Genomic DNA, 57,671 nt, shown 5'->3' with positions numbered 1-57,671 from the left:
CAGTGCCGATGCATTCCGGACACTGATTCAGCAGATTGAGAAGGATCGTGGCGGCTGGAAACAGAAGGCGGAGAAGTGCCACACTTACGTGCAGGACAAGTACGACGAGAAAAAAATGCTGGATGCATATGAAGAATTATATCAAAACTTGTAAATAGGGTGCAAAAGTGATAAACTAATACAGAATATGGATAAATATGCGTAGGAGCACCTAATGTTTAAAAATAAAAGTAAAAAACTGATTTGCCGGATTCTGTTACTGATGCTGGTGGATGCCATCATCATTACCCTGTCTGGTCCCATTGCCATCTATGTGCGTTATAATTTGTTGTTTGCACCGAGGGCCATTGAATTTATTGAGAATATTTTCCGGTATCTGCCGCTGAACCTAGTCATTACCATTGCAGCCTTCGCGGGATGCCGTCTCTATCAGGGCATCTGGAAATATGCCAGTGCATCAGATCTGGTGAACATTCTGGCAGGATGCCTGATTTCAGCTGTGACCCAGACCATCGGCATGACGCTGCTGGGACTGGAGTTTCCGAGAAGTTATCCATTTATGTATTTTGTGGTACTGGCCATGGGAATCTCCGTATTCCGTTTTATGTACCGGATTCTGGGATATTTCCAGTCCCGGTATGTGGGCGGAGAGAAGAAGAACATGGAAAATACCATGATCGTGGGTGCCGGAGAAGCAGGCTACACCTTGTTAAAAGAGATTCAGAACAGTAAGTTTATCCGGCAGAATGTGTGCTGTCTGGTAGATGACGATCCGGGAAAACGGGGAAAATATCTTCGCGGTGTGCTGGTGGCAGGAAATCGGAATGATATCTGCAGACTGGCAGAAGAATATGATATTGACGAGATTATGATTGCCATTCCGTCAGCCACCCGCGGGACGGTGCAGGAGATTCTTGATATCTGCAGCCAGACCAGCTGCAAACTGAAGGTGCTTCCGGGTATCTATCAGCTGGTGAATGGAGAAGTCAGTGTCTCCAAGCTCCGCAATGTGGAGATTGAAGATTTGCTGGGACGTGAACCGGTGGATACTCAGGTGGAGAGTATCATGGGGTATGTGTCCGGCAAGGTGGTGCTGGTGACCGGTGGAGGCGGTTCCATTGGAAGTGAGCTTTGCCGCCAGATTGCACGGCACGAACCGAAGCAGCTGATTATCTTTGATATTTATGAAAATAATGCCTATGCCATTCAGCAGGAACTGAAGAGAAACTATCCGGAGCTGGATCTGGTAGTACTGATTGGTTCGGTGAGAAATACCCACCGAATTAACGGCGTGTTTGAACAGTACCGTCCGCAGATCGTGTATCATGCGGCAGCCCACAAGCATGTGCCACTTATGGAAGACAGTCCCAACGAAGCGATCAAGAACAATGTCATGGGTACCTGGAAGACCGCACAGGCAGCGGATAAGTACGGAGTATCACGTTTTGTACTGATTTCTACCGATAAGGCTGTGAACCCGACCAACATCATGGGTGCTTCCAAGCGTCTCTGCGAGATGGTGATTCAGATGATGAATGACCGGTCGAAGACGGAGTTTGTGGCAGTCCGGTTCGGTAATGTGCTGGGCAGCAACGGAAGCGTCATTCCACTTTTTAAGAAACAGATCGAAGAGGGCGGACCGGTAACAGTGACCCATCCTGACATTATCCGGTATTTTATGACGATACCGGAAGCAGTATCTCTGGTTCTGCAGGCAGGTGCCCAGGCAAAAGGTGGAGAAATTTTCGTCCTTGATATGGGAAAACCGGTGAAGATTCTGGATCTGGCACTGAATCTGATTCGTCTGTCAGGGTTGAAACCATATGAAGATATAGATATTCAGTTTACAGGACTCCGGCCGGGGGAAAAACTGTATGAAGAACTTCTTATGAGTGAAGAGGGTCTGCAGAGTACAGAAAATAAACTGATTCATATTGGAAAACCGATTGAATTTGATGAAGAGTTGTTTGTGCATCAGCTGGAAGAATTAAATGAGTTGTCGAAGATGGACAGCCCTGATATTAAGAAGCGGGTGGCAGAGATTGTTCCCACCTATCACATGGAAGAAAAGAGGTAGTAATTATGGCACATATTTATCTTGCGTCTCCGCATATGAGTGAGGAGGGTTACGAACAACAGTACGTGAAGGAAGCATTTGACACTAACTGGATTGCACCGCTGGGAAAAAATGTAAACGAATTCGAAAAAGAGTTTGCTTCTTACGTAGGAGCCAATGACGGCGCAGCCCTTTCAGCCGGCACTGCCGCTATTCATCTGGCACTGAAGGCAGCCGGCATCAAAAAGGGAGATATTGTCTTCTGTCAGGATCTGACCTTCTCTGCAACGGCCAATCCGATCATCTATGAGGATGCGGTGCCGGTCTTTATCGACAGTGATTATGAGACCTGGAACATGTCCCCGGATGCACTGGAGCGGGCGTTTGAAAAATATCCGGATGTAAAGGCAGTTATGCCGGTTCACCTCTATGGTCTTCCGGCAAACATGGACAGAATTATGGAGATCTGTAATGCACATCATGTTCCGGTGATCGAAGATGCTGCAGAGAGTCTGGGAACCATCTATCATGGACAGAAGACCGGTACTTTTGGTGATTACGGCTGCTTCTCCTTCAACGGAAATAAGATCATCACCACTTCCGGTGGCGGGATGCTGGTCTGCAATCTTCCGGAAGAACAGTCCAAAGAGCGCACGGCGAAGGTTCGTTTCTGGGCAACCCAGGCCAGAGAGCAGGCACGCCATTATGAGCATAAAGAAATTGGATATAATTATCGTATGAGTAATATCGTGGCAGGTATTGGCCGCGGACAGTTGAAGGTAATTGAGGAGCGGATCGCGCAGAAACGCCATATTTTTGCATATTATCAGGAGCATCTGGGAGACCTGGAAGGTATTTCCTTCATGCCCATGCATGAAAATGAGAGACCGAATTGCTGGTTAAGTGTCATTCAGATTGCAGATGAGTGTCCGGTAAAACCGCTGGATGTGATGGTGGCACTGGAAAAAGCAGACATTGAGAGCCGTCCGGTATGGAAACCGATGCATATGCAGCCGGTATTTGCGGGCTGTGATTATATTGATCATGGTAAAGTGGGAGAGACCTTATTCAGAAGAGGGGTCTGCCTGCCAAGTGACACGAAGATGACGGATGAAGATCTGGAGCGGATCTGTGGTGTGATCAGAGGATTGTGGAGATAACGGATGAAGAAAAGTCTGTATGCCAGATATGGAAAGAGGATGCTGGATTTTGCCATTTCCAGCTGTGCCTTGATTGTGGCAAGCCCGGTTATGCTGGGAACCTATATGCTGGTGAAGAAAAAGCTTGGAACTCCGGTCTTTTTCCGTCAGGAACGACCGGGACTTCATGGGAAAATTTTTAAAATGTACAAATTCCGCACGATGACAGATGCCAGGGATGCGGACGGCAATTTATTGCCGGATGCAGAGCGCAGAACCGAGTTCGGACAGATGTTGAGAAAGACAAGTCTTGACGAACTGCCGGAGCTGATCAATATCTGGAAAGGGGACATGAGCCTCATTGGTCCGCGTCCGCTTCTGGTAAAATATCTGCCCTATTACACGCCGGAAGAGAATATCCGGCATGAGGTACGCCCGGGTCTTACGGGACTGGCGCAGGTGCACGGCAGAAATACCTGTATCTGGGAAGATCGGTTCCGCTATGACAGAGAGTATGTGGAGCATCTGACCTTTGGTATGGACTGCAAGATCATCTGGCAGACCATAAAGACCGTGCTGAACGCTTCGGACATTGTAGCGCCCGGAGTGATGGAGGATTTTGATGATTACAGAAAAAAGCAGCGTGCCAACGCCGGTGTACAGGCTTCCGCTTCTGGAGACGGAAAATGAGCTGTATGTAAAGAGAGATGATCTCTATCCCCTGTCTTTTGGCGGTAATAAAGCCAGAAAGGCAGAACTGTTCTGGCAGGATCTGGAAGCAAAGAAAAGTGATCATGTGGTCACTTACGGAACCAGCAGTTCCAATCACTGCAGAGTCATTGCCAATCTGGCGGCCATGCATGAACTGCCCTGTACCATTATTTCTCCGGAACAGAAGAGCGAGGAGACCTTTAATTCGGATCTCATGAGACTGTTCGGAGCAAAGATTATAGTGACTCCGGTGGATCATGTGAAAGTGACCATCGACGAGACGATGGAAGCACTGCGGCAGCAGGGATACACACCTTATTTTATTATGGGCGGCGGTCATGGAAACATGGGAACCCAGGCTTATGTGAATACTTATGAGGAAATTCTGGCATTTGAAAAAGAGGCTGGGATCAAATTTGATTATATTTTCCATGCGTCCGGTACCGGAACCACCCAGGCGGGACTGGTGTGCGGACAGCTTCTTCATGGAGACCTGGAACGAAGAATTACCGGGATCAGTATTGCACGGAAGAAGCCTTATGGAAGAGATGTGGTTGTGCAGAGTGTGAAGGATTATCTGTTGGCGGCAGGAAAAGAAGAACTGTATCGGGATGATCTGGTAGAGTTTGTGGATGATTATACAGGAGCAGGATATGGCACGGACAACGATGCAGTGAGCCGCTGCATTCGGAAAGTGCTGGTGAAGGCTGGATTTTCCCTGGATCCTACGTATACAGGAAAGGCATTCTGGGGGATGCAGGAATATCTGAAGGCCCATGAAATCAGGCAGAAGAAGGTTCTGTTCATCCATACAGGCGGCGGACCGCTGTTTTTTGATTATCTGGAAAAGGAATATCGCGGGAAGGTGTAAAGTGCACATGGTAAATATTTTAGTTTTGAGCTGCGGCACAAGAAATAAAATCATTCAGTATACGAAAAAAGCACTGGAAGGAAAAGGACTGGTTATTGCCACGGATATGAGTCCTAACGCACCGGCGCTTTACGAGGCGGATAAGCACTATATTGTTCCGCGGATGACGGCCCCGGGATATCTTAATGTGATCTATGATATCTGCAGAAAAGAGCAGATTACCGGCATTTTTTCATTGATTGACCCGGAATTATCCTTGCTGGCAGAGCATGAGGAAGATTTCCGGAAGCTGGGAGTCACCATCATCGGTTCTTCTTATGAACTGTGTGAGCGAACCCTCGACAAGTGGCAGATGTATGAATGGCTGAAGGAGCACGGTTATGCCTGTGCCAGAAGCTATGTGGATAAGGAAGCGTTCTTTGAAGATGTGGAGAAAGGACGGATCAGCTACCCGGTCTTTGTAAAACCGGTACGTGGAAGTGCCAGTATCGCCATCTCCAAAGTATACGATAGAGAGACAGTAGAATTATTATTTGCCCATACGGAAGGCCTGATGATTCAGGAATTTCTGCAGGGACAGGAAATCGGAGCAGACTGCTATATTGACCTGGTAAGCGGGGAGCTGATCTCCGTCTTTACGAAGAAAAAACTGGTTATGCGGGCAGGAGAGACAGATAAGGGTGTCTCCTTCAAGGATGAGAAGCTGTTTGCCCTGATTGAAACATTTGTGAAGGAAAGCGGTTTCCGTGGGCAGATTGATATTGATATCTTTGACTGCGGCGGAGCTTACTATATATCGGAAGTGAATCCCAGATTCGGAGGAGGTTATCCCCATGCCTATGAGTGCGGCGTGAACCATCTCGACTATATTGTGAAGAATCTGGAAGGACAGGCCAACAGTCCGAAGATCGGTGCCTATGAAGAGGGGCTTGTCATGATGAAGTACAACGAGATTATGATACGCAGGGAGAATGAGAATCATCGTTTATGAAAAAGTTATGGATTTTAAATCACCATTCCGGATTGGAAGGTGACCGGCATTTTGAGCTGGCAAGAGAGTTTGTATCCCAGGGCGTGGAGGTCGTTGTATTCATGTCTTCCTACAGCCACAGGGGAGAGAGATATCTCTATGAGAAGGAAGCGGTAGTCAGGAAGATTCAGGATGGACTGACCTATGTATGGCTTCATACGGATCCGCCTTATCATGGAAATGGCGCAGCGCGGATTCTGAATATGATTTCTTACTGTCGACTCATGAAGAAGTATGAGAAGAAGTTTTATGAGCGGTTTGGAAGGCCGGATGCAGTGATTGGTTCTTCCGTACATCCCTTTGCGTGGGAGAGTTCCTGGCGCATTGCCAGACAGAATCATATTCCGTTTATCTGTGAGATACGGGATTTCTGGCCCCTTTCCTTTATCGAAATGTATGGCTGGTCCAAATTTCATCCTGTCTGTCTTCTGTTTTCCGCACTGGAGCGGAGAGCCTATCGGAGAGCAGATGCCATTGTGACCACCATGGAGTTTGGCTACAAATATCTGATGCAGTTTCCCTATGTGAAACGGAACCGGGTATTCTGGATTCCCAATGGATATCACACAGAGCAGATTGACGAAGTACTGGAAAAAGGAGAGGTAACCCTTCCGAAGGAACTGGATCAGTACCTGACGGAACACTGGTGCGCGGTCTACACAGGAAGCTTTGTGGATTCGGAATGTCTGCTGGATATGCTGGATACGGCAGCCTTTATGAAGCAGCAGGGGATGGATGAGATTCATTTTGCCCTCATTGGCGATGGCCATCTGAAAGCGCAGATGGAGGATCGGATTCAGAAGGAACAGTTGACCAATGTGAAGGTATTTTCCAGAATTGAGAAAAGTCAGGTGGCGGTGGCACTTTCCAAGGCAAAATGTTGTATCGCCGCTTTAAAGGACGATCGGGTATTGAACGACCTGGGATTGAGCCTGAATAAATTAAATGACTATCTGTATTCCGGTAATCCGACGGTCTTCGCCTGCAATTCACAGAATGTGGTGGCGGAATCCGGCGGCGGGTATGTGGTGCCCTGCAGCGATCCGAAGGCCTATGGGGAAGCACTTATGAAGGTTTATCATATGACCGATGAAGAGCGGACCGCTATGGGCGAACAGGGACGCAAGGAGATCCGGGAGCATTATAATTATGCCCTTCTGGCAAAAGACTATCTGAAGATACTGACAGACTGTGAGAAAAGCAAAGGAGAACGAAGATGAAACAGTTACTCTTAAATAAAATCGAAAACAGGGAGATCGTGGTAGGAGTCATCGGTCTCGGCTATGTAGGACTGCCCCTGGCAGTAGAAAAAGCTAAGGCAGGCTTTAAGACCATCGGATTTGATGAGCAGGAAGTAAAGGTAAAGATGGTCAATGAAGGCCATAACTACATCGGCGATGTAGTGGATAAGGATCTGAAGCGCCTGGTGGAGGAAGGAAGACTTTCTGCGACCTCTGATTTCAGCTTTATCAAGGATGTGGATTTCATCGCTATCTGCGTTCCGACCCCGCTGGACATTCATCAGGAGCCGGATCTTAGCTGCGTCAGAGAGTCTACCAAATCCATTTCCAAATATCTGACGAAGAATACCATGGTAGTTCTGGAGTCCACCACTTATCCGGGAACCACAGAGGAACTGGTAAAACCGATTCTGGAGGAAGGTTCCGGTCTGAAATGCGGAGTAGATTTCTATCTGGGATTCTCTCCGGAGCGTGTGGATCCGGGTAACCTGATCTATAAGACAAAAAATACCCCGAAGGTCATCGGCGGCGTGGGCAAGGATGCAACAGAAGTGATTGCAGCCATGTACCGGACGGTTCTGGAGGGTGATGTAAAAGAGGTTTCCTCTCCGGCTATTGCAGAGATGGAGAAGATTCTGGAGAATACCTACCGGAATATTAACATCGGTATGATCAACGAACTCGCCATGTTGTGTAACGAGATGGGGATCAGCATCTGGGAGGTCATTGAGGCAGCCAGCACGAAACCCTATGGTTTCCAGGCGTTTTATCCGGGCCCGGGTCTTGGAGGACACTGTATTCCGCTGGATCCCTACTATCTGTCCTGGAAGGCAAGAGAGTATGGTTTCCATACGTCCATGATCGAGAGCTCCATGATGATCAATGACAAGATGCCGGCTTACTGCGTAGAGCGTGCGGGAAAAGTACTGAATCGCTTTAAGAAAGCGTTGAACGGCTCCAAAGTGCTGGTGCTGGGCGTAGCCTATAAGCAGGATATTGACGATTACCGGGAGAGCCCGGCCCTGCGTGTGATTGAGGAACTGGAACACACGGGAGCAGAAGTGGTTTATTTTGATCCGTGGGTAAGACAGTATAAATTCAAAGGTCAGGTGCGTGACAGTGAGCCGGAACTGACAGAAGAACTGGTGGAGAGTGCAGATCTGGTCATGGTAACAGCAGCCCATACGAATGTGGATTATGAGTTCGTGCAGCAGCATGCCAAAGCCATTTTTGATACAAAGAATGTCATGAAGAACTTGAAGAACAGAGAGAATATCGAGGTATTATAGAAATGAAATATGCACTGATCGGATGCGGCCGTATTGCAACGAATCATGTGAAGGCGGTTGTGAACAACAAGCTGGAATTTGCAGCGGTATGCGATGTGGTTCCGGAGCAGATGGAAGCACTGCTGGCAAAACATGGACTGGAAAAAGACAGTTCCATTGCCAGATATACAGACTATAAAAAAATGATTGAGGAAGTAGAGCCGGAGCTGGTGGGGATTGCCACCGAGAGCGGCATCCACGCAGAGATTGCTCTGTACTGTATTGACCATGGTGTAAACTGCATCATTGAGAAACCCATTGCCATGAGCATGGAGGATGCGGATGAGATCGTCCGCCGTTCCGAAGAGAAACATGTGAAAGTGGCTGCCTGCCACCAGAACCGTTTCAATATTGCGGTGCAGGAAGCAAGAAAAGCCCTGGAAGCAGGACGTTTCGGAAAGCTTTCCCACGGTGCGATTCACGTGCGCTGGAACCGGAACCAGAATTACTATAATCAGGCTCCCTGGAGAGGTAAATGGGCTTCTGACGGCGGCGCCCTCATGAATCAGTGCATTCACGGGATTGATCTCCTGCGCTGGATGTTTGGCGATGAGGTGGAGGAAGTCTATGGTTCCACCAGACAGCAGTTCCATCATTATCTGGAAGCGGAGGATGTGGGAATGGCAGTAGTCAAATTCAAGAATGGTGCCATTGCTACCATCGAAGGAACCACCAATGTCTATCCCCAGAATCTGGAGGAGACATTATATATCTTTGGTGAGACCGGTACCGTGAAAATCGGCGGAAAGTCCACCAACAACATTGATGTGTGGGATTTTGCAGACGAGACAGAAATGGATAGTGCGAACAAGCATTTGGAGGAAGCCACCAGCAATGTGTACGGCAATGGACATACCAGCCTTTACGCAGATATGATTGATGCCATTCAGAAGGACAGAAAGCCTTATGTGGATGCAGTCGCAGGCAGAAATGCACTGGAGATGGTACTGGCTATCTATAAGAGCCAGAAAGACGGCATGCCGGTGAAGCTGCCGTTGAAGAATTTTAAGAGTACGGATATGACAGGGGAATTCTAATGCTGAAAGTATGTGAAATCAGTGCAAAAGCATTATTACAGGATCGGTTTCCGGCAGAGACGGCAGACTTTACCATCTGGGGTGTCTCAGATCCGGAAGCGCCGGAAGATCACAGCGTGATTTTTGTGAAGAACAGCATCTCGGAAACCTGCAGCGAGGTAAAAGGAAGCATCTTTATCACCAGGGAAGAGACAGCCCTTTCCCTGGATGCTTCTTCTGTGCAGTTAAAAAGCAGCATACCGAAAAATCTGTACGGTGAGCTGCTGCTCCGGATGGAGCGCATGATGCCGGGTGAAGATCTGTTTATGAAAAATGGAAGCTATGTCAGTGCAGATGCGAAGCTGGGAAAAAATGTGAGCATTGCTCCCTTTTGCGTCATCGGCAGGGATGTAGTCATTGGAGATAACTGCGAGATCGGTGCAGGAACGATCATTAAAGACCATGTGCGGATCGGAAATGACGTTCAGATTAAGGAACACTGTATGATCGGTGTGGAGGATGCAGATATTTACCGCCCGGAATCCGGTGCATGCCGGACTCTGCCCCATCTGGCAGGAACCATCATTGAGGATGGCTGCCTGTTGCTGGCAGGGGCTGTTCTGGCAGCTGGAGATACCAGACCGACCGTTCTTGGAAAAGGTTCCATGATCGGACTGGTAGGAGATGTGGGACATAACTGCCGGATCGGTGAGGAGACGCTGATCAGCGGAAAATCCAGTGTTTCCGGTCATTGTCAGGTAGGAAATCATACCTATGTGGCGCCCATGTCCGTGACTACCAACCGGATCAGTGTAGGCGACCATGCCTATCTGGGAATCGGTGCGGTGGCGATTAAGGATGTACCGGAAGGCGAGAAACAGTTTGGAAATCCGGCGCGGAAAGTACCGGAATTCAAGAAGAAATAGAGAGGTTCAATTCCATGCAGATTCAGAATATTTTGAATTATCTGGAAGCCAGTGCGGCTTCCTGCCCGGAGAAAGCGGCATTTGAAGATCTGGAGCACAGCTTTACCTTTGCACAGGTCCAGGAGAATGCCAGAAGGATGGGAAGTGCCCTGGCGGCGGAACTTTCCCCCAATGCACCAGTGCCGGTGTTTATGGAGAAGGAAGCGTGGACGTTGAATGTGTTTATGGGAGCAGTCTGTGCAGGCTGCTTTTATACGTTAGTGGAACCGGAGCTTCCGGTGGAGCGGGTACGGCTCATTCTGGAGACACTGGATGCGCAGGTGCTGGTGACCACGGAAAAATTAAAAGAAAAAGCAGAAGGACTGGGATTTCAGGGAAAGATCCTGCTGGCAGAAGATCTGGTACAGACGAAAGTGAACCAGTCACTTCTGGAAGCCCGCAGAAAAGGAGCCTGTGATACAGATCCTCTGTATGCCATGTTTACCTCCGGATCCACCGGAGTGCCCAAAGGCGTGGTGGTATCCCATCGCTCCGTCATTGATTTTACGGAACATTTTACAGAGATTTTCGGATTTACTTCCGAGGATGTCATTGCCAATCAGGCACCCTTTGACTTTGATGTGTCAGTGAAGGATCTTTACCCTACGCTCAAATGCGGTGCTACCATGGAAGTGATTCCAAAGAAATTTTTCTCGGTACCTAAGAAACTGATTGATTTCCTTGATGACCGAAAAGTGACGAGCCTTACCTGGGCAGTATCAGCTCTGTGTATCATTTCCATGTTAAAAGGATTTCGTTATAAGGTGCCGGGAAGCATTCGAAGAGTGATGTTCAGCGGCGAGGTGATGCCGGTGAAGCATCTGAATTACTGGAGAAGCTATCTGCCGGAGGCCCGGTATGTGAACCTCTATGGACCGACGGAGATTACCTGTAACTGTACTTATTATGAGATTAAAAAGGATTTTACGGAGGAAGAGCAGATTCCCATCGGAATTGCATTCCCGAATGAGCGGGTATTCCTGCTGGATGAGGAAGACCATCTGGTGACAGCAGAAAATCCGGGTGTGCTGGGAGAAATCTGTGTGACGGGTACGGCACTGGCCCTTGGCTATTATGCCAATCCGGAGAAGACGGCGGAGGTCTTTGTACAGAATCCGCTGAATCGCCGGTATCTGGAACCCATGTACCGGACCGGAGATCTGGGACGATATGGAGAAGACGGGGAACTCTATTATGCTACCCGGAAGGATTTCCAGATCAAACATATGGGACACCGGATTGAATTGGGAGAAGTGGAGGCAGCCTGCCAGGCGCTGGAGGGAATTTCCAGAGTCTGCTGCATTTATGATGAACCGAATACAAAAATCATTGCATTTTATGTGGGAGAGCTGGAATCCAAAGAGATTATACGGGGCATGGGAGAGAAGCTGCCCCGGTTTATGATCCCCAATGTATTTCAGAAGGTGGATGCCATGCCCCTGACCAAGAATGGAAAGATTGACCGGAAAGCATTGATGGCTTCTTATGAGGAAAGGAACTAATATGGACGAGAGACAACTGGAAAACTTAGCTGTGTCACTGAAGACACCGTCCTTTGTATTTGATACGGATATTTTGAAGGCGCGGGCAGCCCATGTGGCGGAGAAGGTAAAGCCGGCAAAGCTCTGTTTTGCCATTAAAGCAAATCCATTTCTTCTGCAGGCCATGGACGAGGAAGTGGAGCGTTATGAAGTGTGCTCTCCTGGAGAATTTCATATCTGCGTGAAAAGTGGCGTGAAAATGGAGAAAATCGTGCTCTCCGGAGTCAATAAAGAATATGAAGATGTCCGTTATGCGATGGAACAGGGAGTACAGCATTTTACAGCGGAGTCGCAGCGGCAGTTTTATCTGGTGAACCGCTGTGCAGAGGAACTGGACAAACAAGTCCAGATTCTCCTTCGGGTGACCAACGGTAATCAGTTTGGTATGAGCGAAGCGGATGTGACAGAGCTCATTCAGAAGAGAGATGAATATCCCCATCTGACCATCCGGGGACTTCAGTATTTTACCGGAACTCAGAAAAAGCAGATCAAAAAAATTGCCGGAGAAGTGGCATATATTGAGGACTTCATTCAGAAACTGGAAGAGAAAGAAGGCTTTGTAAGCCAGGAGTTGGAGTTCGGTCCGGGACTGGGGGTTCCGTATTTTACCAAAGACGACTTTGAGGAAGACGAAAAACTTCTGGATGCGTTTACGGAGATTTTTAAGGAAGAGCGCCCCTATGAAGTGATTTTCGAGATGGGCAGGTTCCTGACCGCCTCCTGCGGTTATTATCTGACGAAGATTATGGATCAGAAAATCAATGATGCGGTGAATGTGTGCATCGTGGACGGCGGTATCAACCATGTGAATTATTACGGACAGAATATGGCCATGAAGACACCGATCCTTTCTTATTTCCCGCAGCACGAGCTGGAGGAGAAGGAGACGGAGTGGACCGTCTATGGCTCTCTTTGTACCGTGTCAGATATTTTACTGAAAAAACTGGTGTTAAAGGATGCCAGAGTGGGAGACTATCTGGTGTTCCACAATATCGGAGCCTATTCTGTGACAGAAGGTATTTATCTGTTCTTAAGCAGAAAAATGCCGGCCATTTATTTATACAGCGAAGAGAAGGGGGCAGAGCTGGTACGCGACCAGCTGGAAACCTGGATTCTGAATATGGAAAGGTAAAGATTGCCATGTATCGGGGTTCGTGTTACAATAACTTGAATCTGGCGACAGAACTATTTTTTGGAGAGAAAAGCAATGGAAGAATTAATGGAGTTACTGGCTTCTTTAAAGCCGGAAATTGATTTTGAAACAGAAAAAGAGCTGATTGATGACGGTCTTCTGGAGTCCTTTGATGTGATCACCCTGATCGCAGAGTTGGAGGATCAGTTTGAGGTGGAGATCCCGGCAGAAGAAATTGTACCGGAGAATTTTAACTCAGCAGAGGGAATCTGGAATCTGCTGCAGCGGATCAAAGGAGAGGATTAACATGCAGTTTCGCGATCTGAAGAAACAGTATCAGGTATTGAAAAAGCCTATGGACGAGGCCATCAGCAAAGTGTTGGAGGCGTCAAATTATATCAGCGGCTCCCAGGTGGCAGAGTTGGAGGAAAAGCTGGCCGCATATGTGGGAGTGAAACACTGCATTACCTGCGGCAATGGAACGGATGCGTTGACCTTGGCCCTCATGACCTGGGGCATCGGGGAAGGGGATGCAGTCTTCGTGCCGGACTTTACCTTTTTCTCTTCCGCAGAGACCGTTGCCTATGAAGGAGCGACACCAGTCTTTGTGGATGTACTGGAAGATACCTTTAATATGGACCCGGACAGCCTGGAACGGGCAGTGAAAGCAGTCCTTGCAGAAGGAAAATTAACACCGAAAGTGATGGTAGTGGTGGATCTCTTCGGACTTCCGGCAGATTATGACCGGCTTCAAAAGATCGCGGATCAGTATGGAATGTATATTCTGGAGGATGGTGCCCAGGGCTTCGGTGGTGCCTGTAAGGGCAGACGTGTGGGAAGCTTTGGCGACATCAGCACTACCTCTTTCTTTCCGGCAAAACCGTTGGGATGCTATGGAGACGGCGGCGCGGTCTTCACAGACAATGACGAGTGGGCAGCTCTCTTAAAATCTTATCGGATTCACGGAAAAGGTACTGGAAAATATGATAATGTACGAATCGGTATGAATTCCCGCCTGGATACCATTCAGGCAGCGGTTCTGCAGGTGAAACTGCAGGCATTTGCGGAATATGAACTGGAGGATGTGAACCGGGTGGCAGCTGTCTATACCGAGCAGTTAAAAGACTGCGTGAGAGTACCGGAGATTCCGGAGGGATATCTTTCGGGCTGGGCACAGTACAGCATCCTTCTGAAGGATAAGGAAGAGAGGGACAGTCTGCAGGCTTACTTAAAAGAACAGGATGTTCCATCCATGATTTATTATCCCAAGGGAATGCATCAGCAGACCGCTTTTGCAGGATGTGAATTCTATGGAGAAACCTTCCAAGTATCGGAAGATATCTGCGGCCGGGTACTGGCGCTGCCATTATCTCCCTATCTGACAGAGGAAGATCAGCAGAAGGTGATCCGGTTGATTCGTGAGAAAACAGGAGCAAAGGCATGAAAATATTATTGATATCCTATGATTATTTTCGGTATGACGGACGTGTCCGGGAGTTGATCAAAGTGGCAAAAGACCTGGGGGATGTGACCTATATTACCCGTGGTGACGGAGATGAGCAGCCCCAGGAAAAGCAGCATATCGTTTACAAAGACCATGGATACATGGATTTTATCCGGTTTTGCAGCCGTCAGGCAAAGAAACTGGGAAAACTGGATTTGATTTTCATTGACAACCGAAAGGGAATCATTCCTGGCTATCTGGCAAAAAGAATCAGTGGTGCAGAATATGTGGTGCAGGACTGCCGGGAGCTTTACAGCATCCGCAGTGCGTCCGGTATTCCGGGAAAGGTTGGCTGTCTGGTGGAAAAAATGTTTACCAGACATTCCGATGTGGTTATTGCAGCCAATGCCTTCCGTGCCAGAATCATGGTAAAGATGTTTGGCCTTAAGAAAGTGCCGCTGAATTATGAAAATATCAGGAGCCTGGAATACAGCAGCCCGGAGGCAAAAGCGCATGTGGCAGAGGAGTGCGGTGAGTTTTTTAAAGAGAAAAAGTTCCGCATTATTTCCACCGCAGGCTGTGATGTCAGCCGGACTACTTCCCGCATGGTACAGGCCATGAAGGGACTGGGAGACGACTATGAACTGTTCCTCATTGGCGAAAGCGATGAGGAGGATGAGCTGATTATCCGGGAGACCATCCGTCATCTGGGATTGACCAATGTGAAGATTTTCCCGCGGATGGATCAGGATCATCTGAAATATTTTATTGAAAACAGTCAGGTGGGCATGGTGACCTATCATCAGCACGACCTGAATAATAAATACTGCGCCAGCGGCAAGATCTATGAATTCCTTTTTGAAGGAAAGCCGGTGGTGACCTCCACCAATCCGCCCCTTGCTGATTTCTGCGGAAAATATGGCATCGGTATTGCGGAGGATAATTATGAGCAGGCCATCCGGACCATTGCGAAACGGTACGACGAATGGCAGCAGGCAGTAAAGAATTTTACCGCCCGTGTTCATGTGGAGAAAAATAATGAGAAACTGGCGGAGCGCATTCGCCGGAGACTGGAGGAAGTACAGTCATGAAAAAAGTGATGCTGGTATTCGGCACACGCCCGGAGGCCATTAAAATGTGCCCTCTGGTCAATGAACTGAAGAGCAGAAAAGAAATTGAGACGGTAGTCTGCGTTACCGGACAGCACCGGCAGATGCTGGATCAGGTACTGGAGGCTTTTGATGTGGTTCCGGACTATGACCTTTCTATCATGAAAGACCGTCAGACCTTATTTGATGTGACAACCAATATTTTGAACCGGATCAAAGAGGTGCTGGAGGAAGTGCATCCGGATGTAGTGCTGGTACATGGAGATACTTCCACCACATTTGTAACCGCTCTAGCCTGCTTCTATCTGCAGATTCCGGTAGGACATGTGGAGGCAGGACTTCGTACCTACAATATTTATTCTCCTTATCCGGAAGAATTTAACAGACAGGCGGTCAGTATCATCTCAGCCTATAATTTTGCACCGACAGAACTGTCGAAGCAGAATCTTCTGAAGGAAGGTAAGAACCCGGATACCATCTATGTGACGGGAAATACAGCTATTGACGCGCTGAAGACAACGGTTCGTGCGGATTATACCCATCCGGAACTGGAGTGGGCAAAGGGAAGCCGGCTTATTATGATTACGGCACACCGCCGGGAAAACTTAGGCGAGCCTATGAAGCATATGTTCCGCGCCATCCGCCGGGTATGCGACGAGCATCCGGATGTGAAGGCCATTTATCCCATTCATATGAATCCGGTAGTCCGTGAGACGGCCCGTGAGATTCTGGGAGATGATGAGCGGATTCACATTATTGAACCGATGGATGTACTGGATTTCCATAATTTCCTGTCCAGAAGCTTTCTAATTCTGACGGACAGCGGTGGAATTCAGGAGGAGGCTCCTTCTCTTGGAAAGCCGGTTCTGGTTATGCGGGATACCACGGAGCGTCCGGAAGGCATCAAGGCCGGTACATTGAAGCTGGTGGGAACTGATGAACAGGTCATCTATGAGAATTTTAAGCTTCTGCTGGAAAATGAGGAAGCTTACAGGGCTATGAGCACGGCAAGCAATCCTTACGGGGATGGCTTTGCATGTAAGCGGATTGCAGACATTCTGGAAGGAAAAGCATGAGCATTTATCTATTAGTATTTCTTCTGCTGGCGGCGGGGACTCTTCTGGAGTACTTCCGTCCGCAGATCAAAACATATGCATACTGGATCTGCTGGGCGGCCATGACTGGCTGCCTTTGCTTCCGGTTCGGACAGGGAACCGATTATGTGACCTATCAGGGACTCTATGAGACGATCCCGGTAGCCATCGATCTGTCCCAGGGATATATCTGCGGATTTTATCCGGAGATCGGATGGAGACTCTTATCTGCAGCATTTAAAGTGTTTGGCGCACCTTTCTGGGTATTTACAATGATTCTGGGCCTAACAGAAATGCTGCTTCTTCATCGGTTCGTGAAACGGTTCGTGCAGGGAAGGACAGCAGGTCTATTTATGCTGTATCCGGTATTGTATCTGGTATATATGGTATCCGGACTCCGCCAGGGACTGGCGGTCTGCCTGTTTCTGGGAATTGCTCTGCCGTTTCTGATAGAGCGAAAATGGATTGCTTATGTGGTAATAATTCTGATCACGTTTTCATTCCACCGGGTAGCACTTGCCTGGCTGGTGTTGATTCCGGCTATGTATCTGCCGGTGAATGTCATGATGGCGCTGGCTGGACTATCTGCAGTGGGAGGACTGATCCTACAGATCGGTCCGGTAGAACAGCTGTTGGCAGATCTGATCCCGGTTTATCATGTGCAGAAATTTTTGCTGGCAGGAGAAGTCAGTTGGTTTGCCGTAGGAGAACGGCTGGCAGCGGCGGCAGTATTAACGGTTCTCTACCCTTGGACGAGGGAAAATGTGGATAAGATCCGCCCGGAGACCGAGGTACTGTGGAAAACCTACCTGTGTGGCGTCTGTGCGTATCTGCTGCTGTGCAGCAGTTCTTATTATGCCAGCCGTTATGGCGCTATTTTCAAAGTGGTGGAATGTGCGCTGGTAGTGGATCTGGCCATGGGACAGGAGAAAATACAAAAGGCTGTGGCTATTTTCTTCTTCTGCCTGACCTGCCTGATGGGTGTGAAAAACTTAAATGCCATGACCAATGAAGGCGGTTATGCAAAACTGGGCTATCATTTTTGGAACCATCCCTATGTATCCATTTTTGATCAGGAGAAGATCGAGGAGTACTTTGGATATCAAGATCGGGTTCAGGTGATTTATGATGCCAATATTGAGGATCAGGAACTCTGGAGACTGGAAAAATAGAGGAGCAGAAGGATGTTACTGGAGACTATTTTGACGGCAGTGCTGTTTTTTACGGGGACAGCGCTTAGCGGTTACACGATTCGTCATATTTTAAAATTAAAACAGGAAGGATTTCTGTTTTCAATCCTGGTGGGCTGCATGGGCTGGTGGGCGTTGATGGAAGTGATTCTCATTCCCATGACCATGAAGCTGGCAGCTTTTCACACGTTTGTGTGGGTCTATACGGCAGCAGCAGGAGCGTTGAACGTGGCAGGATTCTTTTGCTGGAGGGAGATTCTGGAGGACGGAAAAGCACTGATATCTGGCTGGAAACAGAATCTGACACTGGGGCATCTGGTGGCAATTGTATTAATTATCTGGCAATTATATTATCTGGCACATCACATGTATCTGGAATGGGACGATACCTATTATGTGAATCTGGCCAACACGGCACTGACCACGGATAAGATTTACTGGGTCTATCCGGAGACGGGAACCTTTGCGGATTTTGACAAGCGGTATGTATTGTCTTTATGGCCAATCTTCTATGCGTGGCTTTCCAAACTGACAGGCGTGCTGCCAACGATTATGGCCCATACCATTCTGCCCTGGCTGGTTCTGCCAGTGGCCTATCTGGTGTATGTGCTGATTGGAAGAAAGCTGTTCCCGGAAGATCGTGAACTTCAGGGCATGTTCCTTGCCATGGCGGTGATGCTCCATCTGTTCATGAGCGGGGAACATACGGCAGGACTTACCTTCTTAAGCATTACCCCCTGGGTGGGAAAAGGAATTCTGGCGACGATTCTAATCCCGGCGCTGTTTTACTGGATTTTGAGAACTGCTGAGAAGGAACAGACGGCAGATTTTCTACTGTTGGGACTTACCTGTCTGGCAGGATGTCTGTTATCCTCCATGGGAATCATGCTGACTCCGGTATTTGTCGGTACGGCCATGCTGCTGGCAGGAATCCGCAAGAAGAGTATTTCCTATGTAGTGAAAGGGGCGCTTGCCTGCCTTCCCTGTGTGATTCTTGGAATTTACTATATTGTGTTGACTCATTAGGAAAGGAATTCGTATGCAGAACTTTTTGGAAATTGCAAAAACAGATTTTACGGATACCTTCAGCGGCGCATGGATCTTTCCTATGTTACTGGTTGGAATTCTATGGATTCTCTGGCAGGAGAAAGACTGGATGCGGAAGCTTCTGTTGGGAATTCTGCCGCTGGTATTTTTATTTTTCTACTGGTGTCCGTTGACTGGATTGTTTTTCATGAAGGCTTTGGGAGAAAATGTGTACTGGAGAATCCTGTGGCTTTTACTTCTGGCGGTGATCATTCCTTATGCGGGATGTCTGCTGCTGAAACGGTTTTCCGGGCTCTGGCGACAGGGGGCATTTCTGGTATTACTGGCAGTCATTGGACTGGGAGGGAAATGTGTGCTTTCCTCCGAGTGGTTTGAAGCAGCCACTAATGACTATAAGGTACCGGAAAATGTCATGGAGATGGCGGATCTTCTTCCGGAGAATGTACATGTGGTGGCATCCAATCGGCTGACCCCCTATCTGCGGCTGCGGGATCCGTCCCTGACACTGGAATATGCCAGAAATGCCCTGCAGTATAATGTGCCTCAGGACAATATGGTAGGCCCTATGATTGAACTCTACTGGGCACTGCAGGAAGAAGAGATTGATGTGGGGAAGGCAGCTCCTCTGGCAAAGGAAGAGGAGTGTACTTTTGTGATTGTGTCCAAGAGCCATACGTACAATGGAGACTGGGAAGATTACGGGTACAAGCTGTATCACGAAACGGATGAATTTACGATTTTTGTAGATCAGGATTACGAGAGAGGACAGGATACAAGAAAATGGGAAGAATAAAAGGATTAAAGCCATTTGCAAAGACGTTTTTTGCGCTGATTGCTGTATTTTTCCTGTCCATGACGCTGGTGTATTGTATTCCCACCTCATGGATTCAGGACAATGTGGAAAAATCAGTAGAGGTGATTGACAATGAGGGAGAATACCCCATGTATTTTTTCTATCGGCACAGTGCAATCATTGATGAGCATACGGATAAACTGATGTATACCAGTCTGATTCAGAACCGGGATTATTATAATCCCATTCAGGCATCCGTGAGTGTGAATCAGTATCCCCGCTACTGGCATGGCTATCAGGTGATTTTGCGTCCATTGACGGTGATTTTCCAGGTGCAGGAGCTTCGTTTCCTGGGAATGTTTGTATTCCATCTTCTGTTCTTCTGGAGTGCCTGGCTCATGGCAAAAAAGTTAAAACCGGCCATTGCCATGTGTTATGTGGCTGCTGTGACTAGTGGATATATTGTGTTCCTTCCGGTCTGCTTCCAGTTCTTTACCACCTTTGCAGTCTTGTTTGGTGCGTTGATCGTGCTGCTGACCCGGTATGAGAAGGACTGCACCATGAATCTCATGCTGTATTTCTTTGTAGTAGGGATGGTAGAGAATTTCTTTGATTTTCTGACTTATCCGATTATTACACTTGGAATTCCCCTTGTGGTGCTACTTTGGTTGAAAATCCGGGATGAGGCGGCAGATCTGAAGGAAAATTTGATCTTTACGGTGAAATCTTCCGTCTCCTGGGGACTGGGATATGCCCTGACCTGGATTGCCAAGTGGGGCATTGCCACAGTTGTGCTGGGAGTCCGGTATTTCTGGAGAACCATGAGTGTGGTACAGTATCGTCTGGAAGGAAGCGAGGATGAGCCTCTGGATCGGATTGGAACTTTGCAGAAGAACCTGAAGGCATGGATGAATGTGCAGGACGGTGGTATCATTAGCTGGAGTAAAGTAGTGATGGTAGTACTTCTGGTATTTATCATTCTGATCCTGGTGAAAAAGCTGAAGGATAAAAAGACGATTGCAGCCAGCCTGCCTATCGGTCTGGTGGCACTGTATCCGTATATCTGGTATCTGGTCATGTCCAATCATTCCCAGATTCATTACTGGTATACCTACCGGGCACAGGTACTGACTATGTTTGGTATTCTGGTGTTCATTGCCAGCATTTTAAGGGAGAAGAAGCCGCGTGAAGAATAGAGAAAAGAGAGACTGCTGGATCTATGCCATCTGTATGATGATTCTGGCAGAAGCGTTCAGCTGGTTTCAGCCCATTTATACCAATGTGGATAATTTTATCACTTCCATGGTGATCAGTGCAGTTTATGATAAAGATACCTATAGCATGGTATTGAATCCGATGCTTTGCTGGATCATGTCTTTCATAGGAAAGGTACTTCCGACGGCTGATGCTTTTACGCTGGTGACAAAGATCGTACTGCTGGCAGGAATCGGTTCTATCAGTTATTTTGTGGCATTGCATTTCCGGCACTGGACGGAGAGGCTGTTTGCCGGAGCTGTGTTATTTCTGCTTACGATTGAGATGAATTTGTTTTCAGACTATTTTATGGTGTGGGCGGCATTCTTCACGTTCGTGGGAATGGTATGGCTGTTAAGATCTATGAAGACAGAAGTGCATGGAAGCTGGATTGTGGCAGGTACTTTTTTCATCTGCTGTGGTCTTATGTGGAGGCTGGGTGGTTTTGTACCCTTTATTCCGTTTCTGCTGCTGGACTGGGGCATGGATTTTTTGTTTGGAAGCAGAGGGAAAGAAGAAAAGCTGCAGTATTTGAAGAAAACAGTCAGAGTATTTGGACCGATGATGATCTGCTTTGCCTTGCTTCTTGGTATTGATTATGGATATAAGCATTCCGAAAAATATGAGGACAGTGTGAATTTTTGTGATGTAGTCAGCACAATTGTAGATTATCCGATGGAAACTTATGATGCAGTGGAAAATCGATTGCCGGAACAGATATCGGAAAATGATTATTATAGCTTGACAGAGCATATGTATGCAGATACAGAACGAATTACGACAGCGTATTGCCAGAACATTGCAGACATAGGGAAAAAAGATGAGATTGTGATCAACATGAAAGATATTTTTCAGAAGACCTATTCTTTGATTGCCAGATTTTATGGGCTGAAGAATTTCAAAGTCTGGGGTATTGGATTGATGCTTCTGGCGTTCTGGATCTTATTTTCACAGACAGCGTGGTATGAAAAGCTGGAAATCGTATTTGCGGGTGGTGGAGCTTATCTGATGATGCTCTATTTGATGCTGGTAGGACGTCTTCCGGAACGTGGAATGCAGGTGATGCTGTATGCGGCTATGGGAATTTTTCTCGTAAAAGTTAGCTCTATTCATGTGGAGAAAAGGGTACACAAAATCGAAATGATAGCAGTTATTATTTTTTGTGGCTTGGTATTATGTCGTCTACCATCTGTTAATTTTGGCGTACATCAGTCTTTGTTGTCTGTCAAAACAGGTGCTAACGAAGAAAAATGGGAACAAAGCTATCAGGATAATGCAGTATATCTTTGGAAAACGGCAGAGCATAGAAAATATCCGATGCGAGATTTTATGGCACAGGGAAAACTAATGTCAAAGAATTTTATGGAGCATAATCTTGCAGAAGGTGGCTGGGACTTTAATCAGGTGTACTCAAAAGGGCAGATGGAACGCCTGGGAGTACCAAATCCAATCCGAGCACTGGCGGAGCGACCACATACTTATTATGTGGCAGAAGATTGTAATGCTGTTCTGACTTATATTCGGGAACATTACGATGAGAAGGTTCAGGCGGTACAAGTTGAGGAATTAGATGGAATCCCGGTATGGCAATTCCAATAAGTAAATAAAGAAGACGTCTGCTTAGTGCAGGCGTCTTTTTCGTACCGCTCGGATCAGTTTCTGACCGAAGAGATTTTTTATAGTCTGTTTAGCGTAGAAAGAACATTCCCGGAGAATCCAGAAAGGTGTTACATGAAATACCCCCAGTTTCTTCTGCATACGGATTTTTTCTTTGTGAGAAAGCAGTTTATTCTGATCGGAGAAACCGGCGATTTCATAGACAGAAACTGGAATGGGAAGATAGTCAAAGGAAACTCCCTTTAAATACATGGCCAGGAAAAACTCATGATCCGCACATACCCGATAAGAAACGTCATAGGGGTGTTCTAGTAACAGGTCCCGCTTTACGAAAACGGACTGATGACAGAATGCCATTTCGTAAGTCAGGTGATCCAGTGGGAGCGCGGGATATAGTTTTGTCTTGCTCTCATAGATACAGAGGGTATCTCCGTATAGGATAGAAGCATCCATTGGATGCGCAAAGACCTGTTCCAGAGTAGTTGCATCTGCCAGCAGATCTCCTGCATTTAAAAACAGAAGCCATTTGCCATGGGCTTTTTTTACCCCTTTATTCATAGCGTCATAGATGCCATGATCCGGTTCGGAAGAACAGAAAAAAGGAATCTGCTTTGCAGAAAATAACGGTTCCAACTGTCCAAGAAACGGAACCGTTCCATCATCGGATCCACCGTCGATGACCAGATATTCGAAGTCAGTCCAAGTTTGTTGAAGAAGACTGTCCACCGTGGCGGACAGAGCCTCTTTTGCCCGAAAGCAGACGGTAATGACAGATAAGGTTGGCATATCCATATCCTACCTCGTTTCCCGATGGCGGGCATCATTTTCAGGTGTCATATGGGTGGTATCCCGGATGACAAACTGAGGACTGTTGTTGAGGCAGATATAAATTCTGCCGATATATTCACCGCAGATTCCCAGCATAATCATAATCATTCCACCGACGAACAGCATCACAGCCATGAGGGAGCTGTAGCCGGCATCAATGAGCTTAGGATACATCAGCTTGTGAATGACCAGATATAATCCCCAGCAAAAGCCAAGAATGGAACTGCCAACTCCAACAAAGGTGGAAAGCCGGAGTGGAATAATAGAAAAAGCGGTAAATCCATTGGAGAAAAGGGAAATCAGCTTTTTTAGATTATACGTGGAAGTACCGCTTAGACGTTCCCGGTCCTGCATGGGTACTTCTGCAATTTTTCTGGTAGCACGGAGCAGAAGACCGTCAATATAAGGATATGGATTCTTGTATTGGAGCAGTTCTGCTGCGATAAAGGACTGCATGGCCATAAAATTGGTCAGGCGCAGATGTTTTGGTTTGTCCAAAAGGACACACATCATAAAATCATTAAACCGGCTTCCTGCAACCCGGAAGAAGCTCTCTTTCCGGTCTTCAAATTTATATTGGGCCAGCGAAACGTCATAACCATGATTCAGAGGTTCCAGAAGCTCCCATAATTTGTCCATGGGACATTGAAAGTCGTCATCAAGGAAGACGATTTGTTCGCCTGCCGCATAGGAAAGACCTGCCATCATAGCAGCGTGCTGACCAAAGTTTTTTGTAAAATCAACGACCCGGAGCCAGGAATGGGTTTCTGCATAGTCTGTTAAGACCTGTAAAACCTGATCCGGGGAATTGTCATTGACAGTGATGACTTCATATTCCATTTCCGGACGTTCTGTCATTTTTTGTTCGATTTCATTTAATACCTGCAGAATCGTATGTTCACTTCGATAGCAGGGAATTACAAAACTAAGTTGTACCATGAGTACTGCCTTTCTAAGATTATAATTTACCGATCAATGTAAGAACCTGTCTGCCAATCTCTCGCATATCTTCTGCATCATATCGCTGATCCACAGGAAGTGGACAGATGCAATTAGACAAATATTGTTCCCAGGTGCTGGAATCCGGATTTTCTGCCGTTTCACTCCAGAGCTGGGGTACATAGATCTTCTTCTGAATCAGTTCTTTCCGCAGAGTGTCACTGGAATAAAGGAACGGATAATACAGTGCCGGACGAAATTCCGTCAATGAAATTTCGTTGACAGGCGCAAGCACTTCGTGAAGGGCTTTCATATTTTCCATTCGTTTCTGACGCACATGCTCGTAATCTACCACATTCAGCATGGCAGATGTGAGAGGGGACATGGCCTGAATACCGCAGGAGCCGAGACGTTCTTCATTCTCTTTATTCAGTGTATAGGAATAATTGGTACCATATTCATAACTCTGCAGCAGATGTGACGTATACAGACTGGAAGTAGAGACCGGAACTGGCTGCTGACAGATCTGACCGCCGACTGCGTAAGCACCGTCGGATACGCCAAAAAATTTTCTGCAGGAATATACCTGGCAGACTCCTTTTTGCGGTGCGGAGAAAAAGGACTGGGTATTATCGATGAGAATCCGGGAATCATACTGCTGCACCATATCCTGAATCACCTGATCCGGCTGGATTCCAAAATAGTTTACCCAGAGAATTCCTTCCTTTTCCTTTAAAGAGACAGATTCAGGAAGAAACTGCTGATTAATATGGTAATAGCGGATCTGTATCTGGGGAAGTTCCTTACGGATGGTTTCCTCAACAGTCGCACAAATATAAAATGGCAGATAAATCATATCCCATTTCAGCTGCTTTAGTGCATAGGCAATGGCATACCGGCCGGAATTCAGAGCGGCTACATGCTCGCCCGAATAATAGGGAACTCCGGCTGCGAATTCGATGGGAAGGTATCCGCCGTATTCTTTCATCATAACGTTCTCCTAAAATAAGTGATATCTAAACTATTATAGGAGAAATTTTCAGTTACGTCAATTCCTCGCAGTTAAATCTAAAGAATTATGAATAATTATCAAAGATGGTTTTACAACGACATAAAGTGGGGTAATATGAACATAGAAATGATGGAAAAGGATAAAAAAACGATATGAATAAAAATCTGGTAAAAGCATTGCTGTATCCATTGCTTTTGATTGCTATATTAAGAGGAATTACCCCATTCGTATATGCCATCATTGACGATCGGAGTATGATGGAGATTCTCTCCGGGCAGTATCTGGGGCATCCGGATCCCCATGCGATTTTTCTGGGATACTGGTATTCTTATATTTTAACAGGATTGTATCGAATTTCCGTGCATGTGGATTGGTATGCCCTTCTTTTCCTATTGGTACAATGGGGGTGTATGAGCCTAATTTTATATCGGGTGCAGGGGCAGACAGAAGAACGGAATGCACAGGATCGAAGAGTGGCACTGACTATGGTGAGTTTCTTCCTGGTGGGACTTCAGACGTTGACCCAGCTGACTTTTACCACAACTGCGGCAGTGGTGGCAGCGACAGTGCTGTACTGGTACGTGACCAGCGAGAAAATAGAAGGAAAACACTTTGCAGTATTATTTTTGCTTTGTTTCCTGACACTGCAGATCCGGTTAGAAATCTTTTTGATGATTCTTCCGGTCTGTTCCTTGTTTTGGCTCATCCGGCTGCATAGAAGAGGAATCCTGGGGATGGGAAGATGGGAGGTTTGTCTTCCGCTGATGGCGGTGGCTGTATTGGGAATTGCTTTTCTGGGAAATGTGGCTGGTTATGGAAGTCCGGAATGGAAAGCCTATAACCAGTACAATCAATATCGTTCCGCCATTTATGATTATCCGGATTATACGTTTCCGCCTTACGAGGAGGCGAAAGATCTCTATGCGGCAGCGGGAATTGATACCAAGAGCCGGGCACGGACATTGATCAATTACAATTATACGGCGGATGACAAGATTGCCCCGGAGTTCTTTGAACAATATATCAAGACCTATCAGCAGATGCGCCCATCTGAACAAAGCAGAATGGAAAGGCTTATAGAGAGTACAAAGAGTTATGTAAAAGGAGTACTGAGCGGCAGATTTCAGTTTGCCCAGGGCATGGGAATGGTTTTGCTTGGTCTTTTGTTGCTTCTTACTATCTGGAAACGACATTGGATGCAGGCGATAGAGATTGGGTTGATCATAGGGATTCAGATCCTGTTGTGGCTTTATCTTCTCTATAAAGACCGGGTTCCGGCAAGAGTCATTTACAGCATGAATCTGTTGCTTGTCACCATCGCGGTACTGGCATGGAGAGAGTGGTGCCGTTCCACAGGAGAAGATCTGTCAGAATCCTTTAAAAAGAAAGGGACGTCGCTGCTTATTCTGGTCCTGATGGGTGTGGGAGTCCTGTATGCAAAGAATATTCGGACACAGAATCTGGAGATCAGTCATCGCTGCGAGGATGTGGAGCAGCTAAAGACCTTTTGCGCAGAGCATCCGGAGAATTTTTACTTTAATGATGTAACAACGTTGGCATTTACCACCTGGGATGTGAAGCTGTGGAGAAATGAGACATACGAGATGAATTATATGTCTCTGGGAGACTGGATGAGCTTCAGCCCGTTGTGGAAAGAAAAACTGGAACAGCAGGGAATTACCAGTGTTCGGGAGGCATTGTATCAGCGGAACAATGTGTATCTGATCTGTACCTTTGATAAGGGACTGGAATATCTGACTTCTTTATATGAGAATACCACCTGCGCGGAAGTGGATCGTGCGGGACTATTTCATATTTACAAATTGCAATCCTTGTAAAAGTATCCTGAAAGTGGTAGAATACAGAAGACTATAGATAATGAGGTAACTGTGTTCATGGATAAATTTGATCAGTATAAACGGCTTCTTCGTCTGGGCATAGCCGGAATTGAGATTATTCTGGAAGCTGCATTTTTTACGTATGTCTGGTATGTGCTTTACAATGGCCGAAAAGTAACTCCTTTTGAAAATAAAGGTAATCTGATGATGGTAGGGTTCTACGTACTCTATCTCATCGTTTTTATTTACATGTATGGCGGCACCAAATATGCCTATTATCGCAAAGGACAGCTGATTCTTTCCCAGACGCTGGGAACGGTGATTGCCAATGCGGTTATGTACATTCAGATTGTCATGGTAGTGGGACAGTTTCCCTTTCCTGCGGTATGGCCCATGCTGGTATTATGTGCAGCGGACCTGGTGGTGATCGCACTGATTAACCAGATTTCCGATGGTATCTTCAAGAAGATGTTTCCGCCGAAACGTCTGCTTCTGATCTGTGATCTGGAGTACAAGAACAATCTTCTTCGGAAGATTTCCAGCAGAAAGGATCTCTATGAGGTGACCAGATGTGTGTCAGCGTCAGAACCGCTGCCAGTCTTACAGAAAGAAGTGGCAGACTGTGATGCTATGATGCTCTATGGCATTGAAGAGCAGAAACGGAACGATCTGATCAAATTCTGTTATGAGAAATCCATCCGGATCTATGTGGCTCCGGAGGTATCCGATATTCTGCTGCGGGGTGCAGATCGTGTCCATTCCTTTGATACACCGTTTTTCCTGTTGCGTAATTCTGGCCTGTCTTTTGAGCAGCGGATTATGAAGCGCGCCATGGATATCCTGATTTCAGGAGCCATGCTCATTGTGGCTTCTCCCTTTATGCTGTTGACGGCACTGTCCATCAAGCTGGAAGATCACGGTCCGGCGCTTTTTAAGCAGGAGAGGGTAACCATTGGCGGCAAGAAGTTCTATATCTATAAATTCCGCAGTATGATCGTGGACGCGGAGAAGAACGGAGCACAGTTCTCTACGAAGAATGACAGCCGTATCACGAAGGTGGGCAAATTTATCCGTGCCACCAGACTGGACGAGCTGCCCCAGCTTTTAAATATTTTAAAAGGAGATATGAGTATTGTAGGTCCGAGACCGGAGCGCCAGACGTACATTGACGAATTTTGCGAGGAAACGCCGGAATTTATTTATCGTCTGAAGGTAAAAGCCGGATTGACCGGTTATGCGCAGATTTATGGAAAGTACAATACGACTCCGCTGGACAAGTTAAAGCTTGACCTTATGTACATTGAAAGTTATTCGGTTCTTCTGGACATCCGTCTGATCTTCCTGACGCTGAAGATCATGTTCACCAAGGAGAGTACAGAAGGAGTGGAGGAAGGACAGAACCATGCATAGATTTTGGATATTTAACCATTATGCGACGACCCCCCTTACGGGGCCGCTGCTCCGCCACTATTATTTTGCGGAGTATTTAAAAGAAAGAAATATTGAGACGACAGTCTTTGCGGCCAATGAGCTTCATCAGACCGGAGGCTGTGTCGACACCCACGGGAAGCCTTATCTTCGGACCGAAGAGGAAGGGGTTCCCTTTGTCTTTGTTAAGACGAGTAAATATGAAGGCAACGGAATCTCCCGTGTGAAGAACATGGTGAGCTTCTTCCTGGGACTTTTAAAGATCAGCAAAGGCTATGCAAAGCAGTACGGAAAGCCGGATGTGATCATGGGTTCCAGCGCCCATCCCTTGACCAGCATTGCAGGTATTCTCATTGCCAGGCGGTTCCATGTACCGGCTATTGTGGAGGTCCGGGATCTCTGGCCGGAGGCTATCTTCTCTTTTGGAAAAGTAAAGATGAACAGTCTGGTAGGACGGCTCTTAAGTGCCGGTGAAAAATGGATGTATGTCCATGCGGATGCTATTGTATTCACCAAAGAAGGCGACGTGGATCACATCAAAGAGATGGGATGGGATAAAGACCACGGCGGTAAGATTGACCTTGCCAAATGCCATTACATCAACAATGGTGTGAATCTGAAGGATTACTATACAAGCATTGAGAAGGATATTCTGAAAGATCCGGATCTGGAGGATGACAGTTTCAAGGTGGTCTACACCGGAACCGTCCGCCCGGTCAATAATGTGGGCAATCTTCTGGATACGGCAAAATTATTAAAAGATAAAAAAGATATCAAGTTCCTGATTTTTGGTGGTGGAAGCGAGCTGGAAAAACTGGAAAAAAGAGTACAGGATGAGCACATAGACAATGTGATTTTCAAAGGGTTTGTGGAGAAAAAATATATTCCGTATATCCTGAGCCGATCTTCTGTGAATGTATTGAATTATTCTCAGGCAAACTATAACTGGTCCAGAGGCAACAGTTCCAACAAGCTGTTTGAGTATATGGCCAGTGGAAAACCGATTATTTCCACGGTGAAGATGGGATATTGCATTCTGGATAAATATCAGTGTGGTCTGTCCCTTGAGGAGTGTACAGCGAAGGCGCTGGCAGAGCAGATCCTGAAGATTCATGATATGCCGGAGGAAGCTTATGCCCAGATGGCGGAGAATGCGAAGAATGGGGCAAAGGATTTTGACTTCCCGGTACTTACAGAGAAACTTTATCAGGTGATCAAGCGTGTGGAAAAAGATTGAGAAATATTATCGGACGGTGTCTTATCTGAAGAAAAGCCAGGTAAAATTCTTGGTGAAGAACCGTCTGGAGAGAAAGAAAAAAGCAATAACGAAAGCCGCTGCTCCGGTGTTGGGAACACTGCCCCTCTGGATGGAGCGCCTCGACGCTCATCCGGATTATGAGAAGCGGTTTGACCGGGACGAGATCTTAAACGGAACGGTGACCTTGCTTCATGAGAGCGGCACGCCAGGCGGTCATAACTGGGCGAATCCGGATAAGAGCCATCTGTGGAATTTTAATCTGCAGTATCTGGAATTCCTGATTCCTCTGGCAGCAGCCTATTGGGAAACCGGGGAGGCGAAGTATTATGAGAAGTTCCGGGATTATTGCCTTCGCTGGATGGACGATAATCAGGATGGAACCGGGGATGGATGGCATCCCTATACCATTTCTTTGAGGCTTACCAATCTCTGGATCTGTATGGATGGATTTGGTGAGATATTCCGAAAAGATGAGGAATTTGCTCAGAAGCTGGGTGACAGTATGTATGCCCAGTATCTGCATCTGCAGAAGAAGCTGGAGCTTCATCTTCTGGGCAATCATTATCTGGAAAATTTAAAAGCAGTGATGCTGGGTGCTCTCTATTTTAAAGAGCCGGGCGTCTACGATGATTATAAAAGCCGTCTGCGGGAGGAACTGGAAGAACAGATCCTGCCCGATGGCATGCATTATGAACGAAGCCCCATGTATCATAAAATTGTCCTGGAAGATCTGATGAGGGCAGCAAGAGGTGTGGAGAAAGCAGACCGCCTTTTCTACGAAGAACTAGGTAAGAAGATTAAGAGAATGGCGGACGTTATGTATTCTCTGGAAGATGGCATGGGACAGACGCCGCTTTTTAATGATTCCGGGGATAATGTGGCGCGTTCCATGGTAAGCCTCCTGGCAGCACTCCGGGAAGAATTCGGAATTACGCCGGATTACAAAGCATCTTTCCCGGATGCTGGTTATTATTGCCTGCGAAGCGGAGATGTGAAGGTTCTTCTGGATGCAGGCGCCATTGCGCCGGATTATATGCCGGGACACGGACACTGCGATGGATTGAGTTTTGAACTGTCCAGACAGGGACATCCGGTCTTTGTGAATTCTGGTACAGGGATGTATCAGGGGGCATTACGGGGATATTTCAGAAGCACTGCAGCCCATAATACGGTGATGATTGACGGCGAGGAACAGTCTGAATGCTGGGGAGAACACCGGGTAGCCAGACGGATTTCAGAAGTAACCGGTTCTGCCGGCAGCCAGGAGCTGAAAGGCAGGCTGACGACGGCATCTGGCAGAAAGCAGGGACGCTGCATCCGGGCAGAAGGCAGCAGTGTCGAGATCTGGGATCAGGTAGACGGACATGCAGAAGCCTATTTCCACCTGGCGCCGGATTATCATTATGAAGAAGCGGAAAATTCCGTATTGGTCAAAGAAAAAGACGATACGCTGGTCTGCCGTATTATTCCGGAAAAACAGGATCAGGTGAAAATCTACCGGGAAGGAACTATCTGTTCCTATGCACCGGAATTTGGAAAAACAGAACAGATACAAGTGCTTGCACTTGCCTGGGAGGGCGATGGAAGTGAGCACATGACACAGATCATATTCGAAAGAGAAAGGGAGAAGCATGATGATTAATGTAGTAGGACTTGGTTATATCGGTCTTCCCACTGCGCTGATGTTTGCAGCACATGGGGTAAAGGTTGTAGGAACGGATTATAATAAGGAGCTGGTAGATACCCTGAATGAGGGAAAGACTACCTTCGAGGAGGATGGCCTTGACGAACTGTTTCAGGAGGCAGTGAGCAAAGGAATCCGGTTTTCTCATGAGTATCAGAGCACGGATATGTATATCGTGGCAGTGCCGACTCCCTATGATAAGGCTAGTAAAAAGGTGGATGCAAGCTACGTGGTAAAGGCAGTGCAGAACGTTATGAGTGTCTGCCCGAAGGGCGCAACGGTGGTTATCGAATCTACCGTATCTCCGGGAACCATTAATAAATATGTGCGTCCGATCATTGAATCCGACGGATTTACCATCGGCGAGGATATCAATCTGGTGCATGCACCGGAGCGTATCATTCCGGGAAATATGGTATATGAGCTGAAACATAATTCCCGTACGATTGGTGCAGACAGTCCGGAAATCGGTGAAAAAGTAAAAGCTCTGTACAGCTCTTTCTGTCAGGGAGAGATCGTGGTAACGGATATTCGTACCGCAGAGATGACCAAGGTAGTGGAGAATACCTTCCGTGATATTAACATTGCATTTGCCAATGAGCTGGCGAAGATCTGCCGCTCCGATAATATGGATGTGTATGAGATTATCCGGATTGCCAACAAGCATCCCCGTGTCAACATTCTGACTCCGGGACCTGGTGTTGGCGGACACTGCATCTCTGTAGATCCGTGGTTCCTGGTAGGTGATTATCCGGGCCTGGCAAACATCATTCTGGCAGCCAGAAAGATCAACGATGGTATGCCGGACTTCGTGCTGGAGCGGATTCATGACATTATGAAAGAAAATAATATGACCGATGTGGGACGGGTAGGTCTCTATGGTCTGACCTATAAAGAAAATGTAGACGATACGAGAGAGAGTCCGACTCTGCAGATGCTGGAGAGCATGGAACGCCATCTCTGCGGCGGACAGATCAAAGTCTATGATCCCTATGTAAAGAAAGATCTGGTGCCGAACCAGTATCATGATCTGGACAGCTTCCTTGCAGATGTGGATTTTGTGGTATTGCTGGTAGGACATGATGAGATCAGAGAAAATATGGACAAACTGAAAGGAAAAGTAGTGCTGGATACCAGACACATCTGTTTCCTGGATGGAACCTACCGTTTGTAGAGAAGGGAATGGAGAAACATAATATATGAAACAGTTATTTCTGAATGTAAAAGACGGAAGCATGAAGCTCATTGACCAGCCCATGCCGACGGTAAAAGAAAATATGGCTCTGGTGGAGACTTTGTACACGGTAGTCAGTGCCGGTACAGAGAGAGGCCTTGCTTCTTTCGGCGGCAAGAATCTGGTCCAGAAGGCATTGGAACGTCCGGATCAGGTAAAGAAAGTGTTGGAAAAGCTTTCTACCGATGGGATTGTGACCACTATCGAGAGCGCCTTTAACAAGCTGGCGGAACCGATGCCTATGGGATATTCCGGAGTGGGTCGTGTCATTTCCTGCGGAAAAGGCGTGACGGAAGTACAGGCCGGAGATCTGGTGGCTATGGTAGGTACCGCTTATCACTGCGAGATCAACCGGGTGAGCAGAACTATGCTCACAAAGATTCCGGAAGAGTTACAGGATTATCGTCAGGCAGCCTTCTGCGCCCTGGGTGGTATTGCACTGGAAGGAATTCATCAGGCAGAAGTGGTACCGGGAGAGACCGTAGCAGTGATCGGTATGGGACTTCTGGGACATATTGTGAGCCGTATTTTAAATGCTTATGGATGTGATGTCATTGGCTATGACGTGGTGGATAAGACTATGCCGGGTACCAACCTGAAGGCATTTATCAATTCCGGCGATGACAGCGCTGTTGATATGACCAAGGCACTGACCAGAGGACGCGGCGTGGATAAAGTCATCATCACCGCAGCAGCCAATACCAATGCACCGATGGACCTGGCGGCAGCCATTGCCCGTGACCGCGGTATCATCTGCATGATCGGTGTAACCCAGATGAACATTGACAGACGCCCGTACTATGAGAGAGAACTTTCCTTCCGCATTGCCCGTTCTTATGGAGCAGGACGTTATGATGCGACTTATGAGCAGAAGGGAATTGATTACCCGATCGGCTATGTGCGCTTCACAGAAGGTCGCAATATCGAGGAGTTTGTCCGTCTGCTTGCTCAGGAAAGAATCAGTCTTTCCGATATCATTACCCATGAGATTCCCTTTGCTCAGGCAGCAGAAGCTTATGAGATGATCACGAAGAACCCGAATCATGAGCGTTATATCGGCGTTCTTCTGAAATATGATGAAGAAAATAAAGAAAAATGGAATGGAACCATTCACAATCCGGAGGCAAAGAAATCTGTATCCGGTGATAAGATCCGTCTGGGACTTATCGGAGCGGGCAACTTTGTACGCAGCACCATGCTTCCGATTATGAAAGAAACGGGACTCTTTGAGTTCCGTGGACTGGCTACCACTGGCGGTGTAGGTGGTGCTCAGGCAAATAGTGGAACTCCGTTTGCTTATACGACCAATGATTATAAAGAACTGCTGGCAGATCCGGACATTGATCTGATCGCAGTTTCTACCCAGCATAACAGCCATGCCAAATTTGTCATCGAGGCATTGAATGCCGGCAAACATGTCTACTGTGAGAAGCCGCTTTGCCTGACTCTGGATGAATTACAGCAGATTAAAGAAGCGTATGAGAAATCCGAGGGAGAGCTGTTCGTAGGCCTGAACCGGCGTCATGCGCCGCTCATTCAGCAGATCAAGAAGGATCTGAAGACGGATCAGATTCCAGCAGTCTATGATTTTATTGGAAATGCGGGATTTATTCCGAAGAATCACTGGGTACATGACGAGGCAGCAGGCGGCGGCAGAATTCTTGGTGAGGCATGCCATTTCGTGGATCTGATTCAGTATCTGGATGGCAGCGAACTGATGGATATGAACGTGACCGCAGCTTCCAACAATGCTTATCCTATGAATGACAATGTGCTGATTACGCTGAAGTTTGCATCCGGAGCAGTTGGAAACATTGTATATTCTTCCATGGGCTCCAAGAAGTACCCGAAGGAACAGCTGCGCGTATTATCCAACGGTTCTGTCTATGAGATGGACAACTTTATCCGTCTGAAGAAATACGGAAGTACGAAGACTGTTACCCATAAGTTGAAACAGGACAAAGGTATTAAGGCAGAGTATGAGTATATCTGTCAGGTACTGAAGGGCAAAGAGAAGAATACCGTGATTCAGGATGCATTCCGTGGGCAGGAGCTTCTGATCAAAGCCATGAACAAGGTAAAGACCGATGAGAACGCTGGTTTATGATGTAGCGGCGGACAGCGGCGGAGCAGCGACGGTTCTTCAGAGCTTTTATGAAGAATTTAAGAAAGATACAGAGAATGAATACATTTTCGTACTCAGTGTCTATGAACTTCCGGAGACAGAGAATATCAAAGTACTGAATTTCCCGGAAGTGAAGAAAAGCATGCTGCACCGGCTGTATTTTGATCATTTTGTAGCGCATAAGCTGGTGAAACAATATCAGGCTGATAGAGTTTTATCTCTGCAGAATATTGAACTGCCTCATGCGAAGGTGCCGCAGATCGTGTATGAACACAATGCCCTTCCCTTTTCAGAATATAAATTTAAGCCATGGGAGGCATTCCGTCCCTGGTACAGTCAGCAGATTCTTGGCCGGATGATGAAAAAATCCATTCGCAGAGCAGAAAAAGTACTGGTGCAGACCAACTGGATGAAGGAAGAGATCATCCGTCAGTGCGGCATTCCGGCTGACCGGGTGGAAGTGAAGTTTCCGCCGGTGGAGATGCTGAAAACCCATCCATGGAAAATGGATGAGACCTGCCCGACGTTCTTCTATCCGGCAGGACCGCCTGCCTATAAGAATCACCGGACATTTTTAAAGGCCTGTGAGTTGTTAAAAGAGCAGGGCATGGAAGATTACCGGGTGATCTGGACCGTGACGGGAGAAGAAAATGAGGGTATGAAGAAGTTGAAAGCGGAGGCAGAAGAAAAGCAGCTTCCGATCGAGTTCATCGGCCCGGTGCCGCGAACACAACTCTTTGAACAGTATGCGTCTTCTGTACTGGTATTCCCGTCTTATATTGAGACTATAGGACTGCCGCTTCTGGAGGCAAGATCTGTCGGCGCGCCGATTCTGGCAGCAGACTGCCTGTATGCAAGAGATGGCGTGGGAGATTATGAACGGGCGGAATTTTTTGAGGCATTAAATGAAAAAGCGTTATGTGATTTGATGCGAAAAGTAATAAAAAGGGAATAGATAAGATAAATGGAAACAAAAGAAAAAAGCAGAATAGCGGATATCATGTTTATAATTCTATTAGCTGGTGTTGTTTGCATGCATCTTTCAAGAATAAGGCTTGGGAATGTCGATATTGATGAGGCGTTCTATTTGACAGTTCCTTATCGTCTGGCACAGGGAGAAGGATTGTTGGCGGATGAATGGCATGTATCTCAGCTGGTGGGCTTCCTGCTGTATCCATTCGTGAAGTGTTATCTGCTTATTCAAGGGAATACGGAAGGCATCTACCTTGCATCAAGATATGTATATCTGGTATGTCTGACGGGAAGTGCAATTGTTTCTTATATGTTGCTGCGAAAGAGAAATAGATGGATGGCAGCAATTGCCAACATTATGTTTGCTCTTTTTACCCATGCATGTCTGAGAACATTGAGTTACAATACCATTGGTATGTTGGCAACATGGCTTATGGCATCGGTTTTGATGGCAAATTTTAGATCGTTTCGCCTGCAGCATTTTATAACAGGAATCTTGCTTGCTATTGTAGTGTTGTGTTGTCCGTATATGGTATTGGCATATGCGCTGTATGCGATTGTCTGCCTATGGAAAAGACAGAAAAAAGAAACCTTTGGAATCGAAGCTTTGGGATGGGTGACTGCAGGTTCTGGCTTCATTGCGCTGATATTTATTGTTTTCGTGCTATCCAGAACTTCACTTACCACCGTTTTGGAAAGTATCGGATATATTTTGGCAGATCCGGCGCATAAACAAAAGGGAATCATGGCTTTTATGGAGCCGGTACTTTGGTTTGTAAACTGGTTTAAGTTATATTTTCTGGCATTTTTAGCAGGCGGTGTGCTAGCGGTGTTCAGCAGAAAATACAGATGTTTTATGCTGATATGTATCACATTGCTGAATATGTTGTTTCTTGCACTACTGTCGGTATTTAAAACGGGGGGGTCGGAAAGCATGCGGTAGCTCTGCCGTTGGCATTGATAGGTTTGCTTAGCTTTATAATGACAGAGAAAAAGGACTGGGATTTGTTTACAAAAGGCTGGATGCTCGGTATGGTTTATGCGTTCTGCATGAATCTGTCAAGCAATCAGGGAATTTATGTCATGTGTAATGCCAGTCTGATCTCTTCCTGTACAGCATTGTTTATGTTGCATGATTTTAGAAAAGAAAATTTAACAGAGAAGATACTGCCTTGGTGCTTTGCGGGATTGATTCTGATGCAGCTGGCAGCTCAGGTATATATTAATATGAATTATGTATATTGGGAGGATGACGGAGAAGCATTAAACTGTGAAATTACAGAAGGTCCGCTAAAAGGAGTCATTACAACTGAGGCAAAGAAAAAGTTGAATGATGAAAATTATCATTTGATTCAGGAATTGGGAGATTTAAGCGGTAAACATATTTTATTTTACAATATGTTTCCACAGGGCTATCTGATGGCGGAGAATGCGAATAATGCTTCTTTTTCTGGATGGATCAAAGAATACGATTTGGATAATGATAAATTTAAAGAGTATTATAAGATTTATCCGGAGAAAATACCGGATATTATTTTTGTAGATTCCAGAGAAACTTCAGGCTGGAATGACGAACAGTGGGCTCAGTGGTGTGAAGAAAATGGGTATACCAGCAGGTTGATTCTGGGCAGCGAGCGGATATTATTTAAGCAAAATGAGTGAAAAAGATTGAAAAATTGAAGTAAATAGTATATATTTACTCTATGTTTATATTTAGCAATAAAAGAAGGATGGTTTAATATGGCATTATTAAAAGAGTGGCATAAAATTGCCTATGATGAGAAAAAAGATAAAGGAACTCTCCAGAGATTCTGGGCTAATTACTTCAATCTGGAAAAAGGAGTTTATGAGAAGCTTCTTTCTGATCCGGATACTGAAGTAAAAGGAACCGTAAAAGAGCTGGCTGAGAAATATGGCTTAAGCGTTATGGAGATGACCGGATTCCTGGATGGTATCAATGAGAGCCTGGTAGAGGCAAACCCGATCGAAGAGATGGAAGAAGATACCGTTGTCAGCCTGAAATTTGACAAAGAAAAACTGTACAAGAACATGGTTGATGCAAAAGCTGATTGGTTGTATGAACTGCCGCAGTGGGATGAGATTTTTGATAAAGAGAAAAAACATGCGCTGTATCTGGAGCAGAAGAAATCCGGTACCATCGTAAAAGGTAAAAAGATCGGTCGTAACGATCCGTGTCCGTGCGGAAGTGGCAAGAAGTACAAACAGTGCTGTGGAAAACATAACAAATAAATACACATAGTAAAATATAACAAAAGATAGTGGTGTTGTCAGAAGCTGATAGCGCCACTTATTTGTTAATGAAACAATATACAAATAAAAGGTTATAAAATAATGAAAGTAAATCAGAAAAAAGCAGGAGTGCTGCTAACTTATCTGGCACAAGGAATTCATATTGTCTCAGGACTGCTATACACACCGATTATGCTGCGGTTGTTGGGACAGAGTGAATATGGCCTGTATCAGCTGGTTGCTTCTGTGGTATCGTATTTAAGCGTGTTAAGTCTTGGATTTAACAGTTCTTATATGCGTTTTTATACAATGGTAAAAAAAGAAGGGGATGAAGAAAAAGTCGCCAGCTTTAATGGCATGTTCATGACGATTTTTCTTATTATTTCTGGAATTTGCCTGTTCTGTGGCGCTGTCATGCTGGGAAATATCCAATGGATTTTCGGAACAGGACTTACAACCGTAGAATATGCAAAAGCAAAAATCCTGCTGGCTTTAATGGTGTTTAATCTTGCATTGACATTTCCTGCAAGTGTATATGATTCTTTTATGACTTCGCATGAAAGATTTCTTTTGCAGAGACTACTTAGAGTATTGCAGTATCTCTTTAATCCGTTTATTACATTGCCATTACTGATTATGGGTTATGGATCAGTTGCCATGGTACTTGTAACAACGGGATTGACCATTGCGAAATTAATTGCAAGTATTATTTATTGCGTACGAAATCTTCATATAAAAATGCGTTTTAAAAATTTCCAGCTTGGTTTATTAAAAGAAATGTGGGTATTTACATTTTTCATCTTTATTAATATGATCGTAGATCAAGTAAACTGGAGTGTAGACAAATTTTTGTTAGGTAGATTTAGTGGAACTATAGCAGTAGCGGTATATGGTGTTGGAAGTCAGCTTAACAACATGTATCTTCAGGTATCAACAGCAATTTCAAATGTATTTGTCCCACAGGTAAATAAGCTGGTTGTAGAAGAAAATGATGATACTGCACTTACAAAGCTTTTCACAAAAGTTGGACGAGTTCAGTTTATTGTGTTATCACTGATTGTAATGGGATTCATTTTCCTTGGAAAAGAATTTATTTCTTTATGGGCTGGTGAGAATTATATAGAATCTTATGCGATTACTTTATTGTTAATTGTGCCGGTAACCATCCCCTTAATTCAGAATCTGGGAATTGAAATTCAAAGGGCAAAGAACCTGCATAGAGTCAGATCGGTAGTATACTTGTGTATAGCAATCAGTAATGTCCTGATCAGCATTCCGTTTATAAAAATATGGGGACCGTCTGGTGCTGCTTTAGGAACTGCAATTTCTCTTATTGTTGGAAATATTATTTTTATGAACATTTATTACCAAAAACGAATTGGTCTGGATATTCTCTATTTTTGGAGGGAAATTTTAAAATTTATTCCAGCATTGATAGGACCTTGCATTTTGGGAATTATTTTGAGAAAAGTTTGGGTTATGGATAGCCTTAGTAAGTTCTTTGCTGCAGTCATAATATTCACTGTGGTATTTGCTGTTTCCATGTGGTGTCTGGGGATGAACGAACAGGAAAAAGATATGGTATTAGGACCACTTAAACGGGTATATAAGAGAAGTAGGAGTTAAGAACGATGAAAGAATCACTCGTATATGCATGCTACAACAAAGATGAAAAACTTCGACAGAAGGGATCTTCGGGAAGTGTTTTCTACTTATTGGCTCATTATGTTATTTCATGCGGAGGAGTGGTCTTTGGTGCCAGATTTGATGAAAACTGGGAAGTCATGCATGACAAGGCGTCAACGGAAGAAGAACTATTCCCTCTAATGGGAAGTAAATATCTGCCAAGTAATGTAAAAGAAACTTATCAAAAGGCAGAATCCTATTTAAAACAGGAAATTCCGGTACTTTACAGCGGAACACCGTGTCAAATCAGTGGATTGCATTCTTATCTAGGAAAAACCTATAATAATTTAATTACGGTAGATGTGATCTGTCATGGAGTTCCCAGTCCGGTTATATGGAGAGAATACTTAAAAAGTACAGCTAAAGGGAAAAAGATAAAATCTGTTAATTTTCGTAATAAGGACAATGGATGGCTTGATTTTACATTGAAAATAGAGCTGGAAAATGGAAAGAAAATTCAAAAACCAAGAAATTATGATGTGTTTATGCGTGGATTCATAAAGAATATATTTTTAAGGCCTAGTTGCTATCAATGTTACTTTAAGAATGAAAATGATGAAGCGGATATTACATTGGGGGATTTTTGGGAAGTAAGAAAAAGATGTGAACCATTATACAATCGATGGGGAACTTCATTGGTAATGGTGAAGACTGCAAAGGGGCAACGTATTTTTGAAAAAATAATAGAAGATTTGAATTATCAGAAATTAAGTTGGCAGGAAGCAGGAATTCAAAATACAAATTTCGAGAAATCATCTTTGAAACCATCGTATAGAGAACAAGTATTTAATCGAAAAAATGCAGAACTTTTGTCTTTTTGCGCAAAAATGACAAGGCCGCCATATATAAAAAATGAGATAAAGAAGTTAAGAAAACATCTTGGAAAGATAATAAGGAAACAGTAATGAAAGCGATTCCAGAGTTAGTAGAAAAAAGAGAAGATTGCTGCGGGTGTGCAGCATGTATGGCAGGATGTCCAGTAAAGGCAATTCAAATGGAAGAGGATGAAGAAGGCTTTCTTTATCCTAAGATACGGGAAGAAGTTTGTGTTCGCTGTGGTAAATGTATCAAGATTTGTCCTATCAGAAAGAAAAAGCAGATGGTAAAAGATAATGTGCCAAATGTGAAAAAAGATGTAGGAATTATCACTTTATACTATGGAAACAATAATTATGGAGGACTTGCGCAGTCCTATGCTTTGTATAAAGCTGTTACGATGCTGGGATGTGATGTCGAATTGATTTCTTATAAGCGCACGATGCAAGTAGCAGCACCAGTTAGTGCATCTTTGCTGGAAAAGATCAAGAGAAATTCTATTTCTGGTCTGTGCGATCGCTATTACAGAAAAGCAAAAGACAAGATAGAGAGAAAACTGGAACAGAATTGTGCAGATCAGCTGAAGAAGCGTGGCGAAATGTTGGAAAAGTTCCGAGAATGGATTCCACATTCAACCGTTTATACAAAAGAAACCATTGGTCAATGCAGAGAACGATATGGGACATTTATTAGCGGCAGTGACCAGATCTGGAAGCCGGGAGTGGCGGATGAAGCATTTTTGTTTTCTTTTTTGGATGGGCAGCCGGATAAGCATATTATTTCCTATGCGTCCAGTGTGGCAGTTCAGGAATTCCCGGATGGATATCTGGATTTTATGAAAACAGAATTGAAAAAGTATGCTCATATTTCTGTCAGAGAAAGTGTGACCGCGAAAACTTTTTCGGAACTTCTGGGCAGGAAAGTGGTGCGGGTGACGGATCCGACCCTGCTTTTAAGTAGGGAAGAATGGGAAGAAGTAACAGCGGAGAGACAGGTGGAAGAACCATATGTTTTCTGTTATTTATTGGGAAATGATAAAAAGCAGCGGAGAAAAGCGGAACGAATAGCAAGGGAACAAAAAAAATTGCTGGTTACTATTCCTCATATTAAAAATGGAAACAGCTTTCATTTTCGGATGGAAGATAAAGATTTTGGAGACCGACAGTTATTTGAAGTTGGGATGGAAGAGTTTTTCAGCCTGATTAAGTATGCGGATATGGTCATTACAGATTCTTTCCATGCAACTGTTTTTTCTACTGTTTTTGAACGACCGTTCTGGGTATTTGAAAGAACAGCAAAGACGAAGAAAACAGAGATGAATTCAAGAATTCACGAACTCACACAGATGCTGGGACTTGAAGAACGGATTATGAAGGAAGAAAAAGATTATACGAAGGAGGTTGATTATAAAAAGGCAAAAGAACTGATAAAGCCCTATATAGAGTTATCCAGAAACTATTTAAAAAATTCATTAATGAAATAGAAATGAGACTGAAGGTAAAATGAAAGAGAAAAGAACACAGAGGGAGTGGATACTGGGAATCAATGCGGTATTTCTTATTTTTTTGGTAGTCATAATGCGCCCGGTTTTTGAAACAAATGATGATCTGACGATTGTGGAGATGGTATCAGGAGCCTGGAACATACAGGATGCACATGTTGTGTATCAGAATTACCTACTGGGAAAATTATATGTGCTGTTGTATTCCCTGACGAAGTGTGTTCCGTGGTATGGACTGATTCAATTTGTTTTTTTGTGGCTGGCATTTTCCACGATTGTATATGTGATCATGAAACGGTTGCCCAAAGAACTGGGAATAACGTTATCAATACTGGTGTTATGTTTTTTTGGATATGAATGTTATATTAAGATGCAGTATACGAAGACGGCAGGCGTTCTGACCATTGCGGGAATTTTGCTGATTTTTTATGCAAGTACGGAAGAAATCAGATCAAAAAAACTCCTGATTTCGGGAATTGCTTTGAGCTGTATCGGAAGCATGTACCGTTTTGAGCAGTTTATTGCATGCGTTGCTTTGATGTCCGGACTGGGAATCTGTCAGATGTTAAAAGGCAGAAAGAAAGATGTTTTTAAGCGAGTACGAAGACCGTTATTTGGGGTTCTGGTTATGCTATTGCTTTCTTTTGGACTGAAAGGGTTTGATACGTTCGTTTATCAGAGTGATCCGCAGTGGAAACAGTATACAGAATATAATGAGCTTCGAACAGAACTTCTGGACTATGATTTTCCGGAATACGAAGACTATGAAGAGGAATATGAACAGTTAGGAATTACAGAAGATGCCTATAAATTATGGAATCACTGGAATTTTGGTGATCCTGATTTGTTTAATATAGAAACAATGAAAAAGCTGGTCAGCCTGACTTCTGCAAAGAAGTTAAATGGAGAAGTGATAGAAAGCTTTCTGGAAAAGTTTCCAAAACGGTATTTTCAGACGCCGGTATTTTATGGTGTATTGTTGGTAATTCTTTTATGCTTATTTGAAAGAAGAAAGAGCCTAGAAAAATACGGGACATGGATCTATGAAATTGTCTTATTCATGGGATTGTATTTTTATCTGTACTGGCAAGGAAGATATAATCTGAATCATGTAGATGTATCATTGTGGCTAGCTGTGCTGCTGGTTATTTTCTGGACAATGGATGGAAACAGGCAATGGTTTGAAAAGCAGACAGGAATGATTCTTTGTGCAGTGGTGTTGATTTTCAGCCAGTATCAATGGTATGACAACTGGAGAATGAATGCAGCTCAAGCGGGAATTGATGGAAGAAGCGTGCTAGAAGATCTGAAAGCTGATTCAGGGCATCTCTATATTACAAAAAGTAAAACATTAGATTACTCAAATGGTTATGGACCATTGGATTTGATGCCGGAAGGAATTTCCGGACATTTTACCTATTTTGGTGGATGGGAAACAGATACGGTATTATGGAAACAAAAGCTGGCATGCTACGATGTGGTAAATCTATACAAAGACAGCATCAATAATGAGAAAGTCCGCCTGATTGACGATGAAATAGATGTGACGATAAACTACATCCACACATATTATGATGAAAATGCAAAGGCAGTTCAGGTAGATACGTATAAAGGGTATCCGGTTTATAAAATTGTATCTGAAAAACAGGGCTAAATTGCTCTTGACAACAATTAATAGAATGTTATAATGAAAGCCAGTTAATACAAAAAGCAAAGACAGGAAGAGTAAGCTGACAGAGACATCCAGAGAGAGGTACAAAAGGTGTGAGTATCTTATGAAGAAGTCAGTGGAAGACCACCCTGGAGCGGCTCCAATAAAGCCCGGCCGACACCGTTATCGTCCTAATGAGTGGTGATTACACAAGATGGGTGGAACCGCGGTAAGAGTTAGTCTATCGTCCCTGAACAGTTAAGTGACTGTTCAGGGATTTTTGTTGTATTACAAAAAATAAAGGAGCATGAAAAGATGAAAGTGACATTAAAAGACGGATCAGTCAAAGAGTATGCACAGCCGATGGCAGTTATTGACATTGCAAAAGATTTAAGCGATGGTCTTGCACGTGTAGCCTGTGCAGGTGAGGTAAATGGAGAAGTTGTAGATCTTCGTACAGTCGTAGAAAACGATGCAGAGGTAAACATCTTGACTGCAAAAGACGAGGCAGGACTTGCTGCACTGAGACATACCGCAAGCCATGTGATGGCACAGGCAGTAAAACGTTTGTATCCGAGCACAAAACTGGCAATTGGACCGTCTATCGCAGATGGATTCTACTATGATATGGAGTTTGAGACTCCCCTGACCAGCGATGATTTTGATAAGATTGAAGCAGAGATGAAGAAGATTATCAAAGAGGATCTGAAGATCGAGCGCTTCACCAAGCCGCGGGCAGAAGCCATCGAGTTTATGAAAGAAAAAGGCGAGCCGTACAAAGTAGAGCTTATTGAGGATCTGCCGGAGGATGCAGAGATCAGCTTCTACAGTCAGGGCGAGTTTACAGACTTGTGTGCAGGACCGCATCTTATGAGTACTAAGGGCGTTGGCAAAGCATTCAAGATCATGAGCCTTGCAGGCGCTTACTGGAGAGGCGACGAGCACAACAAGATGCTGACCCGTCTCTATGCAACTGCTTTTGCTAAGAAAGAGGAGCTGGAAGCTTACATCACCATGATGGAAGAAGCAAAGAAACGTGACCACAGAAAGCTTGGAAAAGAGCTGGGACTGTTCATGATGCATGAGGCAGGACCGGGATTCCCCTTCTTCCTTCCGAAGGGAATGACTCTGAAAAATACACTGCTTGACTACTGGAGAGAGATTCACAAAAAAGCAGGTTATGTAGAGGTATCCACTCCGATTATCCTGAACAGAAAACTGTGGGAGACTTCCGGACACTGGGATCATTACAAAAACAATATGTACACCACTGTAATCGATGATGAAGATTATGCAATCAAACCAATGAACTGCCCGGGTGGTGTTCTGGTATATGCATCCGAGCCGCGTTCTTACAGAGACCTGCCGCTGCGTGTAGGTGAGCTGGGACTGGTACATCGTCATGAGAAATCCGGTCAGCTGCACGGACTGATGAGAGTTCGCTGCTTCACTCAGGATGATGCACATATCTTCATGACTCCGGATCAGATCAAAGATGAGATCAAGGGTGTTGTAGCACTGATCAACGAAGTTTACTCTCTGTTCGGATTTGAGTATCATGTAGAGCTGTCCACCAGACCGGAAGATTCCATGGGAAGCGACGAAGACTGGGAGATGGCAACCGAGGGCTTAAGAAGTGCCCTTGATGAGATCGGTCTTCCGTATGTAGTAAACGAGGGAGACGGCGCATTCTACGGACCGAAGATTGACTTCCATCTGGTAGACTGCATCGGAAGAACCTGGCAGTGCGGTACGATCCAGCTTGACTTCCAGCTGCCGCAGCGTTTTGAACTGGAGTACATCGGAGCAGACGGTGAGAAACATCGTCCGATCATGATTCACCGAGTTGTATTCGGCTCTATCGAACGTTTTATTGGTATCCTGATTGAGCATTTTGCAGGTGCATTCCCGACCTGGCTGGCACCGGTACAGGTTCGTGTTCTTCCGATTTCTGACAAATATATGGATTACGCAAAGAAAGTGGAAGCACAGCTTGATGAAGCAGGCATCCGTGTTGATGTAGATACCAGATCTGAGAAAATCGGTTACAAGATCCGCGAGGCAAGAAAAGCCAGAATTCCGTACATGCTTGTTGTAGGTGAGAAGGAAGAGGCAGAAGGAAAAGTATCCGTCAGAAGCCGTTTCCTTGGAGATGAGGGTCAGAAAGACCTCGGCGAATTTATCGCTGCAATTCAGGAAGAGATTCAGAATAAAGTGAACAGAAAAGTAGAGACAGAAGAATAGAATCCTTTTTTCTGGAAAATGTGCCATGTAAAATAAAAAAACTGTTGACAACCGACTTCGCATTTGCTATGATAACGAAGTCGGTTGAAAACAGACGATATATGGCGAGATAGCTCAGTTGGCTAGAGCACACGGTTCATACCCGTGGTGTCGAGGGTTCGAATCCCCCTCTCGCTACTTTAAGCTTCCTAAGTAATTAGGAAGCTGTTTTTTTATCTTCAAATCATCGATCGTGAAAAAGGAGGCTGCATATGCGAGTAGGAATGGGTTATGATGTACACCGTCTGACAGAGAACAGGGATCTGATTCTGGGAGGAGTGAAGATTCCTTATGAAAAAGGATTATTGGGACATTCAGATGCGGATGTATTGCTGCATGCGATTATGGACGCGCTTCTGGGAGCAGCGGCCATGGGAGATATTGGAAAACATTTTCCAGACACGGATCCGGCATATGAAGGTGCTTCCAGTATGAAGCTTCTGGAGCATGTGGGAAAACTTCTGGAAGAGGAAAATTATCAGATCATCAATATTGATGCGACGATTATCGCACAGCGCCCGAAGATGGCACCGCATATTCCTCAGATGGTGGAAAATGTGGCCAGAGTGCTGAAATTAGAGAAAAATCAGGTGAACATCAAGGCAACGACGGAAGAAGGACTTGGATTTACCGGAACCGGAGAAGGCATTTCTTCCCAGGCTATCTGTGCGTTGATGCCGATTACTTCTTATATTGATGACGACCGGGCAGTGGCAGGCTGTGGAGGCTGCGGCGGATGCATGAGATAACAGCAGAGCCGAAATATTTATCAGCGGAAGAACGGGGATGGACAAGAGCGCTGTATCAGGCAGCGTTTCCGGAAGATACAGAACGGTTCGTAGATTTTTATTATCAGTATAAGACGAGAGATAACCAGATTCTGGTATTGGAACAGGATGGACAGATCGTGTCCATGCTGCATCGGAATCCTTATACCATGATTATGAACGGATATGAATTTCTGGCGGATTATATTGTGGCCGTGGCGACGGAGAAGGCATTTCGCCATCAGGGCTGTATGAGAAAGCTGTTGGAAAAGGCATTGAATGATATGGCAGATCAGGGGATGCCCTTTACGTTCCTGATGCCCGCCAGTGAAAGCATCTATGCACCGTTTGATTTTGTATGGATCTGTCCATATACGGAACTTCCTATGAGAGTAGCGAGGATGAGCGCAGAGGCACAGAATCGCTATCTGGCAGGCCGTTACCAGATGTTCTGCAAACGGAACGCCCGCTATATGGAAAATCTGCAGGCAGAGAGAATTGCAGAAACGGGCGAAGCCATGCCGGATCATATCCCGCCGTTTATGGCGCGTGTTACAGATGTCACTTCTATGCTGCGTCTTATCGGAAGCCGGGAAGAGAAAGTGCTGTATCTGAAGATTAAGGATCCGATTGTGGAGAAGAACAACGGATATTTCTGTTGGACTACAGCACCGGAAGAAAGTGTGGTAGAACGGATGGAAGAAGCACCGGAGCACATTGATCTGGAATTGACCATTGGGGAATTGACATCATTTTTATTTGAAGGAATGAAGATTTGTCTTTCGGAGTCGGTTTAAGCTTGACAAAATCCGCTAAATTTCATATTCTATAGAAAGAATTAAGCAAAATGCGTGGAACGGATAGAGTAATCTGGCCAGAGCCATCAGAGAGGAATTGCCACCGGCTGAAAGCAATTCCAGGCTGCTGAAGAGGAAAGTGCATCCGGGAGCAGACAGGAGGAAGTGTATATCAGTATTCCTGTACGTCAGACACACGTTACGTGTATGGAGTGGAAAAGGTGAGCTGCCTTTTTCAATAGAGTGGAACCACGGATACCTTCGTCTCTATGTTGGAGACGGAGGTTTTTTTGTATCACTAAGAATGAAGGAAAAAAGAGGAAGTAGAGCAATTATGGGAGTCATCAGTTATGTTAAAGAGGAGATTGCGGTGATTCGGGAACGGGATCCGGCAATCAAGTCGAATATGGAAGTATTTCTGTATCCGACTTTTCATGCGATCCTGAAATATCGATTCGCACATAAGCTGTATCAGAGAAAACATTATTTCTGGGCCAGATGGATTTCACAGCGGACCGCCAGAAAGACCGGGATCGAGATTCACCCGGGTGCAACTATCGGAAAGGGACTTTTCATTGACCATGGAACCGGCGTGGTCATCGGTGAGACCGCAATTCTGGGCGATAATGTAACTCTGTATCAGGGTGTGACCCTTGGTGGTACGGGAAAAGAACATGGAAAGCGCCATCCGACGCTGGAAGACAACGTTATGGTCAGTGCCGGTGCCAAGATCTTAGGATCATTTACCATTGGCGAGAATTCCAAAGTAGGAGCCGGAAGTGTGGTACTGCAGCCGGTGCCGCCCAACTGTACGGTGGTCGGTGTTCCTGGGCGCATCGTAAAGAAAGACAATGTGAGAATCCCGAGAACGGATCTGGATCAGGTGGATCTTCCGGACCCGGTACTGGATGCAATTTCAGAATTGCGTGAAGAAAATAACAAATTACGCGAAGAATTGGAAATACTGAAAAAAGAAATCAAAGGAGGAAATGTACAGTGATTCGCATTTATAATACCTTATCCAAGAAGAAAGAAGACTTTGTGCCGTTAGAGGAAGGAAAGGTTCGCATGTATGTGTGCGGCCCAACTGTTTACAACTTTATCCATATCGGAAATGCACGCCCGATGATCGTGTTCGATACGGTTCGCCGTTATCTGGAGCACAAAGGATATGAGGTGAATTTCGTATCCAACTTCACGGATGTGGATGATAAGATCATTAAGAAAGCCATTGAGGAAGGCGTTCCGGCAGAAGAGATTTCCCAGCGTTATATTGCAGAGTGCAAAAAAGACATGGAAGGCATGAACATCAAACCGGCCACCACCCATCCGTTGGCAACTCAGGAGATCGGCGGTATGATTGAGATGATCTCAGAGCTGATTGAGAAGGGGTATGCTTACGAGAAAAATGGAACCGTTTACTATCGTACCCGTAAATTTGCAGAGTACGGAAAGCTTTCCCATAAGAATCTTGATGATCTGCAGGGAGGAAATCGTTCTCTTCTGGTATCCGGTGAGGATGAGAAGGAAGATCCGCTGGATTTCGTTCTCTGGAAACCGAAGAAAGAGGGCGAGCCGGCATGGCAGTCTCCATGGGGCGAGGGCCGTCCGGGATGGCATATTGAGTGCTCTGTCATGTCCAAGAAATATCTGGGGGAGCAGATCGATATTCATGGTGGCGGAGAGGATCTGATCTTCCCTCATCATGAGAACGAGATTGCCCAGAGTGAGGCATGCTCTGGAAAATGCTTCTCCAGATACTGGATGCACAATGCATTCCTGAACATTGACAACCGCAAAATGTCAAAATCCCTTGGAAATTTCTTTACCGTCCGTGAGATCGGTGAGAAATACGATCTGCAGGTACTGCGTTTCTTCATGCTGAATGCACATTACAGAAGTCCGCTGAACTTCAGCGCTGACCTGATGGAATCTTCCAAGAACGCACTGGAAAGAATCCTGACCGCTGTTGAAAACCTGAAATATGTGGCAGAGCATGCATCACTGCAGGAGATGACCGAAGAGGAAGTCCTGAAAGCTGACGAGGCAAAGAAATTCCAGGAGAATTTTGATCATGCCATGGATGATGATTTCAATACCGCAGACGCTATTGCAGCTGTTTTTGATCTGGTCAAATTTGCAAATACCAATGTGGCAGAAGGTTCCAGCAAGGCATTTGCAGATGCGTTGAGAGGGAAAATCCAGAGCTTGTGCGATATTCTTGGTATTATTACAGAAAAGAAAGAGGAACTTCTGGATGCTGATATTGAGCAGCTCATCGAGGAACGTCAGGCAGCCAGAAAGGCTAAGAACTTTGCACGGGCAGATGAGATCCGTAATGAGCTTCTTGAGAAGGGCATCGTTCTGGAAGACACCCGTGAAGGAGTAAAATGGAAGAGAGCATAAAATATTTAAAAGAGCAGTTTGATCTGCAGCCGGTGGATATCCGCACCTATTCACCGGTGGTGCTCGCCTATATAGGAGATGCAGTCTATGAACTGGTGATCCGTACGATTTTGGTGGATCAGGGAAACCGACAGGCGAATACACTTCATAAAAAGGCGAGTACTTATGTCAAGGCATCTGCACAGGCTGCCATGGCAGAAGCATTTCTTCCGGAACTGACGGAGGAGGAGCTTTCCTATTTTAAACGCGGCAGAAATGCAAAGACGGTCAGCATGGCAAAACATGCGACCATGCATGATTACCGCCATGCGACGGGTTTTGAGGCGCTGATGGGATATCTGTATCTGACGGATCAGATGAAGCGCATGATTGATCTAATTAAAATCGGTATGGAACGTACAGGAGGAACCCCATGAGATATGAAGAACTGACCATCGAGGGCCGAAATGCGGTCATGGAAGCTTTCCGCTCAGGCAAGACCATCGACAAGCTCTTTGTGCTGAAAAATTGTCAGGATGGCCCGGTAAACAGTATTTTAAGAGAAGCCAGAAAACATGATGTAATTGTAAGCTTTGTGGCAAAAGAACGTCTGGATCAGATGTCAAAGACCGGAAAGCATCAGGGTGTCATTGCATCTGCTGCAGCCTATGAGTATGCAGAGGTGGAGGATATTTTAAATCTTGCACGGGAAAAGGGCGAGCCGCCTTTTATTTTCCTTCTGGATAACATTGAGGATCCCCATAATCTGGGAGCGATTATCCGTACTGCTAACCTGGCAGGTGCTCATGGCGTTATCATTCCCAAGCGTCATGCAGTGGGACTGACGGCAACCGTAGCGAAGACGTCTGCAGGCGCTCTTAATTACACTCCGGTTGCCAAGGTGACAAATCTGGGTGCTACCATGGAGGAATTGAAGAAAGAAGGACTGTGGTTCGTCTGCGCGGATATGGGTGGAACGACTATGTATGACCTGAATCTGACAGGACCTATCGGGCTGGTCATTGGAAATGAAGGAGAGGGTGTAGGACGTCTGGTAAAAGAGAAGTGCGACTATGTGGCATCAATTCCCATGAAGGGGGATATCGATTCCCTGAACGCTTCTGTGGCAGCAGGTGTACTGGCCTATGAGATCGTAAGACAGAGGATGAACTGATGGTGAAAGCACCCTATCAGGAGCAGACAGACGAAGAACTGATTGCCAGAATCCGCTCCGGTGAGACAGGCGTGACAGAGTATCTTCTGGAAAAATATAAGCCGCTGGTGAAGAAGCAGGCTCGTACCATGTATCTGATGGGCGGTGAGAATGAAGATCTGATTCAGGAAGGGATGATTGGCCTGTTCCGGGCCATCAGCACCTATCGGCAGGGAGAAGGATCGTTTTATGGGTTTGCCCTCTTATGCATTAACCGGCAGATGTATACGGCAGTTCAGGCATCTGCCCGGAAGAAGCATGAACCCTTGAATGCATATGTCTCGTTGGACGAAGAATCACAGATGCCTTTGGAGGATAGTCCGGAGACCATGCTTCTTCTTCAGGAGAAGGAGGGAAAACGGGAAGATATGATTGCCCGTCACTTGAGCAGCCTGGAAAAAAAGGTACTGGCTCTTTATCTGGAGGGCATGAGCTACGGTCAGATTGCAGAGCAAATCGGGCGCCCTGAGAAGTCTGTCGATAACGCGATTCAACGTTTGAAAAAAAAGTTAAAAAAAGTTGAAAAAAGTGTTGACACTCGGGAGACCCTGTGATATTATAATCAAGTCGCGAGCGCAAGCGACACAAAACAAGCTGCTGTGGCTCAGTCGGTAGAGCGTCGCATTGGTAGTGCGGAGGTCACGGGTCCGATTCCCGTCAGCAGCTTTGAACCGGAAATTCACTTGAATTTCCGGTTTTTTTCATATATTGAAAAATATTCATGAGGGGAAAACTACCTATATGAAAAAATGGATTGAAAAAGGATTAAATATTTATCGGGGCATGTCGGTGCAAGTACGGGCATCCATGGCATTTATGGTTGTCAATTTCATGCAAAAGGGGATTTCTTTCCTGACGGCACCTATTTTTACCCGTTTATTAACGACGGAGGAGTACGGGGTCATTACGATTTATTCTTCCTGGGCAGATGTCATTGGTATTTTTGCCATGTTTGGTCTTTATAATAATGTGTATTGCAGAGGTATTCTGGAATTTAAGGAAGATAAGAAGAATTTTACGTTCTCCTTGTTGACACTGGCAAATCTGATTACTTTGATTGTATTTGGTGTGGTATGGACGGTAAATACGTATGTGCTTCATTTCCTGAACATTCCGAACATTTTGATTTTCTTTATGTTCTTTACATTCCTTTTGGAACCGGCTTTTGAATTTTGGAAAACTGATCAGAGATTTGCGTATAAATATAAATTGCTCTGTCTGTTTATGATTCTGGTCATGGTATTTTCACCGACCATTTCCATGGCAGGAATATTCCTGTTTCCGGGAAATAAGGTGGTGGCGAGAATTATCGGAGCACAGGTTATGACACTGACCTTGAGCGCTGGATGCTATTTGCTGGAAGTATACCGGGGAGGCGGAAGACCGAAACTTTCTTACTGGAAATATGCAGTGCTTTATAATTTACCATTAATTCCTTACTTTCTTTCCAGTTATGTGTTGAGCAGCAGTGACCGGTTGATGATTGGATATTTCTGGGGAGAAGATAAAGCTGGAATTTATGGAATTGCTTATACGATGTCAGCGGTAGTAAACATTGTGTGGAATTCCATCAATGCAACGTTGGTTCCTACGATCTATCAGCGGTGTGATGACGGAAGAAGGGATACTCTTTCTCGGTTGGTAGTGCCAATTATTGCCGGATATGGAGGTGTCTGCCTGTTAATTATGTTACTTTCGCCGGAAATTATCCGATTCTTAGCTCCGTCCAGCTATGGAGAGGGCATGTACATCATTCCGGTAATTGTAGGCGGTGTCTTCTATATGTCCATTTTCAGCATTTTCTCCAATATTATTTATTATGAGAAAAAGCCCAAATATGTCATGGGTGCAGGTGTTGCTGCAGCTGTGATGAATTTTATCCTGAATCTTATATTTATTCCGTTGTGCGGTTATTTTGCAGCAGGCTATACCACGCTGGCTTCTTATCTCCTGCAGGTAGTGTGGAGCTATGTGGCAGTAAAGAAAGTAACGGGAGAATCTGTTTACGATATGAAGAAACTGGGAATTATCGGTTTGATCATCCTGGGAATGTCTATTGGAGCCCCGGTTTTATATTCCTTTACCATCCTTCGCTGGGCATTGTTAGTGGTGATTGTGGCAGTAATCTGGATCAAACGGGATGTAGTGATAGGAGGTCTTCTGCGTGACAAAAAGAAAATGGCTGACAAATAAGTTTAGGCATCTGGCCTATTCGACCGGAGAACAGGTTTCTGGTTTCCGAAATACACATAAAAAGAGAGAAACCGAGAAGAAAATTCTGCTGTTTTGTTCCAGCCGGACCATGGAAGAACATCTGGTAAATTTTATGGAACAGCTGGAAGATCAGCCGCAGTATATATTTTATCTGTGTTTTGGAGACTATTATGCAGCAGGAAAAAAGCAGGACAAGAGCCAGACGTTATTCCGGGATAAGAAGGTAACGATGGTCACTTCTAATTGGCAGCTCTATATGGGCTTGTGGGACTTGATTGTCTGCGCGGATCTGGAGCTGCCATTCTGGGTGAAAGAAGGAACAATTCCGAAGGTTTATATAGGGCATGGCGCTGGAGGCGTCAGCTATGATAATGGAGAAACCACCTATGATTATGGAGCGGATAGTTTTGACAGGCATGGAAATCCCATGTTTGACATGATGCTGGAACCGAATAAGGAGACGGCGAAATTCATGTGCAAAGATCCCGTTTTTGGAAAGACCATTCATTCTGGTGGTTATCGATATGCTTGGCGATTAAAAGAAGCTTCGGAAAAGCAAAAGGAATATAAACAACAACTAGGAATTCCGGCGGACCGGATTGTGGTCAGCGTATGGGGATCCTGGGGAAAAGAGAGCCTATTTCATGTATTGGGTGAGGAATTGTTTGTCGTCTGCGAAGAATTGAGACAAAAGGGATATGAATTTATTTTTTCCATTCATCCAAGAGAATATCAGCGCTATGACGAACAGATCGAACCTTTAGGAGAAAAGGTGGAAGTCTGCAGGGAACGAGGCATGTTGGTGAGGTCTCCGCAACAGGACTGGCTGCCTTATATGATGGCCAGTGATGTGGTATTGATTGATTATTCTGCTATGTTATCTTTGGCGGTGCTGGCAGGAAAGAAAATTATTCAGAGTGATTTTCCAGAAGGAAAAATATGGAAGAGATCCATGCATGCAGCACTGAGAAAGGTATTTCCGGTAATTTCACGGGCAGAGGATCTGGAAGCAGCTTTGGAGGAAGTACTGGGAACGGACAAGTACGAAAAAGAGATTCAGCGGTTTCAGGGCCAGCTCTACGCTTCGAAAGAGGATTATAAGAAATTTATTCAGGATACAGTGCAGGATTTAGTGAATAGATAGCATAAGAATCTTGCAATGTACGGAGACAATATGCTATGATAAAAAACAGTTTTAAACCCGAGGAGGAATAAGTGATGGAGAATGAAGTCGTTTCCAAGAATTTTATAGAGACAGAGATCGATAAAGACCTTGCAGAAGGCGTTTATGATACCGTGCATACCCGTTTCCCGCCGGAACCCAACGGATATCTGCACATCGGACATGCCAAGTCTATTCTGCTGAATTACGGACTGGCAAAAAAATATGGCGGAAAGTTCAATCTGCGTTTTGATGATACGAACCCGACCAAGGAGAAGACGGAGTTTGTAGAGGCCATCAAAGCCGATGTAAAATGGCTGGGGGCAGAATGGGATGACAGACTGTTCTTTGCTTCTAATTATTTCCAGCAGATGTATGAGGCCGCTGTGAAGCTCATTAAGAAAGGAAAGGCTTATGTGTGCGACCTTTCTGCAGAGGAGATCAGAGAGTATCGTGGAACCCTGACTGAGCCGGGTAAGAACAGTCCCTACCGTGACCGCAGCGTAGAGGAGAACCTGCAGCTGTTTGAGGATATGAAGAACGGAAAATTTGCAGATGGAGAGAAAGTACTCCGTGCAAAGATCGATATGGCTTCTTCTAATATGAATATGAGAGATCCGGTTATTTACCGAGTGGCACATATGACCCATCACAACACCGGAGATACATGGTGTATTTATCCGATGTACGATTTTGCTCATCCGATTGAGGATGCCATTGAAGGAATTACTCATTCCATCTGTACACTGGAGTTTGAGGATCACAGACCGTTATACGACTGGGTTGTAAGAGAACTGGAGTATCCGCAGCCGCCGCGTCAGATTGAGTTTGCAAAGCTGTACCTGACCAATGTGGTAACCGGTAAGCGTTACATTAAGAAGCTGGTAGAGGAAGGCGTAGTAGACGGATGGGATGATCCGCGTCTGGTATCCATCGCAGCTCTTCGCCGTCGTGGATTTACACCGGAGTCTATCCAGAAATTCGTAGAGCTTTGTGGTGTGGCGAAGGGACAGAGTTCCGTAGACTACGCAATGCTGGAGTACTGTATCCGTGAGGATCTGAAGATGAAGAGATCCCGTATGATGGCAGTGCTGGATCCGATCAAATTAGTCATCGACAACTATCCGGAAGGAGAGGTTGAGTATCTGGATGCAGCCAATAACCTGGAGAACGAGGAACTGGGTTCCAGAAAGATTCCGTTCTGCAGAGAGCTGTATATTGAGAGAGATGATTTCATGGAGGAACCGCCGAAGAAATACTTCCGTCTGTTCCCGGGCAATGAGGTCCGTCTGATGCATGCATATTTTGTAAAATGTGTAAGCTTTGAGAAGGACGAGAATGGCAATGTAACCGTTGTTCACTGTACTTATGATCCGGAGACCAAGGCAGGAAGTGGATTTACCGGAAGAAAGGTCAAAGGAACGATTCACTGGGTTCCGGCACCTTATGCCGTGGATGCAGAAGTACGTCTTTATGAGAACCTGATTGACGAGGAGAAGGGTGTTTACAACGAGGATGGTTCTATGAACATCAATCCGAATTCTCTGACTGTTGCACAGGCAAAACTGGAGCCGGCTCTGAAGGATGTGAAAGCATACGATAGCTTCCAGTTCGTGAGAAATGGTTTCTTCTGCGTAGATGCGAAAGATTCCAAGGAAGATGCACTGGTATTTAACCGGATCGTATCTCTGAAGAGTTCTTTCAAACTGCCGAAGGCAGAATAAATGGAATAACAGGGGGGATCACTGCACAGGTGCAGTGGTCCCTTTTTGAGGAAAATGAGGAGTAACAACAGATGAAAAGAAAAATGTGGATGAGAGCACTGGCCCTGCTGACAGCCACAGCAGCGGTAATGACAGATTCCGGTATGGTCTATGCGGCTCAGACAGTAGAGAATGTGCCGCTTCAGCAGGAGTCGGCTGAGAAAGAAGTGCCGGAGGAGGAAACACCGCTGGAAACTGAGCCGGTATCGGAAGAACCAGAAGCAGAGCCGGTGCAGGAGGAGATAACACCGGATACGGATCAGGACGAAGCGGAGACAGAAGTGCCTCTGGTGCAGGATAAGGAGACAGAAAAAAAGGAGACAGAAAAAGAACCGGAGACCGTCACAGAAGAGTATACCTGGGAACCGGTTTTCACAGAAGCAGCGGAATGGGAGGAAAAATTTTCCTTTGAGCAGCCGCAGATCGGAGAAGCACTGGATGAAGAAAGTGCAGAGGAGGAAGATACCGAGTCAGAAGAGAACGCAGATTTCTATGCGACCTATTATGGAGATCAGCTGGAAGATGAACTGGCTGCAGAACTGTATCAGAGTTTGACAGCGGAAGATCAGGAAGAGTTTACTTTTGAAAATGTCACCGCAGAGGAAGTAGAAAAAGCAGCGCAGGCAGCTTTCGATGCATTTCTGCTGGATGAGACCGAGTGGACAGTAGAAGAACTGAAAGACAACTGTAACCTTAAGATTCATTCCGAAGGAACGGTGAAGGAAGACGGGGAGACGGAATGGAATATTTCGGCTCTCTGGACATTGCCGGAGAAAGAAGATCCGGAGGCAGAAGAAGAGGCTGGGAAATCAGAAGAATCCGAAGAACAGGAGGAAACTGAGGAGCAGGAGGCACTTTCTCAGGAAGAGGCAGCGCGTCTCTATCGCAAACAGTGTGTGGAAGAAGAAATTCCCTGCGTATTGATGGTCAGCGTGGAGGATGAGGAGTTTATTTTCCAGAATGCAGTTCGTGATGAAGAGGGAATCTGGCAGTTGGTAGATTCCATGAAGAAAGAAGAATCTTCTGAGGAAGAGGAGCCGCTGGAACCGGAAAATGAGACTGCCACGCAGGAAGAAACTGCAGCCATGGAACCGGTACCACAGTCGGAAATCACAGAGTCGGAAAGCCAGGAGCCAGTCACGACAGAATCAGGAGTTGCCGCTTATTCCGCAAGGCAGGAAGTACCGCAGGAACAGACACTTCAGAATGTATCCGTGACAGGCGTGAAAGCGAAGATTTATACAGGAAAACCTCTGACACAGAAAGTAAAGATAAAAGATACAACAA

The 57,671-nt window shown here is 45.6% G+C and carries 50 protein-coding genes, 2 tRNA genes and 1 other annotated feature (2 of these 53 cut by a window edge); of the genes, 49 read left to right on the top strand and 3 right to left on the bottom strand.

Annotated features, from left to right (window positions below; genetic code table 11):
• The 21 genes from ACZMB2_RS06685 to ACZMB2_RS06585 all read left to right on the top strand — a co-directional run.
• Positions 1 to 154: the 3' end of a glycosyltransferase gene (locus ACZMB2_RS06685; RefSeq protein ID WP_487596090.1), read on the top strand. The gene continues 1,064 nt to the left of window position 1, outside the view; 154 of the gene's 1,218 nt are visible here — the last part of the coding sequence; its start codon lies off the left edge, out of view; the stop codon is at positions 152 to 154.
• 60 nt (positions 155 to 214) lie between these two features.
• On the top strand, positions 215 to 2,077 hold the full coding sequence (locus ACZMB2_RS06680; RefSeq protein WP_487596089.1) for a polysaccharide biosynthesis protein: 1,863 nt from the start codon (positions 215 to 217) through the stop codon (positions 2,075 to 2,077).
• 5 nt (positions 2,078 to 2,082) lie between these two features.
• Positions 2,083 to 3,216 carry a DegT/DnrJ/EryC1/StrS family aminotransferase gene (locus ACZMB2_RS06675; RefSeq protein ID WP_487596088.1) on the top strand — a complete coding sequence of 378 codons (1,134 nt, stop codon included), beginning with the start codon at positions 2,083 to 2,085 and terminating at the stop codon, positions 3,214 to 3,216.
• A gap of 3 nt (positions 3,217 to 3,219) precedes the next feature.
• Positions 3,220 to 3,885, top strand: coding sequence for a sugar transferase (locus ACZMB2_RS06670; RefSeq protein ID WP_487596087.1), 666 nt, complete (start codon positions 3,220 to 3,222; stop codon positions 3,883 to 3,885).
• A complete protein-coding gene (locus ACZMB2_RS06665) occupies positions 3,818 to 4,777 on the top strand; it encodes a 1-aminocyclopropane-1-carboxylate deaminase/D-cysteine desulfhydrase (protein ID WP_487596086.1) in 960 nt (319 codons plus the stop codon). Before ACZMB2_RS06670 ends, ACZMB2_RS06665 begins: the two co-directional genes overlap by 68 nt.
• Positions 4,778 to 4,784: 7 nt before the next feature.
• Positions 4,785 to 5,768, top strand: a complete 984-nt coding sequence (locus ACZMB2_RS06660) for an ATP-grasp domain-containing protein (protein ID WP_487596085.1) — start codon at positions 4,785 to 4,787, stop codon at positions 5,766 to 5,768.
• Positions 5,765 to 7,027 carry a glycosyltransferase family 4 protein gene (locus tag ACZMB2_RS06655; RefSeq protein ID WP_487596084.1) on the top strand — a complete coding sequence of 421 codons (1,263 nt, stop codon included), beginning with the start codon at positions 5,765 to 5,767 and terminating at the stop codon, positions 7,025 to 7,027. The genes ACZMB2_RS06660 and ACZMB2_RS06655 overlap by 4 nt, the downstream gene beginning before the upstream one ends.
• Entirely contained in the window at positions 7,024 to 8,337 is a 1,314-nt protein-coding gene (locus ACZMB2_RS06650; protein ID WP_487596083.1) for a nucleotide sugar dehydrogenase, read from the top strand. The genes ACZMB2_RS06655 and ACZMB2_RS06650 overlap by 4 nt, the downstream gene beginning before the upstream one ends.
• A gap of 2 nt (positions 8,338 to 8,339) precedes the next feature.
• The gene (locus ACZMB2_RS06645) at positions 8,340 to 9,413 is read left to right on the top strand and encodes a Gfo/Idh/MocA family protein (RefSeq protein WP_487596082.1); all 1,074 of its coding nucleotides are present in this window, start codon (positions 8,340 to 8,342) and stop codon (positions 9,411 to 9,413) included.
• A complete protein-coding gene (locus ACZMB2_RS06640; protein WP_487596081.1) occupies positions 9,413 to 10,318 on the top strand; it encodes an LbetaH domain-containing protein in 906 nt (301 codons plus the stop codon). Before ACZMB2_RS06645 ends, ACZMB2_RS06640 begins: the two co-directional genes overlap by 1 nt.
• Positions 10,319 to 10,332: 14 nt before the next feature.
• Positions 10,333 to 11,859, top strand: coding sequence for an amino acid adenylation domain-containing protein (locus ACZMB2_RS06635; RefSeq protein WP_487596080.1), 1,527 nt, complete (start codon positions 10,333 to 10,335; stop codon positions 11,857 to 11,859).
• A 1-nt stretch (position 11,860) separates the two neighbouring features.
• Positions 11,861 to 13,030 (top strand): diaminopimelate decarboxylase family protein, encoded by a 1,170-nt coding sequence (locus tag ACZMB2_RS06630; protein WP_487596079.1) that lies wholly within the window; start codon positions 11,861 to 11,863, stop codon positions 13,028 to 13,030.
• Positions 13,031 to 13,105: 75 nt separating this feature from the next.
• Complete coding sequence (locus ACZMB2_RS06625) at positions 13,106 to 13,336, top strand: phosphopantetheine-binding protein (protein ID WP_118770255.1); 231 nt, start codon at positions 13,106 to 13,108, stop codon at positions 13,334 to 13,336.
• 1 nt (position 13,337) lies between these two features.
• Positions 13,338 to 14,474, top strand: coding sequence for a DegT/DnrJ/EryC1/StrS family aminotransferase (locus tag ACZMB2_RS06620; protein WP_487596078.1), 1,137 nt, complete (start codon positions 13,338 to 13,340; stop codon positions 14,472 to 14,474).
• Positions 14,471 to 15,565, top strand: coding sequence for a glycosyltransferase family protein (locus ACZMB2_RS06615; RefSeq protein ID WP_487596077.1), 1,095 nt, complete (start codon positions 14,471 to 14,473; stop codon positions 15,563 to 15,565). Before ACZMB2_RS06620 ends, ACZMB2_RS06615 begins: the two co-directional genes overlap by 4 nt.
• Entirely contained in the window at positions 15,562 to 16,659 is a 1,098-nt protein-coding gene (gene wecB, locus ACZMB2_RS06610) for a non-hydrolyzing UDP-N-acetylglucosamine 2-epimerase (RefSeq protein WP_487596076.1), read from the top strand. The genes ACZMB2_RS06615 and wecB overlap by 4 nt, the downstream gene beginning before the upstream one ends.
• Positions 16,656 to 17,849: an EpsG family protein gene (locus ACZMB2_RS06605; RefSeq protein ID WP_487596075.1), complete on the top strand. Its 1,194-nt coding sequence runs from the start codon at positions 16,656 to 16,658 to the stop codon at positions 17,847 to 17,849. Before wecB ends, ACZMB2_RS06605 begins: the two co-directional genes overlap by 4 nt.
• A gap of 12 nt (positions 17,850 to 17,861) precedes the next feature.
• Entirely contained in the window at positions 17,862 to 18,893 is a 1,032-nt protein-coding gene (locus tag ACZMB2_RS06600) for a DUF6077 domain-containing protein (protein WP_487596074.1), read from the top strand.
• A gap of 13 nt (positions 18,894 to 18,906) precedes the next feature.
• Positions 18,907 to 19,707, top strand: a complete 801-nt coding sequence (locus ACZMB2_RS06595; RefSeq protein WP_487596073.1) for a hypothetical protein — start codon at positions 18,907 to 18,909, stop codon at positions 19,705 to 19,707.
• The gene (locus ACZMB2_RS06590; protein ID WP_487596072.1) at positions 19,695 to 20,903 is read left to right on the top strand and encodes a hypothetical protein; all 1,209 of its coding nucleotides are present in this window, start codon (positions 19,695 to 19,697) and stop codon (positions 20,901 to 20,903) included. The genes ACZMB2_RS06595 and ACZMB2_RS06590 overlap by 13 nt, the downstream gene beginning before the upstream one ends.
• Complete coding sequence (locus ACZMB2_RS06585; protein ID WP_487596071.1) at positions 20,893 to 22,560, top strand: hypothetical protein; 1,668 nt, start codon at positions 20,893 to 20,895, stop codon at positions 22,558 to 22,560. The genes ACZMB2_RS06590 and ACZMB2_RS06585 overlap by 11 nt, the downstream gene beginning before the upstream one ends.
• 21 nt (positions 22,561 to 22,581) lie before the next feature.
• Here the strand turns inward: ACZMB2_RS06585 and ACZMB2_RS06580 are convergent, their stop codons facing one another.
• Genes ACZMB2_RS06580 through ACZMB2_RS06570 form a run of 3 tightly spaced genes read right to left on the bottom strand, consistent with a single transcriptional unit; the run spans position 22,582 to position 25,336 of the window.
• The gene (locus tag ACZMB2_RS06580; protein WP_487596070.1) at positions 22,582 to 23,370 is read right to left on the bottom strand and encodes a glycosyltransferase family 2 protein; all 789 of its coding nucleotides are present in this window, start codon (positions 23,368 to 23,370) and stop codon (positions 22,582 to 22,584) included.
• Between the two features lie 3 nt (positions 23,371 to 23,373).
• Complete coding sequence (locus ACZMB2_RS06575; RefSeq protein ID WP_487596069.1) at positions 23,374 to 24,345, bottom strand: glycosyltransferase; 972 nt, start codon at positions 24,343 to 24,345, stop codon at positions 23,374 to 23,376.
• A 19-nt stretch (positions 24,346 to 24,364) separates the two neighbouring features.
• Positions 24,365 to 25,336 carry a hypothetical protein gene (locus ACZMB2_RS06570; protein ID WP_487596068.1) on the bottom strand — a complete coding sequence of 324 codons (972 nt, stop codon included), beginning with the start codon at positions 25,334 to 25,336 and terminating at the stop codon, positions 24,365 to 24,367.
• A gap of 173 nt (positions 25,337 to 25,509) precedes the next feature.
• On the opposite strand from ACZMB2_RS06570, the gene ACZMB2_RS06565 reads away from it, so the two are divergent.
• The 28 genes from ACZMB2_RS06565 to ACZMB2_RS06430 form a co-directional block, all read left to right on the top strand.
• Positions 25,510 to 27,195: a hypothetical protein gene (locus ACZMB2_RS06565; protein WP_487596067.1), complete on the top strand. Its 1,686-nt coding sequence runs from the start codon at positions 25,510 to 25,512 to the stop codon at positions 27,193 to 27,195.
• Positions 27,196 to 27,252: 57 nt separating this feature from the next.
• Positions 27,253 to 28,605: a sugar transferase gene (locus ACZMB2_RS06560; protein ID WP_487596066.1), complete on the top strand. Its 1,353-nt coding sequence runs from the start codon at positions 27,253 to 27,255 to the stop codon at positions 28,603 to 28,605.
• On the top strand, positions 28,598 to 29,860 hold the full coding sequence (locus ACZMB2_RS06555; RefSeq protein WP_487596065.1) for a glycosyltransferase family 4 protein: 1,263 nt from the start codon (positions 28,598 to 28,600) through the stop codon (positions 29,858 to 29,860). The genes ACZMB2_RS06560 and ACZMB2_RS06555 overlap by 8 nt, the downstream gene beginning before the upstream one ends.
• On the top strand, positions 29,844 to 31,523 hold the full coding sequence (locus ACZMB2_RS06550) for a heparinase II/III domain-containing protein (RefSeq protein ID WP_487596064.1): 1,680 nt from the start codon (positions 29,844 to 29,846) through the stop codon (positions 31,521 to 31,523). Before ACZMB2_RS06555 ends, ACZMB2_RS06550 begins: the two co-directional genes overlap by 17 nt.
• Positions 31,513 to 32,739: a nucleotide sugar dehydrogenase gene (locus ACZMB2_RS06545; protein WP_487596063.1), complete on the top strand. Its 1,227-nt coding sequence runs from the start codon at positions 31,513 to 31,515 to the stop codon at positions 32,737 to 32,739. Before ACZMB2_RS06550 ends, ACZMB2_RS06545 begins: the two co-directional genes overlap by 11 nt.
• A 25-nt stretch (positions 32,740 to 32,764) precedes the next feature.
• The gene (locus tag ACZMB2_RS06540; RefSeq protein ID WP_487596062.1) at positions 32,765 to 34,906 is read left to right on the top strand and encodes a bi-domain-containing oxidoreductase; all 2,142 of its coding nucleotides are present in this window, start codon (positions 32,765 to 32,767) and stop codon (positions 34,904 to 34,906) included.
• Complete coding sequence (locus ACZMB2_RS06535) at positions 34,887 to 35,879, top strand: glycosyltransferase (protein WP_487596061.1); 993 nt, start codon at positions 34,887 to 34,889, stop codon at positions 35,877 to 35,879. Before ACZMB2_RS06540 ends, ACZMB2_RS06535 begins: the two co-directional genes overlap by 20 nt.
• 132 nt (positions 35,880 to 36,011) lie before the next feature.
• Positions 36,012 to 36,839, top strand: coding sequence for a hypothetical protein (locus ACZMB2_RS06530; RefSeq protein ID WP_487596060.1), 828 nt, complete (start codon positions 36,012 to 36,014; stop codon positions 36,837 to 36,839).
• 38 nt (positions 36,840 to 36,877) lie between these two features.
• Positions 36,878 to 37,558, top strand: coding sequence for a hypothetical protein (locus tag ACZMB2_RS06525; protein ID WP_487596059.1), 681 nt, complete (start codon positions 36,878 to 36,880; stop codon positions 37,556 to 37,558).
• Between the two features lie 78 nt (positions 37,559 to 37,636).
• Positions 37,637 to 38,146 carry an SEC-C metal-binding domain-containing protein gene (locus tag ACZMB2_RS06520; RefSeq protein ID WP_487596058.1) on the top strand — a complete coding sequence of 170 codons (510 nt, stop codon included), beginning with the start codon at positions 37,637 to 37,639 and terminating at the stop codon, positions 38,144 to 38,146.
• A gap of 102 nt (positions 38,147 to 38,248) precedes the next feature.
• On the top strand, positions 38,249 to 39,772 hold the full coding sequence (locus tag ACZMB2_RS06515; protein WP_487596057.1) for an oligosaccharide flippase family protein: 1,524 nt from the start codon (positions 38,249 to 38,251) through the stop codon (positions 39,770 to 39,772).
• A gap of 5 nt (positions 39,773 to 39,777) precedes the next feature.
• Complete coding sequence (locus ACZMB2_RS06510; RefSeq protein WP_487596056.1) at positions 39,778 to 40,737, top strand: Coenzyme F420 hydrogenase/dehydrogenase, beta subunit C-terminal domain; 960 nt, start codon at positions 39,778 to 39,780, stop codon at positions 40,735 to 40,737.
• The gene (locus ACZMB2_RS06505) at positions 40,737 to 42,131 is read left to right on the top strand and encodes a polysaccharide pyruvyl transferase family protein (RefSeq protein ID WP_487596055.1); all 1,395 of its coding nucleotides are present in this window, start codon (positions 40,737 to 40,739) and stop codon (positions 42,129 to 42,131) included. The genes ACZMB2_RS06510 and ACZMB2_RS06505 overlap by 1 nt, the downstream gene beginning before the upstream one ends.
• 19 nt (positions 42,132 to 42,150) lie before the next feature.
• Positions 42,151 to 43,803, top strand: coding sequence for a hypothetical protein (locus ACZMB2_RS06500; protein ID WP_487596054.1), 1,653 nt, complete (start codon positions 42,151 to 42,153; stop codon positions 43,801 to 43,803).
• Between the two features lie 312 nt (positions 43,804 to 44,115).
• A complete protein-coding gene (gene thrS / locus ACZMB2_RS06495; RefSeq protein WP_487596053.1) occupies positions 44,116 to 46,044 on the top strand; it encodes a threonine--tRNA ligase in 1,929 nt (642 codons plus the stop codon).
• Between the two features lie 103 nt (positions 46,045 to 46,147).
• A tRNA-Met gene (locus tag ACZMB2_RS06490) sits at positions 46,148 to 46,221 on the top strand.
• Between the two features lie 74 nt (positions 46,222 to 46,295).
• Positions 46,296 to 46,832: a 2-C-methyl-D-erythritol 2,4-cyclodiphosphate synthase gene (gene ispF, locus ACZMB2_RS06485; protein ID WP_487596052.1), complete on the top strand. Its 537-nt coding sequence runs from the start codon at positions 46,296 to 46,298 to the stop codon at positions 46,830 to 46,832.
• Positions 46,820 to 47,647: a GNAT family N-acetyltransferase gene (locus ACZMB2_RS06480; RefSeq protein WP_487596051.1), complete on the top strand. Its 828-nt coding sequence runs from the start codon at positions 46,820 to 46,822 to the stop codon at positions 47,645 to 47,647. Before ispF ends, ACZMB2_RS06480 begins: the two co-directional genes overlap by 13 nt.
• A 46-nt stretch (positions 47,648 to 47,693) precedes the next feature.
• Positions 47,694 to 47,919 (top strand) — a binding site (T-box leader).
• A gap of 62 nt (positions 47,920 to 47,981) precedes the next feature.
• Positions 47,982 to 48,647 (top strand): serine O-acetyltransferase EpsC, encoded by a 666-nt coding sequence (epsC, locus tag ACZMB2_RS06475; RefSeq protein ID WP_487596101.1) that lies wholly within the window; start codon positions 47,982 to 47,984, stop codon positions 48,645 to 48,647.
• A complete protein-coding gene (cysS, locus tag ACZMB2_RS06470) occupies positions 48,647 to 50,053 on the top strand; it encodes a cysteine--tRNA ligase (protein WP_487596100.1) in 1,407 nt (468 codons plus the stop codon). The genes epsC and cysS overlap by 1 nt, the downstream gene beginning before the upstream one ends.
• Positions 50,038 to 50,469 (top strand): Mini-ribonuclease 3, encoded by a 432-nt coding sequence (locus ACZMB2_RS06465; RefSeq protein WP_118770228.1) that lies wholly within the window; start codon positions 50,038 to 50,040, stop codon positions 50,467 to 50,469. The genes cysS and ACZMB2_RS06465 overlap by 16 nt, the downstream gene beginning before the upstream one ends.
• Positions 50,466 to 51,206, top strand: coding sequence for a 23S rRNA (guanosine(2251)-2'-O)-methyltransferase RlmB (rlmB, locus tag ACZMB2_RS06460; RefSeq protein ID WP_118770227.1), 741 nt, complete (start codon positions 50,466 to 50,468; stop codon positions 51,204 to 51,206). The genes ACZMB2_RS06465 and rlmB overlap by 4 nt, the downstream gene beginning before the upstream one ends.
• Positions 51,206 to 51,799 (top strand): sigma-70 family RNA polymerase sigma factor, encoded by a 594-nt coding sequence (locus ACZMB2_RS06455; protein WP_487596050.1) that lies wholly within the window; start codon positions 51,206 to 51,208, stop codon positions 51,797 to 51,799. The genes rlmB and ACZMB2_RS06455 overlap by 1 nt, the downstream gene beginning before the upstream one ends.
• Before the next feature lie 39 nt (positions 51,800 to 51,838).
• Positions 51,839 to 51,911 (top strand) — tRNA-Thr (locus tag ACZMB2_RS06450).
• Between the two features lie 75 nt (positions 51,912 to 51,986).
• Positions 51,987 to 53,438 (top strand): lipopolysaccharide biosynthesis protein, encoded by a 1,452-nt coding sequence (locus ACZMB2_RS06445; RefSeq protein WP_487596049.1) that lies wholly within the window; start codon positions 51,987 to 51,989, stop codon positions 53,436 to 53,438.
• The gene (locus ACZMB2_RS06440; protein ID WP_487596048.1) at positions 53,410 to 54,603 is read left to right on the top strand and encodes a CDP-glycerol glycerophosphotransferase family protein; all 1,194 of its coding nucleotides are present in this window, start codon (positions 53,410 to 53,412) and stop codon (positions 54,601 to 54,603) included. The genes ACZMB2_RS06445 and ACZMB2_RS06440 overlap by 29 nt, the downstream gene beginning before the upstream one ends.
• 74 nt (positions 54,604 to 54,677) lie before the next feature.
• Complete coding sequence (locus ACZMB2_RS06435; protein WP_487596047.1) at positions 54,678 to 56,345, top strand: glutamine--tRNA ligase/YqeY domain fusion protein; 1,668 nt, start codon at positions 54,678 to 54,680, stop codon at positions 56,343 to 56,345.
• Between the two features lie 71 nt (positions 56,346 to 56,416).
• A protein-coding gene (locus ACZMB2_RS06430) for a DUF5722 domain-containing protein (RefSeq protein ID WP_487596046.1) crosses the window boundary here: on the top strand, positions 56,417 to 57,671 show its start. 2,219 nt of this gene lie beyond the right edge of the window; only the first 1,255 of its 3,474 coding nucleotides appear in the window; its start codon is at positions 56,417 to 56,419; the stop codon falls past the right edge of the window.

The organism is Hominiventricola sp., assembly GCF_057604405.1.
This window is presented reverse-complemented; position numbering and strand designations above follow the sequence as displayed.

What these genes read in the sequence shown, in the direction of transcription:
- ACZMB2_RS06650 (WP_487596083.1), top strand. Translation starts at nt 7,024, where the DNA reads ATGAAACAGTTACTCTTAAATAAAATCGAAAACAGGGAGATCGTGGTA.
- ispF (WP_487596052.1), top strand. Translation starts at nt 46,296, where the DNA reads ATGCGAGTAGGAATGGGTTATGATGTACACCGTCTGACAGAGAACAGG.
- wecB (WP_487596076.1), top strand. Translation starts at nt 15,562, where the DNA reads ATGAAAAAAGTGATGCTGGTATTCGGCACACGCCCGGAGGCCATTAAA.
- ACZMB2_RS06590 (WP_487596072.1), top strand. Translation starts at nt 19,695, where the DNA reads ATGGGAAGAATAAAAGGATTAAAGCCATTTGCAAAGACGTTTTTTGCG.
- ACZMB2_RS06445 (WP_487596049.1), top strand. Translation starts at nt 51,987, where the DNA reads ATGAAAAAATGGATTGAAAAAGGATTAAATATTTATCGGGGCATGTCG.
- ACZMB2_RS06435 (WP_487596047.1), top strand. Translation starts at nt 54,678, where the DNA reads ATGGAGAATGAAGTCGTTTCCAAGAATTTTATAGAGACAGAGATCGAT.
- ACZMB2_RS06630 (WP_487596079.1), top strand. Translation starts at nt 11,861, where the DNA reads ATGGACGAGAGACAACTGGAAAACTTAGCTGTGTCACTGAAGACACCG.
- ACZMB2_RS06625 (WP_118770255.1), top strand. Translation starts at nt 13,106, where the DNA reads ATGGAAGAATTAATGGAGTTACTGGCTTCTTTAAAGCCGGAAATTGAT.
- ACZMB2_RS06575 (WP_487596069.1), bottom strand. Translation starts at nt 24,345, where the DNA reads ATGGTACAACTTAGTTTTGTAATTCCCTGCTATCGAAGTGAACATACG.
- ACZMB2_RS06455 (WP_487596050.1), top strand. Translation starts at nt 51,206, where the DNA reads ATGGTGAAAGCACCCTATCAGGAGCAGACAGACGAAGAACTGATTGCC.
- thrS (WP_487596053.1), top strand. Translation starts at nt 44,116, where the DNA reads ATGAAAGTGACATTAAAAGACGGATCAGTCAAAGAGTATGCACAGCCG.
- ACZMB2_RS06655 (WP_487596084.1), top strand. Translation starts at nt 5,765, where the DNA reads ATGAAAAAGTTATGGATTTTAAATCACCATTCCGGATTGGAAGGTGAC.
- ACZMB2_RS06600 (WP_487596074.1), top strand. Translation starts at nt 17,862, where the DNA reads ATGTTACTGGAGACTATTTTGACGGCAGTGCTGTTTTTTACGGGGACA.
- ACZMB2_RS06500 (WP_487596054.1), top strand. Translation starts at nt 42,151, where the DNA reads ATGAAAGAGAAAAGAACACAGAGGGAGTGGATACTGGGAATCAATGCG.
- ACZMB2_RS06525 (WP_487596059.1), top strand. Translation starts at nt 36,878, where the DNA reads ATGACAGAGAAAAAGGACTGGGATTTGTTTACAAAAGGCTGGATGCTC.
- ACZMB2_RS06635 (WP_487596080.1), top strand. Translation starts at nt 10,333, where the DNA reads ATGCAGATTCAGAATATTTTGAATTATCTGGAAGCCAGTGCGGCTTCC.
- ACZMB2_RS06565 (WP_487596067.1), top strand. Translation starts at nt 25,510, where the DNA reads ATGAATAAAAATCTGGTAAAAGCATTGCTGTATCCATTGCTTTTGATT.
- ACZMB2_RS06560 (WP_487596066.1), top strand. Translation starts at nt 27,253, where the DNA reads ATGGATAAATTTGATCAGTATAAACGGCTTCTTCGTCTGGGCATAGCC.
- ACZMB2_RS06535 (WP_487596061.1), top strand. Translation starts at nt 34,887, where the DNA reads ATGAGAACGCTGGTTTATGATGTAGCGGCGGACAGCGGCGGAGCAGCG.
- ACZMB2_RS06680 (WP_487596089.1), top strand. Translation starts at nt 215, where the DNA reads ATGTTTAAAAATAAAAGTAAAAAACTGATTTGCCGGATTCTGTTACTG.
- ACZMB2_RS06555 (WP_487596065.1), top strand. Translation starts at nt 28,598, where the DNA reads ATGCATAGATTTTGGATATTTAACCATTATGCGACGACCCCCCTTACG.
- epsC (WP_487596101.1), top strand. Translation starts at nt 47,982, where the DNA reads ATGGGAGTCATCAGTTATGTTAAAGAGGAGATTGCGGTGATTCGGGAA.
- ACZMB2_RS06665 (WP_487596086.1), top strand. Translation starts at nt 3,818, where the DNA reads ATGATTACAGAAAAAAGCAGCGTGCCAACGCCGGTGTACAGGCTTCCG.
- ACZMB2_RS06465 (WP_118770228.1), top strand. Translation starts at nt 50,038, where the DNA reads ATGGAAGAGAGCATAAAATATTTAAAAGAGCAGTTTGATCTGCAGCCG.
- ACZMB2_RS06510 (WP_487596056.1), top strand. Translation starts at nt 39,778, where the DNA reads ATGAAAGAATCACTCGTATATGCATGCTACAACAAAGATGAAAAACTT.
- ACZMB2_RS06605 (WP_487596075.1), top strand. Translation starts at nt 16,656, where the DNA reads ATGAGCATTTATCTATTAGTATTTCTTCTGCTGGCGGCGGGGACTCTT.
- ACZMB2_RS06670 (WP_487596087.1), top strand. Translation starts at nt 3,220, where the DNA reads ATGAAGAAAAGTCTGTATGCCAGATATGGAAAGAGGATGCTGGATTTT.
- ACZMB2_RS06580 (WP_487596070.1), bottom strand. Translation starts at nt 23,370, where the DNA reads ATGGATATGCCAACCTTATCTGTCATTACCGTCTGCTTTCGGGCAAAA.
- ACZMB2_RS06480 (WP_487596051.1), top strand. Translation starts at nt 46,820, where the DNA reads ATGCATGAGATAACAGCAGAGCCGAAATATTTATCAGCGGAAGAACGG.
- ACZMB2_RS06660 (WP_487596085.1), top strand. Translation starts at nt 4,785, where the DNA reads ATGGTAAATATTTTAGTTTTGAGCTGCGGCACAAGAAATAAAATCATT.
- ACZMB2_RS06620 (WP_487596078.1), top strand. Translation starts at nt 13,338, where the DNA reads ATGCAGTTTCGCGATCTGAAGAAACAGTATCAGGTATTGAAAAAGCCT.
- ACZMB2_RS06675 (WP_487596088.1), top strand. Translation starts at nt 2,083, where the DNA reads ATGGCACATATTTATCTTGCGTCTCCGCATATGAGTGAGGAGGGTTAC.
- ACZMB2_RS06545 (WP_487596063.1), top strand. Translation starts at nt 31,513, where the DNA reads ATGATGATTAATGTAGTAGGACTTGGTTATATCGGTCTTCCCACTGCG.
- ACZMB2_RS06515 (WP_487596057.1), top strand. Translation starts at nt 38,249, where the DNA reads ATGAAAGTAAATCAGAAAAAAGCAGGAGTGCTGCTAACTTATCTGGCA.
- ACZMB2_RS06540 (WP_487596062.1), top strand. Translation starts at nt 32,765, where the DNA reads ATGAAACAGTTATTTCTGAATGTAAAAGACGGAAGCATGAAGCTCATT.
- ACZMB2_RS06640 (WP_487596081.1), top strand. Translation starts at nt 9,413, where the DNA reads ATGCTGAAAGTATGTGAAATCAGTGCAAAAGCATTATTACAGGATCGG.
- ACZMB2_RS06520 (WP_487596058.1), top strand. Translation starts at nt 37,637, where the DNA reads ATGGCATTATTAAAAGAGTGGCATAAAATTGCCTATGATGAGAAAAAA.
- ACZMB2_RS06570 (WP_487596068.1), bottom strand. Translation starts at nt 25,336, where the DNA reads ATGATGAAAGAATACGGCGGATACCTTCCCATCGAATTCGCAGCCGGA.
- ACZMB2_RS06615 (WP_487596077.1), top strand. Translation starts at nt 14,471, where the DNA reads ATGAAAATATTATTGATATCCTATGATTATTTTCGGTATGACGGACGT.
- rlmB (WP_118770227.1), top strand. Translation starts at nt 50,466, where the DNA reads ATGAGATATGAAGAACTGACCATCGAGGGCCGAAATGCGGTCATGGAA.
- ACZMB2_RS06645 (WP_487596082.1), top strand. Translation starts at nt 8,340, where the DNA reads ATGAAATATGCACTGATCGGATGCGGCCGTATTGCAACGAATCATGTG.
- ACZMB2_RS06595 (WP_487596073.1), top strand. Translation starts at nt 18,907, where the DNA reads ATGCAGAACTTTTTGGAAATTGCAAAAACAGATTTTACGGATACCTTC.
- ACZMB2_RS06505 (WP_487596055.1), top strand. Translation starts at nt 40,737, where the DNA reads ATGAAAGCGATTCCAGAGTTAGTAGAAAAAAGAGAAGATTGCTGCGGG.